This is a genomic window from Prosthecobacter sp. (assembly GCF_020439865.1).
Lineage (GTDB): Bacteria > Verrucomicrobiota > Verrucomicrobiia > Verrucomicrobiales > Verrucomicrobiaceae > Prosthecobacter.
This window is the reverse complement of record NZ_JAGRPF010000169.1, coordinates 1-41,036: the sequence shown is the minus strand read 5'-3', so window position 1 is coordinate 41,036 and position 41,036 is coordinate 1. Positions and strand designations below refer to the sequence as shown.

Sequence of the window (41,036 nt, the reverse complement as noted above, 5' to 3'; positions counted from 1 at the left end):
CTCAACGAAGGCTACTACTCGCACTGCAGCTACCGTTCGCCCACGCAGGCCATGCCCGCGGAGATCAATCCACGCAGCGTGCTGAACCGTTTGTTTGGCCAGACTGATCAAAGTGGCAAGGCTGCGAAAGCTGATCCGCTCGACCGGCAGATGCTCGACCTCGTCATCGGCGGCGCGAAGGACCTGCGTCGCACACTTCCGCACGGCGACCAGCAGAAGCTCGACGAATACCTCGACAGCGTCCGTTCCGTCGAACGCCGCATCGCCGCCATCGAGTATCGGCAAAAGGAAGCCGCTCTCGAAAAAGCCGGCGTCGCCTCCAGCAAGCGCAACGCCTCCGATTCACCGCCCATCGAGGTCAAAATCCCCGAGGGCGACAAGCGCAGCGAATACATGCAGGTCATGTGCGACCTCAACGTGCTCGCCTTCCAGACCGACACCACGCGCGTCAGCACCTACATCGGTTCCACGCCGAACGGCGTCTCGTATCCCGAGCTCGGCTTCACCGACATGCATCACTCGCCGACGCATCACAACAACGAGCCGGAGAAGGTGCGCAAAGTCGCCGCCATCACCAAGTTCAACATCGACCAGTTCGCCTACATGGTGAAAAAGATGGCGGCTCTCCGCGAAGGCAACGGTACGCTGCTCGACAACTGCATCATGATGTGGGGCACCGGTCTCGAGGACGGCAACAAGCACACCCGCGCGAACCTGCCGTTCATCATCGCCGGCAAAGGTGGCGGCAGCATCAACACCGGGCGCTTCCTCGCGGATACGAAGGGCAATCAGGGCGATCTGCTCTCGACGCTGCTCGCATGCGCCGGAGTACCGCTCGACCGCCCGATCGGCATCGCGACGAAGCAGATCACGGAGATGATGAAGGTGTGATTCGGACGGGCGGTGATTCGCCGATGAACAAACCGTGTAAAATGCACTGGCGGCTTGATCTGAAAACAGCCGATGCGCCCGCGTCCGCATAAGAGCGATGCACTCGGCACCTGAGAAGCAACGACGGATTAACGAGGTGCCCGGAAGACACCCTCCCTGTTCAGGTGGAAACCCCGAACGAATCTGTTACCAAGCAACCGGCCGGAGCGATGAAACTTTGTCGTTCAAGCCCAACGGGGCCAGGTCGGGCACTGTGCCTTTGCCCAAGGTAAGCTTGGTCCCCTTGAATTCGGCATCAGCGAACAATTCCCATTTTCCAGACAGCACCTGAACGGAGGAAATCTTGTCGTTGGCGTCGGATCCGATGTTGTTCACCTGTTCGCCGATAAAAGCGAGCTGCCAGCCACCGAGGTTTGCATGCTCATAAACTTTGATCGCCGGATCAGTCGCCCCGGCAGGACGCGGAGGCATGTTGGCCATGGGAGAAGTAGTTGGTTTCGCGGGCATAACGTTGGCAGGTTGAATGTTGGTAGGATGTTCAACAGCATATCAAGGAAACAGTGACCAAGAATGCTACTAGCGAATATTAGAATCAAAAACTCAAACACATGTCAACACTCCTAGTAATGTTTTTTCTAAACAATCCAATCACGAAGTAAATGAGGCTTTGGTGATCGCGGGGATGGCGACATCGAAGCCAAGGCAGCTTGAAGGGGAGGACATCCACAAGACATACGCCTGCTCTTCGAACTACCGCCAAATTCCCGCCAACAGGGTGGAGTGGCGTTCTGTTTGGACCGGCCAAGAGAGCCTTCTTCTTATTTCCCTTCCCAGATCTTCACGTCGTCGATCTGGCAGGTGCCGAAATCGACCGCTTTGAAGTCGATCTGCGCCTGGCCGCTCATGTCGATGTTCTTGCTTTCGAATACATGTTTCACGCCGTCGATCTTGAGCAGGATCGTGCCTTTCTTCAGTTCGATGACCACGTCATGCCACTGGTTGAGCGCAAAGAGCGGCTTTTCGATTTCGATCTTCTCGACGTTTTTCTTGATCGTCAGCGTCGTGGCTTTTTCGCCGAAACTGAGGGTGTGAATGTGGTGGCCGAGATCTAGAAGAGGAAATCCCTTCTGGTAAGTTTTCGCGTCGTAACGCACGCGCATCGTGCAGACAAACTTCTCCGGCACCTTCTTGAGCCAGATGACCGGTTTAAGTCCTGCATGGGAGGGATCATCGCTGGCCTTCTTCTTTTCCTGAAACTCCTTCGACGACTCGCTGCCGCTAAGAACACCGTCCTTGATGGCCCAGGTCGTGTTTTGACGGACTTCCCAAAACTCGGTGTTGATCATGCCTCCGTCAAAGCTGTCGGCGTAAACGAGCTTGGTGCTCTGAAACAGCTCCGGTTGATAGTCCGGACCCTCTGCCCGAAGTGCGGGACACACTGCGAGAAACAAACCGACCAAGGACAGGCGAATGCAACGAGATGGAGAAATCATAGGCGGGCCATGGGAACGCCATCACTTACTTGGTCTTACGCAATGCTCAGGGAATTCCATTCCGACTCGCAGGACCAGCGGCGAGACCGGTTCACCGCACGCCTTGCGTTTCGACAACGCGAGGCCTAACGATGTCCATGATCCGCGTCCTTTTCCTGTTCTTTGCGATTACGTCCCATCTCCGCGCTGAACCCATTGTGAATGTGTGGCCGGAAGGGAGGATGCCCGGCAAGGGAGCCAAGGAAGCCGAGACTGAAGTGCCGCGCAAAGATGGCTTCCACCGCATCACCAATGTGAGCAAACCGACGCTGACGCTGTTTCAGGCCACGCGGAAAGACGGCACGCCTGCGCCGGCCATGATTGTCTGTCCTGGCGGTGGCTATAGCTACTGTGTCATGGACAAGGAAGGATCCGAGATCGCCGCATGGCTGAACGCAAATGGCATCAGCGCGCTGGTGCTGAAGTATCGAACGCCGAACAACCGTGCCGGCGCACTTCAAGACGTGCAGCGAGCGCTCAGCCTCACCCGGGCAAATGCGGTGGAATGGAAGATCAATCCGAAGCACCTCGGCGTGATTGGATTCTCCGCCGGGGGAAATGTCGCAGCCAAAGCCAGTGCACCTCTCGAGAAACGTTCCTACACTGCGATCGATGCCGTGGACCAGCAAAGCTGCCTGCCGGACTTTGCCGTTCTTGTTTATCCGGCCTATCTCGATGACAAAAGTGGACACATCTCGCCCGACCTCAACCTCAAGGCGCCGATCCCGCCCACGCTCATCATTCACAGCGAAGACGACAAAACTCATGTCGTCGGCAGCAAGATTTACCACGAGGCACTCACTGCCGCGAAGATCGCCCACGAGTTCAAACTCTACCCCACCGGCGGCCACGGCTACGCCCTCCACTGCGAGCGCGACGCCAAGGTCTGGCCTGACGACGCGCTAGCGTGGATGAAGACAATCGGTGTGCGGTGAGACAACTCCGTAACGTCTCACTCAAAATCCCTTCGGGATCTGCTTCAGGGCGTCATTGATCAAACGGTTGGCCTCGGCTTCGATGCTTTCTGCGTCGCTGCCTGCCGCAGACTTGGCAGCAGTGGCAGCCGGTGGATTCGACCAGTCGAGACCTTGGGCAAAGACCTTAACGGTGCATCCTGTGCCCGCCGGCTGGACCATGATCGTCAGGTCCGCGCCGTTGAGCTCGCGCTTAAGGATGGCGTTGTTCTTGCCGATCAAGCTGCCAAGACCGTCCTTCCAGCCCTGTTCTTTGAGTTTGGCCGCGAATTCACCTGCCACGGTGCTCACCGGAGCATCGGAGCGAAACGCGATCTGCTCCACCACGGACTTGTACTCCACGTCGAGAGCACCGGAAGGCAGCGGAAGCTTCCCGACAGGCAGTTTCTCCGCCGCAACCGCCGGCTCCGCAGGCATGGACTTCTCTTTCGCCACTTTCTTCGGCTCGGACGCGGGTTCTTCTGCTGCGGCAAACGCCCCTTTCGGCAAAGGCGCGGAGAATGTGAGATCCACATTCCATTTTTGACCAAATGCGTCCAGTTCACCACCCGTGGTCACCTGTCCCGACACGTGTGTGTCAGTGACTTTGAAGTCCTTCATCTTGATTTCCCCGAGTGCCGAAAAGGGCGACTTCGGATGCTCCGTATGGGCGACTTCGCAGCCAAAGATGTCGCCATTGCGAAACACGCTGAGGATCAGCGCGCTTCCTAGTTTCTTGAATGCAGCGTCGAAATCCGGCTTCTCTGACGAAGACGGATCTTTCTCAGTAAACACCAGTCGAATGGCGGCCTGATCACTGAAGGGCTCGCGTGTTTGCACGACGAGGTACTGAATCTTGCCATCTTTGCCGTCGCCAAGGAACGTGCCTTTGACCACAGCTCTGTCCGCGGACGTTTGCGCATGAACCACGCAAACCATCGATGCGCCGATCAACACAGCGACCATCGGAATTGCAACGAAATGTCGAGCGTTCATAGCGATGGAAATGCTCCATGGTGCGCCTTGAAAAGCAAACGGTTTCACGCCCCCGCCTGCGCACAGACAAGACACTCTGAAGGCAGCACCACGAGGCAAGGCTCTACTCTCGTCCCAACAGCAGGCCGGCATAGACGACAGGTGAAAGCAGAGACAAATGCCCCGGTGTGTCCCGGACACTATCGCAGGCTGCTCACCGTCTTCGAAATTCGGATCTGCTGGTTTTCCTGCAACGCTGCAAACAATTGCCTGCCAAATGCCGCGAGGTATTCAGCATCAACTTTCTTGGTTGCCGTCCCATCGCCAGTGGCGGCAGAGGAGACCACCTTCCCCAGTACTGGTACGTGAATGAACAGCACCAGGCGAAAGCCGTCGGAGTGCTTCGCCTGTGCGTGCAGCAGCGAGTAGAGCATCTCCTCGCACAGATAGGCGCCGGCGCTGGAGGACTCGCGGGTGGGAAAACCAGCTGCGCTCAACTTCGCGGCGAGAGCTGAGGCGTCGATCTTGTTTTTCAACTCGGCCGCCCCCTCTTCAACAATAAGCGGCGCAGAGGGGGGGCGACTCTCGTTGTCCTGGAAGCCACCCCTTCGGTTGTGCGCGAGAACTTCGATCTGAAACGCAGGTGATCCTTCCCCGAACGCGATCCAGACGTCGGGCACATTTTTCTCCGCTTCGATGGCTTTCAGCGGCGCACCCCATACGACAGGGATCTGACGGTCGATGATGGTGGGAAAAGCTTTTTTGATTTCCTGCACCAGGGTCCAGGAGGCGTTTTTCGAGCGACCACCAAAGGGCTCGAAACCGCTGACAACGATGCGATCTGCAGCTTCAGCGGAAGTCTGACTCTGCGCCGAAGGGGCAAAGCCCCCCAGCAGCAAAGCCGCACCCCAGACCCAAGCCAGCCTCATTCGTTTCATTGGGACGGAAAACTGTAGAGCGCAAAGGTGCCGGAAAGATTCGGCTGGCCGGGGAAGAGCCAGGTGCCGGCCAGCGTGTCTCCACCTGCCGCGATTCCACCTTGGTAGTTCAACGAATCCTGCTTGAAGAAGCGATAGGTCTTCTTGAACTGTATCACGGTGGATCCATTCGGAGCACGGCTGCAGGTGCCTTTGATGTCCGCCCACAACTTGCCAGCGAGAGGCACTCCAAAGTCCGAGTAGCTTTCACGCATAACACCGGAGAAGCGATTCGATCCAGGGGTCTGATAGATCTCGACGGTGAACGGCACCGAGGAACCGGCGCGACTGCCCGAATACCCGGACCCGTAGGTGTAACTGCCGGAGTAAGAGCCTGAAATGTCCGGGGGCGGCAAACCACCTGACGTTGGCGCTACACAGGATGGCAGGACAAACAGAGAGAGCATCATCGCCAGCCGCATCAATGCTCCGGAACCACCACGAAAAAACCACGAGATAAGAATGTGTTTCATAGCTCTTCAATGTGGCCGGGCCCCGTCCCGGCTGTCAACGGGGAAAGCGTCTCCCAGCCCACGCTGACAAGAGGCGGCGTGAAACGAGCAAGATTCACAGCGCGGCAATGACAATGCCCGGCGTTTTTCTTGATATGAAAGCACATGCGTTGCTGCTGATGGCTCTGCTGGCACCGATGAATGCCGGCGCAGACGAAGCGACGAATTCGTACTATGAACCGGCCGCCTTCTTCCGGATTCAAATCCTGCCCATTCTCCAGAAACGGTGCTTTGAGTGCCATTCCAAGGAACATGAAATCGAAGGCGGGCTGGCTTTGGACTCCAAAACCGGATGGATGACCGGCGGCGATCACGGCCCGGCCGTCACCCCCAACAATCTCAAGAAGAGCCCGCTGATCCAGGCGATCCGCCACCACAATTCCGACAGCGCGATGCCACCGGAGGAGAAACTTCCGCCCATCGAAATCGCCCTGCTGGAAACCTGGGTGCTGCTCGGTGCGCCTGATCCACGCACAGACAACCCGGCGTCTAAAACCGGGCCGAAGTGAGTTCGACGAAGATCCTGACACTGATCGGGCAATGCTGACGGAGCAGTCCAGTTCCCTCATCACGTTCAATCGAGATCCTGCGTTGAAGGACAATCGGAACGATGCAGACTGTGCCCGCATGAAACCGATCGAAGGGCATTTCCTGATCCGTCCGGCGGATCTTTCGTGGCGTCTTTCCAATCTGATGAAGGTTCCGAACGCGGACATCTTGGAACGAACCGGAAGCGATAACATGAGCGCGCGTCTCTGGCGCTACCCACCAAAGAGCGCCGGCACACTGCACAAGCACATCCGGCAAGAAGAGTTCTACTTTGTGCTCGAAGGCACAGGCCGGCTGCGCGTGGGCGACGAGACACTGACCGTGCCTAAACACGGCGGCGTGCTCGTCGGACCAGACCAACTGCGCCAGGTATTCAACGACTCCGACGCGGAAGTTCTTTGGCTTATCATCGGTGCGCCGGAGGAAACGGAGTTGCTTCCCTCTGCGCCGGTGAAGCCCGACTTGTCTCTCATCTACCCGGTAGAACCGACTCAACTGCCCAAGGAGCTCGATGGCGAAATCTGGCCTCCGAAGGATGGCTAGGAGCGCGGAGAGTTTGCCATCAAATATCCTAGCCACAATCCGGGTTGATTTCGCCCCATGGTGGAGGACCCTCGCTCGCGCCGGATAGCGAGCCGCTCCGGCTGCAGAAGGCGTCTCACCGCACGGAATCATTTCCATGGACACCACTCAGCCCCCTGACACCCCGGCATGGCTTCTGGTGGCCATCATCGGCGGGTTTTTCATCGTCTTTCCTGTTTTCTGGTGCGGCGTCGTGTGGCTCCTCAGCCGGATCGGAGGCTGGCATCTGCTGGCGGCAAACCACGCCAGCGGCAGCCGTCTGGTGACCGGCACCTGCAGCAGCGGGATCACCGGAAGAGTGGGCTCGATGAACTATCGCAACGTCCTCACGCTGCATGCCGACCACGACGGCTTTTTTCTGGATGTGATGCCGCTGTTCCGAGTTGGCCATCCCCGGCTGTTCATCTCGTGGTCAGAAATCACCGCCTCCAAACCCTACCGGATCCTGTTTTGGAAAGCCGAATGTCTCAGCATCGGAGATCCTGTCATCACCACGATCACGCTTCCTGCCGACTGGGTGGCGAATCACCGCCCTGCGTGATCACGATGCAGTGAAAGGAGCTCTCCAAACTCCGGAATACCCATTTAAAACTTCGTCCTTACGAGATGTCGAATGGCGTCGACGCAATTCGTGCTCAAAAGATGGCAGTGACACATCATTGAGCAACCTGGCGAAAGATGAGCCAGAAAATCCATTGCCAACAAACATCCGTCCCATTAGCTCCACACTGAACTCATCAACCCATCCTGCCGCAGCCCTGTGTCCTCCCTCCTGCCGAACCGCCCCTCTCCACAACAATCTCTGACATGGATGACGGCTGCCCAAGGCGAAGCTCTGAGCGCGGCGGAAACCACGGCCTATCGACTGGGCTCAGGTCCGGGAGGCTGGGTCGAACGGTTGGGCGAGGATGTGATCATCTCCTACAAGAGCGATGCGGCGCTGGCCGAGTTGCTGCAGGGATTGGCCGTTCAATGCGCAGCATACGGCTGGCAGGCCAGGCGAGTGTTTGCACGCTTCATGCCGACGAAGAATGCCGAACGTGTGTCTCCCGTGCTGCACAACGGGGACGCGACCCTGCCGCTGACGACGGTGGTGACGGAGGCCGGCATCCGTTACGGGCTGGACATGGGTGCGGGATACAGCCACGGCCTCTTTTTGGATCAGCGGCTGAATCGGGCCAGGCTGCGTGCCATGAAACCGAAACGGTTGCTGAACACCTTTGCCTACACCTGTAGTTTCAGCGTGGTGGCCGCGCTCGCAGGTGCGGAGACGCTGAGCGTGGACCTGTCCCGCAAATCACTGGATCGTGGCAGGCACAATTTCGAACTGAACGAGATCGCCGAGACCGGGCATCGATTCGTCGTGGACGACACGATGGAACTACTGCCGAAGCTGGCCGCACGTGGCGAGCAATTCGACGCCATCGTTCTCGACCCTCCAACTTTCTCACGCAGCGCGAACGGCCGCCGCTGGCAGGTGGAGCAACACTTTGAAGACCTGCTCGGTGCCGCGCTCGAAGTGGCCGCTCCGAAGTGTGCGATCCTGCTCTCCACCAATTGCACCAAGTTTGATACGGCCACACTTGAACGCCGCGCGCGCTGGTGCGCCAAAGCGAGACGCCGAACTGCGGACTATGAAAAGCCTGTAGCACCTCCGGACTTTCCTCCGGGTCACGGCGCCACCACCCTGTGGATGATGGTCCGCTAACTCTTCGATGCGCCTGAACTCTTGTCTGGCGGCGAACCTTCCGGCTTTTTCACCTTGGGCGGAGTTTGAGGGCCGGGAATGAAACCATTGCTGCCACTCCCGCCTGTCCATCTGCCTGCAGACTGCTGGTTCTTGAAAGGCCGGGGCGACCGGTTGGTTTGTTTCTGACTCCGCATGGTTTGAGATTTATCTGATTGAAGCGGTGCCTGACATGTTTTCGTCAGACCGCCCTGAAACGTTGCGGAAGCCGACGAATTTGGCAAAGCAAAATCCAACCGGACTGAATCACGCCCCCTGTTTCTTCTTCGAAGTCTTGGGAGTTTTGACAACACCGCCAGCGGCGGGCTGGTCGGTCGCCTTGATCCTGGCAAACACCTTCCGGGCATAGTCCGCATTTTGTTCGGGCGTCAGTTCAGGATGTTTCTCCACGCGATCCCGGATGAGTTCTTTGAACTTGTCCCGCGCCTCGGGGGAAAGGGAGGAGTACATCTCCTTCCCATGTTCGCCGAGGAAAGAGGAGGTCTTGATCTTCCCTCCGTCCTTCTTTCCACTTCCTGCGAACATACTCTTAGAACCATTGACACTTCCAGCCGGGGAGATCTGCTGGCCCTGATAGTGCATGGCGATGACCTCATCACCGACCTGCATTTCCACCTGCGTCAGATGAAGATCAGCCCCGGCGCTCGCCGTCACGAGCCTCCATCCAAGCGCGTTGGGTTCTTCGGAAACAACGAACCGCTGCTTCGTCTCGGTATTCAACACGGTGGCCACCGGACGCCCGTCCACATACGCCACACCAGTAAGCTGGAGCGATGCCTGCAGGTTGACGGTGCGGGTAAAGGGGGAACGCGTCAGCAGCTCATCCGCAAAACTGAAATCGATCGGCTCCGGCAGGTCGGGATCCCCGGCCTGAAGGCAGGAGGCGGAAAGCAGGATGGCACTGAAACAGACGGAGAACTTCATCGGAGGCACCATCCAACGGGAGGATGCCCAGTCTCTATCATCTGAACCACCTCAAACGGAGCTGACGACGGCTTCATCCCCTGAAAAGCACCAACTGCCGGTCAGGGGGTGGTCACAAAAAACTGACCCAGGTAACAGAACGTCCCCACAGCAAGATGTGAGAAGCAGATCACATAGAATTCACCGGGCTTGTCGGCACGCCTTACAATGCCACTTCGCCCCAAGGTGGTGCCGAGAAAGAGCCCCAGGCCTCCTGCGGCCAGCATGAACATGCCGAAGCGGGCGGCGAGTTGAACGTTTTCAGGAGAGGCCATGCACCATCACTTCTTTCCAAGCCACTCCACACTTAGGATCTGCTCGATCTCCATTTTGCCGCCGGCTTCAGGAATGTTCTCCATCGACTTCTTGGATGTGACCCGGCACTTTCTGCCCGCGTAGGCATCGGCATTTTCGAGCACCTTCTCCACCGAGGCATCGGGCTTCAGAATGAAGAACGACAGTTCCTCACCGGCCTTCGTGCGCATATTCCAATGGAAGTAATCGCCTTCCTCAATGCCGACAAACGTGCCTTCCACCACCTGAGTTGCCGCCTTGGCCTTTCCTCCGGCCTTGCCACGCTTCAGCGCGGCTACAAACGCGGCGCAGTTCTCCGTGTAGAGCTCCGTGGTTGCCGCATAGTCCTCGCCGTGAAACACGGGCGCCGGCTTCTCGGTGGTGAGCCATTTGAAGATGCTGCCGTCCTTGAAATAAAGACGCTCCTCGATCTTCTCGCCGCGTTTGCCGCTTTCGGTGGTTCGGTAATAGACGTTGTACACGAAGAGCGGTTTGCCGCCCTCCAGATAGTACTCCGTCACACCTTCGCCGTCGTCACTGCACTCGGCGACAATCTTCCTCACCTCGCCGTTATCCAGCCAGCCGGTGAGAGCAAACACCGTCGGTTCATCCTTGTGGGTGGCGGTGACCTTCGTGAAGGACTTCTCATTGTCGTTGATCTGGCTGTAAACCGCGCGGTGATGGGCGGTGTCGCTTTGCGCCAGGGACAGCGCAGGAAATGCAAGAACGGTAGCGGCGAAGAAAAGAGACCAAGTTTTCATCGAAGCGATGAGTCGGCGAATACGTCTCCCGCGCAAGTGCTTTGATACCACGAAATGCTGCGGCCAGACGCGCTCACGCCACCGCGATCACCGCACTCTGCGCCGTGGGTGGCAGCGGATGCAGTTCAGCGCCTTGGAATCCCGCAGACGTGAGCATCGCCTGATACTCCGCGAATGTGTACGCATCCCCCTCCGGCGTGGTGCCTAGCATCACGAGGCTGAAACTCGCGGCGGGAGGCGGCGTGATCCGGTCCTCATTCGGCACGAACTCCACAATGACCACCTTCCCTCCGAGGCGCAGCGCGGCACGCACGCGCTGAAGGAAGCGCGTGCAGTCAGCAGTATTAAAGTGATGCAGAAAGTTCGGCACGAGGACCACATCGTAATCGCCGCCGAGATCCACGGTGAAGGCGTCTCCGACGATCTTGCTGAAACGGTCGCCAATCCCCGCCGCGGCAGCGTTCTCTTCCGTCACCGCGAGCACCGCCTCCCAGTCGAGCGCCACGAGATGCGCACGTGGGTTCACTTTTGCGAAGGCGATGCCATAGGTGCCGTGGCTGGCGGAGATGTCGAGCACACGGGTGTCACGTGCGGGATCCAACGGCACCAGTTCTGCGGCACCCTGAGCCGTGGGCACCATCATCGGTCCCATGGCGCGTGCGAACTCAATCCATGCCGGATGATCAGGTGCCGTGGTGCCGTGTTCGGTCGTGTGGAGACGTCCTCGACGAATCGTGGCGGCGAGATCGGAGAACGCCTCCGTGAGGCCGGGAGCCAGCAGAAACTTCACCGCCGAACCGAAGTAGGCCGGGGATTTCTTATCAAGAAAAGCAGCCGACGATGGCGTGAGCGAGTAACGCCCCTCTTTTTTGATCAGGAATCCCAGAATCGTGAGATTGTCACAAAGAATACGGATGCCCCGTTCCGGGCACTGGCAAAGCGTTGCCACCTCGGCTGCGGTCGCCGGAGTGCTGGCGATGGCGGTGAACAAATTGAGATCGATCGCCGCCTTGAGCGCCGCCGATTTCTGAAAGGCGTTGATCGTTTCAAAGAAGAGCTGGGGAGACGGGGCGTCGGCGGGGGCGTTCATGGCGGAGCGTGGTTGAAATGAAAACTAAGCAGTCACTTTTTTCACAAAGCAGGCCTTTAGTCCGATCGCGATGCCGTTCATCTTGCAGGAGATCTCATGATCGCCGTCCACGAGGCGGATCGGCTTCGATTTCGTGCCCATCTTGAGCACATCAGACGAGCCTTTGAGTTTCAAATCTTTGATCATCGCCACGATGTCCCCGTCTGCGAGCACGGCGCCATACGCATCCTTGACGACACGCTCCGAGTCCGGTTCCTCCGGAGCGGCATCCTTGGCCCATTCGTGACCGCAGGTCATGCATTCGAAGCGGTCAGCATGGTCCAATACATCATTCATTTCACACATCGGGCAGGCAGGTTGACTCATAGGTGAACACAAGACACTTCAGCGCGTGAAACTCAAGGCCGGCTTGAATTCACCGCATGAAGCGAACGGCGGACCTCGTTTCAATGCGCCATGAAAATCAGCCTCCTTCTCGCCCCCTGCTTGTTCGTCACCTCGATCGCTTTTGCCGCCGATCTGCCCAAGATTCCATCCAAACCGATCGCAGAAAAAGGCGAAGTGCTGTTCTCCGACGACATGAACGGGAGCGAACATGACAAACGCTGGCATCGCGTTGTCGATACGTTCGTTTTTGAAAACAACGCGCTCAAAGGCACCCAGACCCGCGTAAAGGACATGCCGTCGAAAGATGGCAAATCGATCATCAAAGCGCATGCAGCTGTTTACGGACTGGAAGTGCCGACGAAAGACAGCGTGGTGGAAGTGAACATCCGCTTCGAAGGCTGCACGATGATTGATGTCGAGTTCGATGACCGCAAATACACAGGTTCGCACTACGGCCATCTCTGCCGCGCCCAGGTGCGGCTCGACAAGGTGACGATCATGGATGAGCGCGAGGGCAGCCAGAACGAGGTCATCAAGGCAATGAAAGCCGATCCCTCCAAGAGCGCCGAAGTCGCCAAGATGATGGCTGGCAAAAGCGCCACCTTCCCGGTGAAGCTTGAAGAACACAAAGACTACACTCTCGTCGTGGAGACCGTGGGTGACGAGATGCGCGTCAGTATCGATGGCAAACCCGTCGCCTTCCTCAAGTCACCCGGCATCGGTCACGAAACCAAATCGAAAATCGAGCTCGGTGTCGCAGGCCAGAGCGGCTGGTTTGATGGCATCACCGTCTGGAATGCCACGTCTGCCAAAAAATAAGCGGACCGCAGGATCTCACGAGACGCGGGGCGCAACACCCCGCGCTTTTTTAATGCTCATTACCAGGCGCCAGCCCAGCAGCACCGCCAGAATCACCGCAAAGAAGAACGGATATGTCACATCCGACTTCACGATGATCCAGTAGTGCAGCACACCGCCAATGGTGATGTAATAGGTCAGACGGTGCAGTTGCGCCCAACGCTGCCCGCCAAGTTTCTTGATCATGGCATTGGTGGATGTCACCGCGAGAGGCACCATCAAAGCAAAGCTGAACATTCCGATGGCGATGAAGGGCCGCTTGTACACATCTCCAACAACCGTCTGCAACTGCCAGTCGCGGTCATAGGCGAGGTAGGTGAGAAGATGAGCGACGCCGTAAAAGAACGCATACAGACCAAGCAGGCGGCGTTGTTTGAGCAGCCAGTTCCAGCCGCAGATCTTGCGCAGCGGCGTGACCAAAAGCGTCAGCATCAGGAAGACGAGTGTGAGCACACCCGTGGACCGCGTGATAAATTCCACCGGGTTCGCACCCAGCCTGCCGCGCCAGCCGTCCAGCAGGATGAGAAGTGCAGGCAGCAGGCCGTTGAAGAAAAACAGCTGCCGGTGAAAACGGGAATCCGCACTGAAAGTCATGGCGTCAAAAATCCTCCCTGAGGTCCATGCCCGCATACAGATGCGCCACCTGCTCCGCATAGCCGTTGAACATGAGGGTCGGCCGCGATCCAATCTCGCCGATGCGCCGCTCGCGCGCCTGCGACCACCGCGGATGGTCCACGTTCGGGTTTACGTTGGAGTAGAATCCATACTCGGCCGGATTGGCGAGGCTCCACGTCGTGCCCGGTTCACGGTCCATCAGCGTGATCTTGACCACGGACTTGATGCTTTTGAAGCCATACTTCCACGGCACCACAAGACGGATGGGCGCACCGTTTTGATTCGGCAGCGTCTTGCCATACAGCCCTGTGGCCAACAGTGTCAGCGGATGCATCGCTTCATCGAGCCGCAGGCCTTCGATATACGGCAGATCGATGCCTGCGTAACGGGAGTCCGGCATCTGCTTGACGTCATAATAGGTCTCAAACGCGACGTGTGTGGCCGTGCTCGTCGGCTCCACTTGGTTCAGCAGTTTGGACAGCGGAAAACCGACCCAAGGAATGACCATCGACCAGCCTTCCACACAGCGGAACCGGTAGGTGCGCTCTACGGACTCGAACTTCAGCAGGTCTTCCAAGTCGAACGAGCGCGGCTTCTGCACCAACCCTCCCACCTGCACGCTCCACGGGTTTGTCACGAAATCCTTTGCCTTCGCCGCCACCTCCGACTTGTCCGTGGAGAACTCGTAGTAGTTGTTGTACCCGGCGATCTCAGTGAACGAGTTGACCTTCTCGTCCGCCGCGAGGGACGTTTCCTGCAACGGCTCTGCGACGGTGCTGATCGCACTGCCGGTGTTTTTCACCTCCGGCCGAGGGCTGAAGGTGCGATACAGCCCCGCCGTGGCGAGCGTGGACCCGGCCCAGATCGCCGACTTCATGAAGAAGCGCCGGTTGAGAAAAGTTTCCTCGGGCGTGATCTCACTCGAGGGGATGTGGGAACTGTCGCTCATGACTGGCAAAGCATGCGGTCCACGGTGGGAGACGCAAGCGGCAAGGTTATTCCCATATGACGAATGCCAACTGGCCGGTTGCGTCCGCTCGTATCAAATCGCAGGGTCCCGCAATCTATGTCCCTTCTCGAACGCCTCTTTTCCATCGCTCCCATTCGCAAGGCCATCTGGCGGCTTTGGTATCCCTTTCTGACCCGAAGGCTGCGCGGCGAGGAGGTGCTGTTTTTAAACTACGCCTTTGAAACTGACCCGCCTGTCGGTTTGCAACTCGATCCAGCAGACGAGCCGAACCGCGCGTGCATCCAGCTCTATCACCACGTTGCCTCGCAGATCGATCTGCAGGGCAAAGAAGTGCTCGAAGTCAGTTGCGGACATGGCGGCGGAGCGTCGTGGCTCACACGGACAATGCAGCCCGCCAGCTACACCGGTCTCGACCTCAACCCCACCGGCATCGCTTTCTGCCAGAAACGTCATCAGGTTGTTGGTCTTAGTTTTGTTCAAGGTGACGCCCAGAAGCTCCCCTTCCCTGACAGTTCCCTCGATGCGGTGATCAACGTCGAGGCCTCACACTGCTACCCGGACTTCCCCGGCTTTCTGGCCGAAGTTGCCCGGGTTCTTCGTCCCGGCGGCCACTTCCTTTATGCCGACTTCCGTTTCCGCGATCAGTGGTCCGATTGGGAGCAGGCGATCGACGGCGCTCCGCTCGACATCATGCAAACACGCGACATTCGCGAGGAAGTGCTGCGCGGCATGGACTGTAACGCCGCGCGCAGCGAAGCTCTCATCTGCCAGCGCCTGCCTGGGTTCCTGCATTCGCTGGGCCACGACTTTGCCGGTCTGCCAGGATCACGAGTGTATGAAGCGCTGAAATCCCACGAGCTGTCCTATCGCTCGTGGTGCTTCCGCAAAGGCTAAACCGGACATGCATCAGGAGCTCAGCCTTCCGATGCATGATGGCGGCGGCGAATGACGGGTGTTTCCTTCGGAGGAGCGGCCTCGGCAACAGCGCGCTTCTCAGCGGCCTTGCGTTCGATCACGAAGTGATTGTTCTCGCCATGTTCGGCCCACGGCCCGACGGGAATGTCTTCAAACTCGACAAACTTCCAGTCGGTCACGTCGCTTCCATCCAGATCGAGAAAATCCCGCACGGCGGGCGAGACATCGAGTCCAGCATGTTGATTGGCATTGGGTTTCGGACGCGCATTTCCGAAGACGTACTCCGAGTCGTCCGTGGTGAACGGTCCGGCGTCCTCCCACTGCGCGTAGCAGACGCGGTCGCCTTTGCGAATGGCGATCCAGCGCCCCTTGCACACTGATTTCCACTTGCTGGTGAAGTTTTCCTTGAACCAGGGGATGATGCTGCGCGCCTCCTTCTTGTGTCCGTTCTTCGCGATGTCGTTGTAGGGGAGCGCCACATAGAAAGGGTTCTGCTTGGGGACGAAATCGGCAGGCAGGAAACCCTTCCGGGCCTTGGGGCTGGGATCGTCGTAGCCACCGTAGTGTTTCGCCCACTTCTCATCCCAGCTGCTCGCATGATTGGGCACGGGATTGCCTGCCGTGGGCTTCTCGCCAATCCAGAAGACCGTGGTGCTGATGTTGCGCTTCCATTCGTAGTGATGCCCTCCGTCCCCCGGAGGTGTGTGCACCACCGAATGACCACTCGTGGCGCGACATCGCGTCCCGTGAGGATCATCGTCAAATGGCGGGTCGCCGTCCGCATACTCGTCACCCGCGACATGGGAGAACGGCGACTTGGATTTCTTGCAGCCCTTGGGGTTCTTCGATTCCTTGGAGAACTCCACTTTCCCGGTGGGGGCCGCCATCGACACCACGGCGGAAAGAATCAGGCTGGATCGCTTAAACCACGTACGTTTCTTCATGGCAAACCTCCGGTTGGGGCGGAACTGTCTGCCGCTGGATGGATCAGTTCTTCCAGCACCTCCCGTCTCCGCCGGGCAGGACGGCATTGGGAAGCATGTTCAATCGATCCTGGAACACAACGAAAACATTGCCCGCCTCATGGCACGGCCTATGCGACAAAAATCGCTGTCGAGAAAAATCCGCGCCCTCAAGGACCTATGGCGATCCAGTTGAACTCCGCCGCGTAAACCCGTGTCCCGGCCCAAGTGGTGATAACCGCCTGGAATCCCGACTCCGTGATACCCTCGGTCGTCACCTTGAGACGGGCGCTGTCGCGCTGATCCATGTCAAAACCGCTCAGCCCCAGCTGAACCACAGGCACCGCCAGAAAGGGCGCATCAAACGTCACGCAAACTTTGAAGGTTCGAATCTCCTCCTCTGCCCCGTCATCGAGGCGATCCAGATTCCACCCCTCCGTGAGAACACTGACGGAGACGCTGGACGACAAAACCTTCCAAGGAACAGAGGATGAATACATGAGTGAGTTTTAATAGAGCAGCATTCGGGCCGATCATCCGTCCAAGCCTTCGCGATTCACAATTTCATCGCAAAGTGGTGGCAGGTGATGTCCATGCCCTTGTGCAGGTAAAAACGATGCGCACCGAAACGCTGCACGCCTGAATCCAGATGAAACTGGTCGCACTGGTGCTGCCTTGCCTGTGCGATGAGCCAGTCGAGCATTTGGCTGCCAAAACCGCCGCCGTGGTCGGCGCCACGCGTCACCAGATCGTCCACATAGAGAATGCGTCCCCAGGCGAGGTTCTCGATCAATCGATAACCGGTGACGGAACGCACCGCACCATCGCATTCGAGATACGCCATCTGCCAGCCCTGTGCCTGCTGCCGGGCGACCTGCGCGAGAAAACTCTCCTGGGTCAGATGCGGCCGCAGTTCATGCATGACATCAAAACAGCGTGCGACGTCATCGGATGCCGATGCGATTTGAATGCGCGAAGTCATGCCACGACCTCCAGCAGCGCTTTCTGGATGTTGTTCTTCCCCGATTTCGGAAACGGACGCGGCATGGGCTGCGGAATTCCGTTCGCATCGACGGTGCGGCAGCGGATTTCATACTTGCCCGCGCCCAGCTTGATCGGCTTCGCCGTCCAGCGGCACAACGTGTGACGCATCGGCCATTCGCGTGGTTTTTTCGTGGCCGGATCGAACTGTGCCGGATGCAACGGAGCGCCTTTGAAGCCCGCGATGCCGCTTCCATCGAAGGGAACGATCTCGGCGTCCTGCCACGGCGCCTTGGTGAAATGTGGGTCGTTCTCAGGCAGTGGCGTGCGCACATCGCGCACCCAGTATTGCACCTTCGTGAGGCCGGAAATGCCGACCTGGGCGTTGCCGTGGATCGTCAACGGCTCGACGGAAGTGAGTTTGCCGGGCAGATCGCCGAATCGTGCGAAGGTCTTGAGCCAGGAATGGATGTCGTTGTTGCCGTTCGCGTAGGTGTCGTCGGACTGATGGTTGTTGGTGAAGCCGATGCGCTGCAGCCACTTCACCGATTTGAAGCCATAGGCCTCGGGAACAATCATGCGCACCGGACCGCCGCGCTCGCCGGTGAGAAACTCGCCGTTGAGCTTGTAGCAGAGGATCACCGGCAGTTCGCCCGGCGGATCTTCAAAGACGCGGTTCATCGGCAGGTAGCATTTGAAAATCTGTTTCGGATCCTCGTTGTGATGACCGTGATACCAGATGTGGCGCAGGTTCTCGACCGGCCCGCAGTGCCACAGCACATCACGCAGCGGCACGCCTTCCCACAAACCATGGCCGAGCGGATCAGCGAGGTTGTTGCAGGTGATGACCTTCAAATAGCTGACCGCCTTCGTTTTGGCGATCTCCATCAGTTTGTCGAATGTGAGCGCCGTGCCGTCGCTTCGCAGCATGGGCCGCTCGATCTTCGCGTTGCTGGTCGGATCGGCGATAATCTCGAGCTGCCACGTCTCGCGCACCATGCCGATCTCGCGCTGCTTCTCGATGGGCAGCTTGTAGGGCAGCGGGTTGCCGCGCTCGACATTGTAGAAGTCACCAGAGGGCGTGATGCAGCATCCGCCTTCTTCGCAAACGGGGCCCTTTTTCCCGGCGGCCAGTGTTTCGCCGCCTGTGAGCACAGCAGCACCCGCACTGCCCAGTTTGAACAGATCACGGCGGGAAAAAGACTTCGGCTTCATGGCGAGTGTAGAACGTTCGCCGGTTTGGTCACTTAGCCTGGAAGTAACCACGCTGCTTCGTGCTGATGGGCAGTTCGAGCTTCTCCATCACCTTAAGCATGTCCTCCCACACCTGGCGTTTGGCACGAATGCCGTCGCCCATCTTCTCCTCGCGCAGTAGATAGGACGGATGATAGGTCACCATGGTCGGGATGCCACCGGTGCTGTGAAAACGACCGCGCAGACTTCCCACGCTGCCGGGAATGCCCAGACCTTCCGCAGCCGTGGCTCCAAGAGCGACGATGACCTTCGGCTTGATGAGGTCGATCTCGGTGAGCACGAAAGGCAGGCAGGCTTTCATCTCCTCGGCGGTCGGCTTGCGGTTGCCGCTGCCCTGGTTGTCCATCGCGGGGCGGAATTTGCAGATGTTGCTGATGTAAACCTGTGGACGATCGAGCCCCATCGCCTTGATGATGGCCGTGAGCTTTTGACCTGCGGGGCCGACGAACGGCTCGCGCAACTTTTCCTCTTCGGCGCCTGGTGCCTCGCCCACGAACATCAGGGACGCATGCGGATTTCCAACGGCGAACACCATGGTCTGACGCAGGCTGTTCATGGCACGCGCCGGCTCCCAGTTCTCCGCCATGGCACGCAAGGCGGCGAGTTTTTCCTCAATCGTGGCACCGGAGACTTCGATCAAACCGGCCTTCTTCGTCTCCGGCGGCGGATTGTCGAGAATGGCTCGCGCTGAAGGCGCGGATTCGACCGCAATCGGCTTCGGTGCTTCCGGCATTTCACGAACGACAGGCTTGCGTCCGAGCCCGCTCAGTTTCTCCAGCGCTTCCGGCCGCAGCGGAACATGCGTCACGCCCTGAAGCTGGCGTTGCTGCAGGTGCTGTTTGAGAAGCTGGGTGGCGGCGGACATGTCTTTTATTGCCTCCGGCTCAGCCGCATGTCCATCCAAACGGCAAGAATCAACACCACGCCACGGGCGATGAATTTGCGCTCTGGCGGCACGGACATGAGCGTCATGCCGTTCAACAGACACGCGATGATCAACGCGCCTAGCAGGACGCCCAACACGGTGCCGCGTCCACCGCGCAGGCTGACGCCGCCGATGACACAAGCGGCGACGGCGTCGAGCTCCATCAAGTCGCCGACGGTCGTCGTCGATGAACCGGCATACGCGGTCTGCATGAAGCCGGTGATGGCCACGATGGCTCCCATGCCACTGTAGGCCGCGATTACCGTGCGTTTCATCGGCACGCCGGAAACGAAGGCGGCTTCGGTATTTCCACCGATGGCGTACAAGTGACGGCCCAAGCTCGTGTGCTGAGTAACCGCATATACGATCATCGTCACGCCGCCGAGAATGAGCGAAGGCAGCGGGATGCCGCGAAACTGTCCGGTAACGAGCACGAACAGCGCGATGGCCTGCGCCGTGATAAACAGACGCATGAAGGACATCTCCTTGTCATCGACGGCGAATCCATGAGCAATGCGACGCTTGCGGGCACTGATTGTCGTGAGAGTCAGGGCAAGCATCAAAACAGCGGCGAGCATCCAGCCAAACTTTGGCGGCAGGTAGTACGTGATGAGCAGCGAGTAGAGATTGCTCTGGCCGCCGGGAGCGACAGGCACGGTGGCGTTGTCGATCACCAGCCAGAACAGCCCTTTGAAGATCAGCAGCGCGCCCAGCGTGACGATGAAAGCCGGCATGCGCTCGCACACGATGAACGCGCCCATCGCCATCCAGATCAGCACCCCGCACAGCAAACCCAGACCGAGCGCAGCCGGTGCAGGCAGGTGATGGTGAAATACGAGCACGCTGGCGATGCCGCCGAGCAGGCCCACGCCGCTGCCCGCCGACAGATCGATGTGTCCTGGCAGAAGTATGAGCAGCATGCCCATCGCCAGGGTGGCGGTGATGGAAAGCTCCGTCGCAAGCATCGACAGATTGCGCGCACCGAGGAACGCCGGCTCGTTGACGGCAAAGAACGCACCGATCGCAAGCAACGCGATGGCAATGGGAAGTTCTCGGAATTTGAAACTCACAACGGCTCAGTTTTGGGACGCGAAGAAGATGCCGAGAATGATCAGGACGATCAAAACGGCGATGGTGATCTTCACCCAGCTCAGCGGATACTCGCCGGTGATCTTGCCGGTCGCGCCGTTGACGGCCACTTGGAAGCTCTTCGCTCCATAAGTGTAGGAGAGCAGCCACACCGGCAGCAGCACATGCTTGAAGGTCTGCGCACTGTATTGCGGGGCGATTTGCAGATTGCGGCTCGTGTCACCGGGAATCTGCGCGGTGCACTGGCTGCGCAGGCTGTTGTCCATGCGACCACGCGAGTCTTGCGCGGCTTGAATGAGATCAATTTGATACTGCTCGACGACCCAGCCTGACAGATATCCAGGATCGTAAGGCAGCAGATCCGTGGTCGTGGGGAATGGTTGCAGTTTTTCGAGCAAGTCCGTGTGAACTCCTTTCGATGCAGGCACGAGCACATCATCGAAGTCGGTGCTGACGTGGCCGGAGGCGTACTCCCAGCGCGTGTGGCGCGTGCGATTGCCCTTGCTGTCGGTCGTGTAGTAGTAGTAACCGGCCTCTGCCTCCCAGGGACACTCAGCATGCGCGTCAAACGTCCAGTAGGGCAGATACAGTCCGTGCAGCGTGTCCGTGAGCGCCTTCTGACCGAGCGCATTCGGCGCCCAAAAGTGGCTGGCATACCATCGCCGGATATCCTCGCGCACCTGGCTCTCAGCAATCTTGAACGGAAGCTGGCTGCCGGGACGGATTGGCGTGCCGACGTCATCCACGGCGATGATGGCGGGCGATCCGCAAAAGTCACAGTTCTGCGCCACCCGCTTTTCGTCGAAGACCGAGATAGCATGGCAGCTCTGGCATTTCACCGTTTTGCGCGCCGCAGCCCAGCCGCGTTGGTCGTCTGGAATCGACCGCAGCATGGCGACGAGGTCATTCTCCTCAACCAGCGTGCCGTCGGTCTTGAGTTCGGCAGGTGATTCCGTGCCGCAGTAAGGACAGACCAGCGCGTGCTTCGACGGCGTCCAGACCGCCTCGGCTCCGCAGGCGGGACAGGCAAACTTGGAAATGGCGGTGACTTCGGACATTGAGGCAGACTGGGCACGATTAACCGGAGAAATGCGATTCCTGTCCATTCTAAAAACCGGGGCAAAACTATTTTGCTTTGTCAGGTGTTGGAGGGTCTGCGCAAAATCTCGCCATGAAACGCCACCTTATTCTTCCAACCCTTCTTTTTGCCATCGCCACCAGCAACCTTACCGCCGCCACCGTCAAAGACCGTGAGGGAGCGGTTCGCGGTGACAAGGCCAGACTGGAAAACGACCCGCGCTGGAACTGGAATGACATTGAAGGCGGTTTCCGCCTCGCGAAAACCACCGGCAAGCCGCTGCTCGTGGTGCTGCGATGCCTGCCCTGCCTGGCCTGCGCCGGCATCGACGCCAGCGTGCTGGAGGAACCGGAGCTCACGCCGCTGCTCGACCAGTTTGTCTGTGTCCGCGTCATCAATGCGAACACGCTCAACCTCTCGCTGTTCCAGTATGATTACGACCTGTCCTTCTCGGCGATCATGTTCAATGGCGACGGAACGATCTACGGTCGCTACGGCTCCTGGCAGCATCAAAAAGACCCGCTCGACAAAACGACCGCCAGTTTTACCAAGGCACTCAACGCCGCCCTCGCCATCCATCAGGGCTACCCCGCCAACAAAGCCGCGCTGAGCGGCAAGCAGGGCGGTCCCACGCCTTACAAGACACCCGTCGAGTTCCCCAGCCTCGCCGCCAAGTACCCGAGCAAACTCGACTGGGATGGCAAGGTTATGATGAGCTGCGTCCACTGTCACATGGTCGGAGATGCCTTCCGCGCTTATTACCGGAATCAGAACCAGCCCATCCCGGTCGAATGGATTTATCCACAGCCGTCGATCGAGACGCTCGGTGTCATTCTGGCTACGGACGACGTTGCCAGGGTAGAGTCCGTGGCAGACGGTTCGGCCGCCAATGCCGCCGGAATTCAGGCCGGCGACATTTTCACCCGCCTCAACGGACAGCCTCTCGTCTCCATCGCCGATGTAAGCTGGGTGCTGCATCGCTCGCCGGATTCCGGATCATTGGCGGCTACGATTCAGCGCGGTGGCAAAACGATCGAAACGGCTTTAGAACTTCCCGCCGGCTGGCGATTGAGGACCGACATCGGCAAACGCGTGGGCACCTGGCCCATGCGTGCGATGGCCTTCGGCGGCATGAAGATGGACGACATTCCCGATGAGGAACGCGCCACGCTCGGCCTTGCGAAGGATCAGATGGCGCTGCGGATCATGCACGTCGGCCAATACGGGCCGCACGCCGCCGCCAAGAAGGCCGGCTTCCAAAAAGACGACATCCTGGTGGAGGTCGGTGATTTGAAACAGCGCATCACTGAAAGCGCGATCATCGGCCACCTGCTGCTCCACCATCTGCCGGGCGAAAAACTGCCCGCCGTGGTGCTGCGGGGTGGAAAGCGGGTGGAACTGAAGATGCCGCAGCAGTAGAGCCTGCCATGACAAATTCGTGAATGCTTTGAGCCCGCCCGACGTTTGGCAGCACCACAATCGACGTTTTTCCCATGCCAGCCCTCCGAAACGCGCTTCTCCTGATGGTGGTCTGGCTGAGCGGACTCGACGCCTTCGGGCAGTCGGTCACCACGCAGGCCGCCACCGGTGTCACCGACGTCCTGGCGACTCTGAGAGGGTCTGTGATCCCGGGCTCCACCACAAACTACCGTTACCCCAAGTTCGAATACTGGATCGACGGCGGTTTGATCTCCACGATCAATGCCGATCCGTTCAATGTGATCGGCACCAGCCCGGTCGCGGTGACCGCAAACCCGCCGGATCTGCTGCCGAACACGACTTACCACTACCGCGTGGTCATGAATCCGAGCATCGTGGGCGGTGGCGGCTGGGTGGGAGGGGAAATGACCTTCACCACCGCGGCACCCACCACCCTGCCGACGTTCCAGTCCGCCTACGCGGACATCATCGGTGACACGCTGGTGAATTTCGTGATCTGGAACACCCGCAGCGGCGGCTCACCGGCCACCACGACGTTTGAGTACGGCCCCACGGCCGATTACGGCTCGCAAGTCACGATGCCGGACACGATGGCGACCAACACGCTGCGATCATCTGCCCAGATCAACGCCACCGGCCTGACGCCGGGCACTCTTTATCACTACCGCGTGAAGGTGACGAACGACCAGGGCACCACGACCAGCGCGGATGCCACCTTCACCACCACGCTGCCAGCCACCGTCACCACCGGAGCCGCCAGCGACGTGACCTGCTTCAGCGCAAACGTGGTCGGCACCGCGACGCCGCTGGCGCACACGCTGGGCCTGTTTTTCCAATACGGGCCGACCACCGACTACGGCAGCACGGCCAATGGCAGCCCTTATCAAGTGAGCGGTGCCGGCACGAAGGATGTCAGCGGCAGCCTGACCGGCCTGTTCCCGGGCACCACCTATCATTACCGCCTGCGCGGTGCCGACTCCTGGAATGGCGGAGAATTTTACGACGGCGACGATCTGACCTTCACCACGCCGACGAACGTGACCACGGTGCCAGCCACGAACGTCACCGACCTGGCCGCGACTTTGAATGCCACCGTGATCACCAACGGCACCGGCACCACCTTCAGCTACCTCTTTGAATACGGCACCACCACCAGTTACGGGCAGACACGGATCGCCACGCTCGTCCAAAACGACACCGGGAACCCGAATTTGAAGATCGTGTCTGCATCCATGCCGCCGCTTCTGCCGGGAACGCTTTATCACTATCGCCTGCGCTTCACCCAGAACGGCCACACCACCTACGGGGAGGATGTTTCCTTCACCACCGGCCCTGCGGCCACGCCGCCGGTGATCACCAGCCCCGGCCAGTCGCTCTCGCCACGCTACACCACCTCCGCCAATCTCGCCGCCACGGTCAATGCCGGGAGCTCGGAGACAACCGTCGTGTTCGAATACGGGCCGGATGCGTCTTACGGTTTCGAGGCTGCCGTGCCGGGCAGCCTGGCCATCAACAGCTCCACGATCACCTATGCTACTGTCAGCGGCCTCGCGCCCGCTGGCACCTATCACTTCCGCGTGCGTGCCACCAACAACGAAGGGACGACCTTCAGTGGCGACACCACCTTCATCACGCTGCCCGTGCCGGAGGTGACGACCGATGCGGCCTCCAACATCGGCGCGACTTGGACGACGCTCAACGGCACCTACCACATGCACGAGGGCAATTACACCGTCACGTTCGAGTACGGTCCGTCCACTAACTACGGATCAGTCATCTCCCCCGGTGGGATCATCCTCTGGGGCGGTGGCGGCATCATCATCGGTGGCGGAGGAGGAGGCATCATCATCGGTGGTGGCAACAACTCCGTGCAAACTCCCTGGGCCACACCCTATGCCCTCGCTGTCGGAACGAACTATCACTACAGGCTGAAGCTTACCGACGGTGTCGGTGTCAGCTACTACGGAACGGATGTCACGTTCACCACAGTCACCCCCGTCGAGGCCTGGCGTCAAAGTTACTTTGCCACTGCTGCCAATGAGGGTGAAGCAGCCGACTTGGAGATTCCTGCGAATGACCAGATGCCCAATCTGCTTAAATACGCTCTGGGGCTCGACCCCCATCGGCCTGCCAGCCCTCCCGCAGTGTCTGTCACCGGCGATCCCGGAGCCCAGCGGCTCTGCCTCACGTTCAACCGCCTGCTGGTCGCGACTGACCTCACCTATGAGGTGCAGGCTGCGAACAGCCTGCCGGGCCCCTGGACGACGATCGCCACCGCATCTGCCGGAGGCGCGTTCAGTGGCGCCGCCGAAGTGATTCAGACAGGTGGCGGCCTCATTCTTCCGACCCCGACCTACCCGACAGCAATCAGCAGTTTCGAAGTTCACGATATCGTGCCCCTCGGCTCGGTGCCCAGCCGCTATCTTCGGCTGCGTGTGACACGCTGAGACAGGAGCACCAATCCGGACGGACCGGGGGTGAAAATCCCGGTTGCAAACCCGGGCGCGGTCTGCATTATCCCCGCCCCTCGCGAGTCCGCCCCTAAAATTCGCCGTTGGTCTCCGTGCCTGCCTCTCTTCGAGATGTGCAGGATTCTCGCCCGGAGGTAACCCGGCCATATCACACATCCTATGTCAGTACGTCTTGCTCGATTCGAGATGCCCAGCCGCCTGGTTAAAAACGAGGCCACGGCAACCGAAACCTACGCCCAGTTCATCGCCGAGCCCTTCGATAAAGGTTACGGTCACACCATCGGCAACTCCCTCCGCCGCGTCCTCCTCTCCTCCTTGGAAGGCGCATCCATCACCTCCGTGAAGATCCGCGGTGCGGAACACGAGTTCACGACCCTTCCGGGCGTGCTCGAAGACGTCGTTCAGATCATCCTGAACCTCAAGAAAGTCCGCTTCAAGCATCACAGCGATGCCAAGGAGCCCCGTCTGCTCTCCATTCTTGCCGACAAAGAAGGCGCCGTCACCGCCGGTGACATCAAGGACGACAACCACTACGAAGTCATCAACAAGGACCTCGTGATCTGCCACCTCGACCGCAAGACCAAATTCGAGTGCGAATTCGAAGTCCGCGTCGGCCGCGGTTTCTCCACCTGGGAGGAAAACAAGCGTGTGGACACCCCCATCGGCGTCATTCCGATCGACTCCATCTACTCCCCCGTCACCCGCGTGAAGTACGCAGTCGAAAACACCCGCGTCGGTCAGAACACCGACTATGACAAGCTGGTGCTCGACATCTGGACCGACGGTCGCATTACCCCGCAGGACGCCCTCCTGCAGTCCGCCGCCATCCTGCGCCACCATCTCGACGTGTTCGTCAACTACGACGACAAGGCCGTAGAATTCGAAGCCGCACCGGAAGCGCAGAGCGAGGAAAACAGCGAGCTGCGCAAGCTCCTGAACATGAGCGTCAACGAGATCGAACTCTCCGTCCGCGCCGCCAACTGCCTGAACAACGCCAACATCACGAGCGTCGGCCAGCTGGCGATGAAGACCGAGGGCGAAATGCTCCGCTATCGCAACTTCGGCAAGAAGTCCCTCACCGAGATCAAGGAAAAGCTCGCCGAGCTTGGTCTTTCTCTCGGCATGAAGTTCGATCCTGCGCTGCTTGAGGCCACCCCTGGCGGTGTCTCCCTCCTCGCCCGCAGCAGCATGATCGGCGATGACGATGAAGAGGCCGATTCCCTCGACTTCAGCAAGCTGGTGGACAGCCACCTTCCTGACGTCGATGACGAGGAGTAATCAATTACAGGTAGAAAGAATTATTTAGGACATGAAACACGGAAGAAAAATCGTCAAACTTCAGCGCAAGCAGGATCACCGCGACGCGCTGCTCATGAATCTCACGTGCTCGCTCATCGAGCACCGCCGCATTCGCACCACGCTCGCCAAGGCCAAAGCCCTTCGCCCCTACGCGGAGAAGCTGGTCACCCTCGGCAAGCGCGGCACTCTGCATGCGCGCCGCACCGCCCTCTCCTCACTGCGTCACAAAGACATGGTGAAGAAGCTCTTCGAAGAGATCGCCGTGGCCTCCAAGGACCGCGTCGGTGGCTACACCCGCATCACCAAGCTCGGCCAGCGCCGCAGTGACTCCGCCCCGATGGCCTACATCGAGTGGGTGGACGCCTACGTGCCCAAGGCCGCCGCAGCCCCTGAAGCTGAAGCCGCAGCCGAACCTGCCGCCGAAGAGGCAGCGCCGAAGAAAAAGGCTCCTGCCAAGAAGAAGGCTGCTCCGAAGAAGAAAGCCGCCGCCGCTGAATAAGCAGGCGTCTCTCATCGAGAACCCATCCAACGCGGGAGTCTTTCGACTCCCGCGTTTTTTGTACCCGCAATCGTACCGAAACTTGGCACTCGGGTATCAGCATGTGACCTTGCGTGAAGAAGGAGTCCGCCTTCCATGCGCACACCATGGAACCCACCCTCAAGATTGCTCTCGTTGGCGCCGGCATGTTCGGCGGAGATGTTCACGCACGCGCTTACGCGGATCTGCAGCGCTTTGGCATCGCCGGACAGCTTGCTCGCGTCGGGCTCGATAAATACGCACGTGAACTCGCAGGAGTGAAGTTTGACCTCGTCGCCGTGGCCACGCGCAGCGAAAAGTCGGCCAGGAAAGCCGCCGCCGCTTTCAAGGACATCACCGGCCACGAGCCCCGTGCTTTTCATGGCGACGAGCCGTGGAATGACATTCTCGCAGCATTCCCCGATCTCGATGTGATGGCGGTCGCCACTCCCGATCATCTGCACACTCAGCCCATTCTGGCCGCGCTGGCAAAAGGCGTGCACGTGTTGACGGAGAAACCGATGTGTCTCTCGATTCAGGAGGCGGATCAAATCATCGAAGCCGCCAAGGCGAAGAATCTCATCGTCGCCGTCGACATGCACAAGCGCTACGACCCCGACCATCTCCGTATCCGCGACGACATCCAGAACCGCATCGGTGCGCCACTATACGGCACGGCCTATCTCGAAGAACCGCTCGAAGTCAGCACCAGCACCTTCAAGTGGGTGGAGGACAGCGATCCCTTCAGCTACGTCGGCCCGCATTGGACGGATCTCATCTGGAGCTACTACAAGTCCAAGCCTGTCAGTCTCACCGCCGTGGGTCAAAAGAAACGCCTCGTGCGCGACGGCATCAACGCATTCGACGCAGTGCAGGTGCGGGTCGACTACGACAACGGCATGTCGATCAACTACCACAACAACTGGATCACGCCCGCCGACTTTGAAGGCCCTGTTAATCAGGGGCACGAAATTCTCGGCGCCGATGGCAAGGTCGAAAGCGACCAGCAGTACCGCGGTTTCCGCTTCTGGAACGCCGGAGGCGGCTCTCGCACCAGCAACAATCACTTCACCCGTGAAGTGATGCGCCCCGACGGCAGCAAAGGCTACATCGGCTACGGTGTGGACAGCCTGACCGTGGGCCTGGTCGCGGTCTGCCGCGTGAAGTTTGCCCAGGAATCACGCGATGAGGTGGCGGAACTCTATCCCACCGCCGAAGAGGCCCGCATTACGTGTGCCATTGTCGACGCGGCGGCCCGCGTGCGGGATCTGAACTGGAAATACATTCAGGAAGGCAAAGGAGCCACGGTCACCGCGCGCTTTGGTCCCGATGGCATCACGATCATCGATCCCAATGCCCGGGAAGTGTTTCACAGCATCTACGACAAGCCTCTGTAATAGCCCGGGTTGCCTACAGGAGAGCCCCCCGCGCTGACTTGCGCGCACCATCGACTGAAGTTAGTGATCCACCATGATCGGCCGCTGGTTCAGACTACGTCGCGCCCGCCTTGCGCTTGCTTCGCAAGACCCCAAAACCCGGATCGCAGGCTTGGATATGCTTCCGGACCTTGAGGACCAGCGGCTCGCTGAACTGGTCACGACAATGGCAGTAACCGACCCTGATCTGGACAGTCGCAAAGCCGCTCAAGCTTTCGTGCTGAAACACGCATCACCTTTGGTGATCCGATTCCTGCGACAGCATCTCCTCACCTCCATGCAAACAAGCCCCCGACGGTATGCCGCCGAGCTTTTGGCTGGCATAGGCGGCACAGATTCCGTGAACGCACTTGCAAAGGCCGTTGAGGATTTTTCGTTCCCGGAAATGCAGGTGCTTTGCGCGCGGCTTCTCGGACAAACTCGGGAACCGGCGGCGCTCCCTTTGCTGAAAAAATACGCTGATGACGCTTTTTGGTATCCGAGCCGCAAACGACGTGCCGGCGGCTCTGGTATCGACATCGGTCAGAACGAGGCCGTTGCCATGCAAGACGGGAGAACAAAGACTGCCGCGCTGGAGGGACTCGCGATCATCGGCGGTGACGAGGCGCTTGCCGTCATCCGCCGCTATACCAAATCTCGTGACTTCACGATCCGAGGCACCGCAGAAAAGCTGCTAAGAGAGATCGACGCACGAACCTGATTCGCGCTCTTACTTCACAAACATCGGATCATCTGGATTCCCTTTGCTGAGCAGGTAGGCCATGAGGTCGAGAATGTCGTCTTCCTTGAGCATGAAGAGCAGGCCAGGCGGCATCATGCTGACCTTGCTCTCCTCAGTCTTCACCACGTTCTTCACGTCGACATTCGTGAAATTGTTTGGGTCCATCATGTTGGTGCACACCATCATCGTGTCCTCCTTCATGTTGGCGATGCGGCCGATCACAGTACTTCCATCCTTCAAGGTGAAAACCGTGCTTCCATACTGGTCGCTGATCTCCTTGCTCGGCTCCAAGATGTGTTCCAGCAGGTCGCGCGGACTGTATTTGCCAGCGACGGAGGTCAGATCGGGGCCGACGGCTCCGCCTTCGTTGTTGAAGCGGTGGCAGGCGAAGCAGGTGGCCGCACCAAACATGTTACGACCGTTTTGGAAGTTGCGGTTGCCCTCCAGACCGACTCCGAGAGATTTTTCGAGATCGGCCATCGTCCAGGCTTTGACGAACTGCATCGGCTTTACGGTGAAGGCCGGTGCTTTTGCCTCCGGCTTGGTATCGAGCACGTCTTTGATCGCGAGTTTTTCTTCCTCGGACATCATGCCCAGAGCGTCTTTCTTGATTTCACCGATGAAGAGATCAAACGACGCGCCGCCTTTGTAATTCGCGGCGCGCAGGAACCACCTGAAATAATCGGCCCGCAGTTCCTTCGTCCAGCCGCTCTTCGCGAAGCGCAAAATGCGCGCGTAGTCGATCTGTTCCTCCTGCGTGGGCGAATCGTTCACCAGCGGCGCGGCCTTGGCCACGATGCCGGAATCACCGAGATAGACGAGCACTTCCGCGAGGTCGCGATTGAGCCCAGTGTCGTTCGTCGGGAAGAGCGGATTCAGTCGCGCGATCAATTTGGTTTTCGTCGCCGCGTCCGGTTCACCCATGCGGGTGAACGCGAGCATGTAATCACGAACGAGCGTTACGCGATCGATTCCCTTGAGCATTTTGAAGTCGATCTTGCCCAACGCGTCGAGAATCGGTTTCTGCAGCGCCTTATCGCCACCGCTGCAACGCGCCAGCGCCATCAGGGCGGTCAAAGCGGCACGCGGATTGCTTTCGCTCAACGCCTTGTCTTTCCACGAAGCGACCGGCTGATGCTCGATGGCGACGCGGGCGGCGAAACGAGTTTGACGGTCAGCGGCGCTCAGTTGGGGCCACGCATATTCGACGGCTTTGGGATCTTTCTTGCCATGGAATGCTTCCAACCCGCGACGCATGAGGGGCTTTTCATCTTCAGCAGGAACACTTGGCTGGGTTGATTCGTCCCCCACGTAGGTCACCCGGTAGAGGCCTGACTGCACCTTGCGTCCACCGACGCTGACATACATCGCACCATCCGTTTTCGAAATCTCGAGGTCCGTCAGCGGCAGCGGCGAGGCGCTCATGAATTCCTCAGCAGCGCCTGTGTAGCCTCCGCCGTTCGGGGAGAGGTGCACCGCGTACATTTTTCCGTAGCTCCAATCGCAGATGTAAAAGGCGTCCTGGAACTTGGAGGGGAACTTGGCGCCGTAGCCGAAAGCGACGCCTGTGGGCGAGCCTGGGCCGATGTCCACGGCGGACGGAAGACTGTCTTCATAGCGCGCGGGAAACTTCTTGCTGCAGGTGCGCCAGCCGAAATCACCGCCGCTTTGCATGAAGCAGACGCGGGTAGGGCGATACCACGGCATGCCCGTGTCCCATTCCATGTCAGCGTCGAATCCGAAGATGTCACCTTTGTGATTGATGGCGATGTCATAGGTGTTGCGGGTGCCGATGGTCATCAGCTCCCACGATTTGCCATCGAGATCCGTTTTCGCGAGCCAGCCGCCGGGAGCGAGCTTGTCCCGCATGAAGCCGCGACCGAGCAACATGGGGAAAAGCTGATCCTCGGCCCAGTTGCGCGGCACACGGCTCGTTTCGCAGCTTGGCTCCTCCAACTGGTTGCCGCACTGCACGTAGAGACTTTTGCCATCGGGAGAGGCGATGACGCCATGCGGCCCGTGCTCGCCGGATTTGCCGGGGAAACCGCGGAGGAGCTCCACGGAGTCGAATTGATCGTCCCCATTCGTGTCCTTGCAGCGGTAAAGCCCGCGACCTTGATAGACTTCATCGTTCACAACTCCATACAAGGCACCCGCATGATAGAGCAGGCCCTGACAATGACCGAAGTCGATGCTGAGCTTCTCCACCTTGGTCTCGCCGGGACTTCCGCCGATGGCAGGCGGTGTGATGCGATACAGCGCGCCATATTGGTCGCTGCAAATCATGCGCCCCTTGTCATCTTGAGTCATCGCCACCCACGAGCCTTCCGTTTCCTTCGGCACTGAGTAGAGCAGCTCCACTTTGAAGCCTTTTGCGACCTTGATCTTGTCCACAGGTGTGGCCTGACCTGCGAGTTGGGCAAAACTGGCCGTGGCGGCCAAAAGAAAAGGAATGAGGAGGGATTTCATGACTGGAATGGTGATGGACGACAAGGGAATGCAGGCGGGGACAGGCTGTCCCCGCTCCTTGGCTACTTCATAAGTTCCTTGACCTTGCCTTCGATGGCGTTGGCCCACATCTCATAGCCCTTGGCGTTGAGGTGGAGCAGGTCAGGCATGATTTCTTTCGGCAGCGTACCGTCGGGCTGCAGGAAGGTGTTGCCGATGTCCATGTAGAACACGCGTTTGTCGTCGGCGAAGCCTGAGATGATGTTGTTGGTGGCGATGTTTTGCTGGCGCATCTTGTCCTCCTTGGTGGCTCCGCGAGGGAAGATGCCAAGCAGCAGCACCTTGGTCTCCGGCAGTTTTTTGCCGAGAATGTCGAGAATCATCTTCACGCCTTCGGCGGTCTGCTCGGCGCTGCTGGTGTAAACGGCACCACCGTGTTCAGCGGCCGGACGGCCCTGATGACCGGTGTTGTTGGTGCCGATCATGAGAACGACGAGCTTGGGCTTGATGCCGTCGAAGTTGCCGTTCTGCAGACGCCAGATGACGTGCTCGGTGCGGTCGCCGCCAATGCCGAAATTCGCGGCCTTGCGTGGTTCCCAGAATTTGGCCCAGACTTCCTTGCCATTGCCTTCCCAGCCCTGCGTGATGGAGTCGCCAAGGAAAACCAGCTGAGCCTCGCCCTTTTTCGAAATCTCGTTGAAGGACTCGTGACGCTTCACCCAACCGCCTTCACGCGGCTTCGGGTCGATGGCGAGGTTCTTGGGCGTTTCAGCGAGACTGAGGGCTGCGACGCAAAATGAGGCGAGGGAGAGTGCGAATGTTTTCATGGTTGGAGAGGCATCGATGATGCCGGGGAGCCATGAAACTCGCAAGCCGTGATTGTTATTTCACGCCTTCAATGCCCAGTCGAGCAGCGCCTCAGCGTCCTTCCACACTCCTGTGCTGCTGTCATTGAGCACCACGACGATCCTGCGGCGGCCGTTGCGCTCGCCGGTGGCGACAAGGCAGTAACCGGCGGCCTCGGTGTAGCCTGTCTTCATCCCATCGCAGTAGCTCGCGCTGCGCAGCACGCGGTTGGTGTTGGCCAGTTCGATGAATTTGCCATCGGGCTTGGTGAATTTGTAGCTTTGCAGCTTTACGATCTTGCGGATTTCCGTCTGCTGGTCAGCGGCCTTGGCGATCATCGCGAGATCACGTGCCGTGCAGTAAGGATCCTCGTCCGTGGTCGATGGCAGGCCATGTGGATTCACGAAGAAGGTGTTTTGCAGGCCGAGGGCCTTTGCGCGTTCGTTCATCTTCGCGGCAAATTCGGCCACACTACCGGCGTTGTCGCGTGCGAGCGCCTGAGCGATGTCATTGGAACTTTTCACCATCATCGCGGTGAGGAGCTGACGCCGCGTGTAGGTCTCGCCGACCTTCAAGCCGATGCGCACCGGCGCACACTGCGTGTCCGCGAGTTCCACCGTGACGATTTTGTCCAGCTCACCCGCCTCAACGACAAGCAGCGCGGTCATGATCTTCGTGGTACTGGCGATGGCACCTTTGACGTCCGGATTCTTTTCGAAGAGAACGTCATCGTTTTCGGGGTCGATGATGATGCAGCGTCCGGCGCTGATCTGCGGAATCGCACCCCGAAGGTTTTTGATTTCGATCTCGCGGCGGACTTTGCGCGTCTTTTCAATCTCCTCGGCAAGCTGCGTCTCCAGCTGCTTCTTCATCTCCTGAAGCGCCGTTTCCCGCGCGGCGAACTGGGCCTTCTCCTTCTCAATGCGCTGGCGTTCGGCGGCGACTTCCTGCTGAATCTTGGAAGCGGCGGCCATCTTGGCCTCGGCCTCCTCCTCGCGCCATTGCAGAGCTTTCTCGCGCTTTTCGTCAATGCAACCGGTCAGCATGCTGCTGAAAAGAACCGTCAGCAGGGCGCCGCGGTGGAGAGTCGGGGGGAGGCGGGTGATCATTATCAAAGTTCTGCTAGAAGTTCCTTCAGTCGCGCGACTGGCCACTGGCCGGGGGCATTCGAAACACCAATAAAGCCGTAATTCAAGAGACTGCCACACTTTGCCAACACCAGGCGTGAGACACGTCCCCATGGCCCCATCCCCATCACAGACAGACGCAGACGATGGGTCTCGCCCGCAAGCTTCATGAGACGCACCAGATCATCCTGCGTGTTCAGGTAGGTGGCGATCTTCACCGCATCGAGTCCGACCTGCTGGGCGAAGTTCACCGCGCCGCTGAGCACCTCGTCTGAGGGCGTGGCCTGAAAGTCGTGAAACGAGCCCACCACCGGCACTCCGGCCGCACGTGCCTTTTGAATCGTCCCCTGCATCTGGGTGGCGCTGCGCAGTTCGAGGTCAACTAGGGAGGCGAGATCCAATAACGGCTCTATCATGGCCGCTCGCGCTGCGGGATCCTCCGGGGCCTGACCTCCCTCCGCAGGATGGCGGGCGGTCAAAAGAAGCGGTACCGTGTTCCCGGCAAGTTTCGCGCGCAAATCAGCCGCAGGAAGCTGCAACTGATCGAGTCGGAGTTCCGCCACATCGCACAACCCGGCCCGCGCAGCCGCCTCCAGCGAAGTGAAATGCTCGAGAGCCACCAAATCAGCCACCACCCCCACAGCGAGGGGCCGGGAGGAGAAGAGCAGGTTTTTAGAGGAAACAAGTTGAGCCATTCGCTAGGTCGAGTATAATTTTAATAAATCTAAATAAGTTTTAGCATCTAAGCCACCACTATGCTGGGCCGGAAGCAAGAAATCAATTTGCAGCTCACCGAACTGCTCGACAGCGCTCTGCTGGCGTTCTGTCTGTGGTTCGGGCACTTTTTGCGTTCACAGTTGGTGCCTGTCTTTCTGCCTGACGCCGCGGAGATTCCCTCGCTGGAGAAGTTTTACTGGGTGATCGCGGTCGTGGCTCCATTCACACCCATCGTGCTGGAGGCCCGCGGTTTTTACTCGAACATATACAATAAGACTCCCGGCCGCTCCATGCGTCAGCTGGCGGAGGCGCTGGTCATCATCGGAATGTTCATCGCCTTTTGCATCGTGTTCTTCAAATGGTCGGTCGAAAGCCGTGCCGTGGTCATTTTCTCCGTGGCACTGGGCGCACTCTCGCTGCTGCTGCGCGAGGCCTGGCAACGAGAAATCCTACGCAGGCAGATGACATCGGGCAAAGGGCGCGAGCGTGTCATCATCGCCGGTGAACGAAACGATCTCGACTCCTTCCTCGCGAACATGACCTCCGAGCAACGCGCCGAAATCGAGGTCGTGGGCCAGATCGACATCACCCAACGCCCGGTCTCAGATCTGGTGGCCGCCCTGCATGAGCATTCGATCAGCCGCGTGCTCTTCGCCGCCCAGCACGTGCACTTCAGCAAGATCGAGGAGGCCGTGCAGGCCTGCGAAACCGAGGGAGTCGAAGCCTGGATCGCCGCAGATTTCTTCCAGACGGCCATTGCGCGCCCTACTTTCGATGTTCTCGGTGGACGCCTCATGCTGGTGTTTCACAGCACGCCGCAGGCCTCGTGGGAGCTCCTTTTCAAAGGCATCGTCGATCGTGTCGGTGCACTCGTTTTGCTCCTGTTCTCGTTGCCTCTCTGGCTTGTGGCGATCATTGGCATCCGCCTCGGTTCGCGCGGCCCCATTTTCTTCAAACAGGAACGCGCCGGCCACTATGGCAGGCCGTTCGTGATGTGGAAGTTCCGCACGATGCACACCGACGCTGAAACTCGTCGCGCCGAACTGGAGGCACACAATGAGATGGACGGCCCTGTTTTCAAGATCACCAACGATCCCCGCATCTTCGCCTTTGGCCGCTGGCTGCGCCGCAACAGCATCGATGAACTGCCGCAGCTCATCAACGTGCTGCGAGGCGAGATGAGCCTCGTCGGCCCGCGTCCCCTGCCCGTCTATGAGATTCAGCGCATCGAAAAACATGCGCAGCGTCGCCGCCTGAGCGTCAAACCCGGTCTGACATGCCTCTGGCAGGTCACCGGCCGCAACGGCATCAAAAACTTCGAGGAGTGGGTCGCACTCGACCTTAAGTATATCGACAACTGGTCCTTCTGGCTCGATTTGAAGATCCTTCTGCAGACCCTGCCCGCCGTCATTCGCGGCAGCGGCGCGAGTTGAGAATCAAAAATCAGGCTGAACCTTTGTTGCCGTTCGACAACGCCTCGAAGCCCGACACGAGATCGAACAACTCTTCGTCGATGCTGCTTTGCCGCAGGCGATGAAAATTGCGGCCGAGGTCTTCGAGGAGTTCGCCGATGTTTTTCTCGGCGCGTTGCATCGCGGCAAGGCGGCTGGCGTTTTCGCTGGCCAAGGATTCGGCGCAGGCTTTGTAGATCGAGACGAAGAGATACTCGCGGATGAGGGAGAGCAGCGTGGGTGCGCCGGGATGGATCACCTCGGGCAGGTTTTTCGTGGGCCAGCGAATCTTGGCGAGGTCGTGACGCCACACTTCGTCCAGCGGCAGCAGGCGCTGGCTCACAGGCTCGTAGAGCGCGCCCGATTGCGGGCGGTTGTGGAAGAGATGGACCTGCGAGAGACCGCTCTTGGCGCGGCGGGTTTCCAGTTCGAGCTGGATCTGGCCGATGAGCGGCGTGATCGCGTTCACGGAGTTCGGTACGGTGAACGTGGTGGCGACCGGCAGACCGGCGTCGATGAGCCGCGCCTGCATGCGATCGCCCACCGCCCACACAACTTTCTCGCCGGGCATGGCTTTGAGCGCGGTGACGGCATGCTCGCACAGCGTCTCATTGAACTGACCGACCAGCCCCTGATCGGAACCAAAGACGATCGCGCCGATGCCGGAGGTCTCGCGCGACTCGGGCATGTCATGCTTCAAATGGCGAAAGCAGGCGGCTAGGCCGAGCTCCACCGTGCGATAGTAATCTCCGAGCGACTGCACAGCGCGTTCATATTGGCCGATGCTCGCGGCGGCGAGCGCCTTCATCGTGCGCACCACGGAGCGGAGCTCGCCGGCTCCATCCATCTTGCGCCGCAGGCTTTCGAGGGAGTCGCTCATGACTTCGGCAGAAAGGCGGCCGCTGCTTTGGATGCAGCATCGAGAATCACCTGGCGGTCGGTATCGCTCAACCTGTTCGTCGTGGCAAAACGGTCGCGCACCTCCCCCGGGATCTGCGCCGCGGCGCCACGCACGGCGGTTTCCGCCTCGGTCATGCGTTCGAGCGGCACGTTGTCAAAAAGACGACCGGTTAGCGCCAGCAGCACGACGATCTGTTCAGGCACGGGCAGCGTGGCGAACTGCGGCTGCTTCAAGCATGCGCGAATGCGGCGACCGTGCTCGATGACGGCTTTCGTGTGTTCATCAAGTCGCGTGCCGAATCGCGCGAAGGTTTCGAGTTCCTCGAACTGCGAGTAGGCGAGCTTCAAATCTCCGGCAACCGCACGATATGCCGCGAGCTGTGCCTTGCCGCCAACACGCGAGACCGACTTGCCGACATCGACCGCCGGCAGCACGCCAAGCTCGAAGAGCGTGGGCGAGAGATAAATCTGTCCATCCGTGATGGAGATGAGATTCGTGGGGATGTAAGCGGCGATGTTTTGCGCCTCTGTCTCGATGATCGGCAGCGCGGTGACCGAGCCACCACCGAACTCCTTTCCCAATCGCGTCGCGCGTTCGAGCAAACGCGAGTGGATGTAAAAGATGTCGCCGGGAAAAGCCTCACGTCCCGGCGGACGACGCAGGAGCAGCGACAGCTCGCGATACGCACGCGCATGATGCGTGAGATCATCATAAACAATGAGCACGTCGCGTCCCTGTTCCATGAAATGCTCGGCGATGCTCGTCGCGGCATAAGGCGCGATGTAGGTAAGCCCAGGCGGGTCATTGCCCTCGGTCACCACCACGATCGTATAGTCCATCGCGCCCTGCTCGCGAAGACTGGCGACGACCTTGGCAACGGACGAAGCACGCTGTCCGATGGCGCAATACACGCAGATCACATCCTGCCCGCGTTGATTGACAATGGTGTCCACGGCGATGGCGGTCTTGCCGGTCTGACGATCGCCTAGAATCAGCTCGCGCTGACCGCGGCCGATGGGAATGAGCGCGTCGACGACCTTGATGCCGGTCTGCAGCGGCTCGGTGACCGGCGCACGGTCCATGATCGGCGTGGCGTCACGTTCGAGCGGCAGACGACGGGTGAAGGCGACCGGACCTTTGCCGTCGAGTGGATCACCGAGCGGATCGATAACGCGGCCGATCAATCCATCTCCCACCGGCACGTCCATGACGCGGCCAGTACGTTCGACCTCGTCACCGGCATGCAGATGCCAGCATTCGCCAAGGAGAACGACACCGACTTCATCTTCATCGAGGTTGAAGGCGATGCCGTAGAGATCGCCCGGAAACTTGATCAGTTCTTCAAAGCCGACACCGGGCAGTCCGGAGACCTTGGCGATGCCGGTGGAGACCGTGGTGATCGTGCCGACCTCGCGTGGCTCAAGCCGCGGCTGAAACTGCTCGCGGCTGCGGGTCAAGCCGCTGAAGGCCTGGTCCAGCGCAATGCGCAATCCGACTGGCTGGTCACTTTTCGTTTCCATGCGTGTCATCCAAAAGTTCCCCCACGTTTCGCTCCAGCGAGGCGAGATAGTCAGCGATGCTCCAGGCGACCTTGTGGCCGTTGGTGGTGAGTTCGATGCCGCTGACGATCGCGGAGGAGGTTTCAAACTGAACCTCGTTCGATGTGCTCAGCGTTTCCTTGATCGCCGCCTCGATCGCGGCGCATTGCGGCGGGGAGAGTTCAAATGCCGTTCGCACCAGCGCGGGATGATGCGAGGTCTTGAGGAAGGCGGTGAGGTTTGCTTTTTCGTCCGCATCCAAACCTCGCAGGCGCTGGATGAACACCTCTGTCATGCGTTCTTCGAGATTCGCACCGGCGAGTTCGGACAGCGCCTTCCGCGCAATCGCAAACACCTCCTGCTGCGCGCGACTGGTGATTTCACGGCTCAGCCCGTCGCGTTCGTTTTGCGCGGCGGTCTGCAGTTTGTTCTTCAGCGCCTCGGCTTCCTGTCGCGCCTGTTCCACCATCTTCTGTCGCTCGGCTTTGGCTTCTTCACCGGCCTTTTTGAGCATGCCATCGCGTTGCTGCGCGAACTCGTCGTTCTTGCGTTGGAATTCATCGCGTTCCTTCGCCGCGGCGGCTTCTTTGGCGGCAGCGTCCTCGAGTTGCGCGGCGATGCTCTTTTCGCGGGCGTCGATCGCATCGAGCACGGGCTTGTAGAGGAAGCGCTTCAACAACCACACCAGAATGAGGAAGTTGACCGCCTGCGCGATGACAGTGAACCAGTCGATGAGCATGGCCTATTTGGTGGCGGTCGCGGTGATGACGTGGTTCCAGAACGGATTGGCGAAGATGAGGATCATCGACACCACGAAGCAGTAGATCGCGGTGGATTCGATCATGGCGAGACCGACGAACAGCGTGCGCGTGATCGTGGGTGCGGCGTCCGGCTGCTGGGCGAGCGCGGTGAGCGCGGTGCCAACGGAGCGGCCTTCGGCAAAAGCGGGCCCCATGCAGCCGAAACCGGTGGTGATGCCGGCGGTGATGATCGAGGCCACGGCGATGATGGTCATGTTGTCCATGGATGTGTGCTTGGTTTGGAGGTTGCGTTATTCGGATCGTTCGCTGGAGGCGGCCGCAATGTAAACGGTCGCCAAAATGCTGAAAATATAGGCCTGCACCATGCCGGTGAGCAGTCCGAGCGCGCTCATGACCACCGGAAAGATGAACGGCGTGATGGTCAAAAGAATGCCAAGAATGATCGATCCGCTCATGATGTTGCCGAACAGACGAATGGCCAGCGCCAACGTGCGCGAGATCTCGCTGATGACATGAAACGGCAGCATCAACGGCGTGGGTTTGATGTAGGTCTTCAGGTAGCCACCAATTCCCTGCTCTGCGATACCGAAGAGCGGCACGGCGATGCATACGCAGATCGCGAGCGCCGCCGTGGTGGAGAGCGAACCTGTCGGCGGCTCGTAATACGGCAGGATGGTGCACAGATTCGACAGCGCGATGAAAAGGAACAGAGTGCCGATGAAGCCGATGTAAACCTCCGGTCGTTGCAGACCAACTTCCTGAATCTGCTTCCTGATGCCGCTCACAATGATCTCCAGCGTGCTCTGCCAGCGCGAGATGTGAATGCCCGGCGAAAGACGGCTGGTGATCCACTTCGCACCAAGCACGAGAACCAGCATCAGCGCCCACGTGGTGATGATGGTTTCGTTCAGCTTGAAGAACCCATGCTGCCAGAAGATGACCTCGTCGGAGCTAAGACGCATGGCCGTCCTCCTTGCTGGAGAGGTTTTGTGTCATCCGTGTGACAATGAGACGCCCGATGATGAATCCCGCAAGGCAGGCCAGCAGTTTCTGCAACTGACCGCCGCCCACGAAATAAAAGCCGACCACCACGATGGCGGTGCGCAGCGCGAAGCTGGCGAGAAACCAAAGCGCCGGACGCGGCGACTGCATGCCCTTGCGAATCGTCCACCACAGACCGCCGAAGAAGATCGCGCCGAGCACCAGACCGGCAAGCGCAGCGAGCACAAAGGGAAGCGAATTACTCATCTTTGTCCTCCTTGTCGTCGTCGTGCATTTTTTGATTCTCCTTCGCCACCCAATGCCACGCATTCAGGCATCCGACAAACAATCCGATGACCAGCAGCGAAAGCGTCCACGAGTGTGTTCCCGGATGGTGATCGTCCAGCCAGATGCCGAGCGCCGCACCGAGCAGCGTGGGCACGACGACCGACCAGCCGATGAGGCCGAACATGCCAAAGCCAAACCAGATGCTCTGCACGCCCTTGCGCTGCGCCTTGAGCT

General features: G+C 59.4%; 45 protein-coding genes. 15 read left to right on the top strand and 30 right to left on the bottom strand.

Annotated features, from left to right (window positions below):
* Window positions 1-891 (top strand): DUF1552 domain-containing protein (locus KDL09_RS20130; protein ID WP_294389146.1); only part of this gene is annotated, 891 nt, incomplete at its 5' end.
* 186 nt (window positions 892-1,077) lie between these two features.
* On the opposite strand, the gene KDL09_RS20125 is transcribed toward KDL09_RS20130, so the two are convergent.
* Window positions 1,078-1,371: a beta/gamma crystallin-related protein gene (locus KDL09_RS20125; RefSeq protein ID WP_294389144.1), complete on the bottom strand. Its 294-nt coding sequence runs from the start codon at window positions 1,369-1,371 to the stop codon at window positions 1,078-1,080.
* Window positions 1,372-1,709: 338 nt separating this feature from the next.
* A complete protein-coding gene (locus tag KDL09_RS20120) occupies window positions 1,710-2,384 on the bottom strand; it encodes a hypothetical protein (RefSeq protein WP_294389142.1) in 675 nt (224 codons plus the stop codon).
* Between the two features lie 137 nt (window positions 2,385-2,521).
* Between KDL09_RS20120 and KDL09_RS20115 the strand changes: the two genes are divergently transcribed.
* The gene (locus tag KDL09_RS20115) at window positions 2,522-3,358 is read left to right on the top strand and encodes an alpha/beta hydrolase (RefSeq protein WP_294389140.1); all 837 of its coding nucleotides are present in this window, start codon (window positions 2,522-2,524) and stop codon (window positions 3,356-3,358) included.
* A 21-nt stretch (window positions 3,359-3,379) separates the two neighbouring features.
* On the opposite strand, the gene KDL09_RS20110 is transcribed toward KDL09_RS20115, so the two are convergent.
* From KDL09_RS20110 to KDL09_RS20100, 3 genes are all read right to left on the bottom strand, one after another.
* Window positions 3,380-4,372 carry a hypothetical protein gene (locus tag KDL09_RS20110; RefSeq protein ID WP_294389138.1) on the bottom strand — a complete coding sequence of 331 codons (993 nt, stop codon included), beginning with the start codon at window positions 4,370-4,372 and terminating at the stop codon, window positions 3,380-3,382.
* A 179-nt stretch (window positions 4,373-4,551) separates the two neighbouring features.
* Window positions 4,552-5,250 carry a hypothetical protein gene (locus KDL09_RS20105; protein WP_294389136.1) on the bottom strand — a complete coding sequence of 233 codons (699 nt, stop codon included), beginning with the start codon at window positions 5,248-5,250 and terminating at the stop codon, window positions 4,552-4,554.
* A 35-nt stretch (window positions 5,251-5,285) separates the two neighbouring features.
* Entirely contained in the window at window positions 5,286-5,801 is a 516-nt protein-coding gene (locus KDL09_RS20100; RefSeq protein WP_294389134.1) for a hypothetical protein, read from the bottom strand.
* 134 nt (window positions 5,802-5,935) lie between these two features.
* Between KDL09_RS20100 and KDL09_RS20095 the strand changes: the two genes are divergently transcribed.
* From KDL09_RS20095 to KDL09_RS20080, 4 genes are all read left to right on the top strand, one after another.
* Complete coding sequence (locus KDL09_RS20095; RefSeq protein ID WP_294389132.1) at window positions 5,936-6,349, top strand: c-type cytochrome domain-containing protein; 414 nt, start codon at window positions 5,936-5,938, stop codon at window positions 6,347-6,349.
* A gap of 118 nt (window positions 6,350-6,467) precedes the next feature.
* Window positions 6,468-6,932 (top strand): cupin domain-containing protein, encoded by a 465-nt coding sequence (locus tag KDL09_RS20090; protein ID WP_294389131.1) that lies wholly within the window; start codon window positions 6,468-6,470, stop codon window positions 6,930-6,932.
* A 136-nt stretch (window positions 6,933-7,068) separates the two neighbouring features.
* Window positions 7,069-7,512, top strand: a complete 444-nt coding sequence (locus KDL09_RS20085; protein ID WP_294389129.1) for a hypothetical protein — start codon at window positions 7,069-7,071, stop codon at window positions 7,510-7,512.
* Between the two features lie 219 nt (window positions 7,513-7,731).
* Window positions 7,732-8,679: a class I SAM-dependent methyltransferase gene (locus KDL09_RS20080; protein ID WP_294389127.1), complete on the top strand. Its 948-nt coding sequence runs from the start codon at window positions 7,732-7,734 to the stop codon at window positions 8,677-8,679.
* A 285-nt stretch (window positions 8,680-8,964) separates the two neighbouring features.
* On the opposite strand, the gene KDL09_RS20075 is transcribed toward KDL09_RS20080, so the two are convergent.
* From KDL09_RS20075 to KDL09_RS20055, 5 genes are all read right to left on the bottom strand, one after another.
* Complete coding sequence (locus tag KDL09_RS20075; RefSeq protein WP_294389126.1) at window positions 8,965-9,642, bottom strand: hypothetical protein; 678 nt, start codon at window positions 9,640-9,642, stop codon at window positions 8,965-8,967.
* 101 nt (window positions 9,643-9,743) lie between these two features.
* Window positions 9,744-9,956: a hypothetical protein gene (locus KDL09_RS20070; protein ID WP_294389124.1), complete on the bottom strand. Its 213-nt coding sequence runs from the start codon at window positions 9,954-9,956 to the stop codon at window positions 9,744-9,746.
* Window positions 9,957-9,962: 6 nt separating this feature from the next.
* Window positions 9,963-10,736, bottom strand: coding sequence for a hypothetical protein (locus tag KDL09_RS20065; RefSeq protein ID WP_294389122.1), 774 nt, complete (start codon window positions 10,734-10,736; stop codon window positions 9,963-9,965).
* A 73-nt stretch (window positions 10,737-10,809) separates the two neighbouring features.
* The gene (locus tag KDL09_RS20060) at window positions 10,810-11,826 is read right to left on the bottom strand and encodes a methyltransferase (protein ID WP_294389120.1); all 1,017 of its coding nucleotides are present in this window, start codon (window positions 11,824-11,826) and stop codon (window positions 10,810-10,812) included.
* A gap of 24 nt (window positions 11,827-11,850) precedes the next feature.
* Complete coding sequence (locus KDL09_RS20055) at window positions 11,851-12,192, bottom strand: zinc ribbon domain-containing protein YjdM (protein ID WP_294389119.1); 342 nt, start codon at window positions 12,190-12,192, stop codon at window positions 11,851-11,853.
* Between the two features lie 90 nt (window positions 12,193-12,282).
* Here KDL09_RS20055 and KDL09_RS20050 point away from each other — a divergent pair, with 90 nt between their 5' ends.
* The gene (locus tag KDL09_RS20050; protein ID WP_294389117.1) at window positions 12,283-13,032 is read left to right on the top strand and encodes a hypothetical protein; all 750 of its coding nucleotides are present in this window, start codon (window positions 12,283-12,285) and stop codon (window positions 13,030-13,032) included.
* Between the two features lie 15 nt (window positions 13,033-13,047).
* Here KDL09_RS20050 and KDL09_RS20045 read toward each other — a convergent pair whose 3' ends face one another.
* Window positions 13,048-13,665, bottom strand: coding sequence for a protein-methionine-sulfoxide reductase heme-binding subunit MsrQ (locus KDL09_RS20045; protein ID WP_294389115.1), 618 nt, complete (start codon window positions 13,663-13,665; stop codon window positions 13,048-13,050).
* Between the two features lie 4 nt (window positions 13,666-13,669).
* Window positions 13,670-14,635 (bottom strand): protein-methionine-sulfoxide reductase catalytic subunit MsrP, encoded by a 966-nt coding sequence (gene msrP, locus KDL09_RS20040; RefSeq protein WP_294389114.1) that lies wholly within the window; start codon window positions 14,633-14,635, stop codon window positions 13,670-13,672.
* 117 nt (window positions 14,636-14,752) lie between these two features.
* Here msrP and KDL09_RS20035 point away from each other — a divergent pair, with 117 nt between their 5' ends.
* Complete coding sequence (locus tag KDL09_RS20035) at window positions 14,753-15,550, top strand: phthiotriol/phenolphthiotriol dimycocerosates methyltransferase (RefSeq protein ID WP_294389112.1); 798 nt, start codon at window positions 14,753-14,755, stop codon at window positions 15,548-15,550.
* A 20-nt stretch (window positions 15,551-15,570) separates the two neighbouring features.
* On the opposite strand, the gene KDL09_RS20030 is transcribed toward KDL09_RS20035, so the two are convergent.
* From KDL09_RS20030 to KDL09_RS20000, 7 genes are all read right to left on the bottom strand, one after another.
* A complete protein-coding gene (locus tag KDL09_RS20030; RefSeq protein ID WP_294389110.1) occupies window positions 15,571-16,515 on the bottom strand; it encodes a hypothetical protein in 945 nt (314 codons plus the stop codon).
* A 188-nt stretch (window positions 16,516-16,703) separates the two neighbouring features.
* The gene (locus KDL09_RS20025; RefSeq protein ID WP_294389108.1) at window positions 16,704-17,033 is read right to left on the bottom strand and encodes an H-type lectin domain-containing protein; all 330 of its coding nucleotides are present in this window, start codon (window positions 17,031-17,033) and stop codon (window positions 16,704-16,706) included.
* A gap of 56 nt (window positions 17,034-17,089) precedes the next feature.
* The gene (locus KDL09_RS20020; RefSeq protein ID WP_294389106.1) at window positions 17,090-17,515 is read right to left on the bottom strand and encodes a GNAT family N-acetyltransferase; all 426 of its coding nucleotides are present in this window, start codon (window positions 17,513-17,515) and stop codon (window positions 17,090-17,092) included.
* Window positions 17,512-18,729 carry a molybdopterin-dependent oxidoreductase gene (locus KDL09_RS20015; RefSeq protein ID WP_294389104.1) on the bottom strand — a complete coding sequence of 406 codons (1,218 nt, stop codon included), beginning with the start codon at window positions 18,727-18,729 and terminating at the stop codon, window positions 17,512-17,514. Before KDL09_RS20015 ends, KDL09_RS20020 begins: the two co-directional genes overlap by 4 nt.
* Window positions 18,730-18,757: 28 nt before the next feature.
* Window positions 18,758-19,633 (bottom strand): uracil-DNA glycosylase, encoded by an 876-nt coding sequence (locus KDL09_RS20010; RefSeq protein WP_294389102.1) that lies wholly within the window; start codon window positions 19,631-19,633, stop codon window positions 18,758-18,760.
* A 5-nt stretch (window positions 19,634-19,638) separates the two neighbouring features.
* A complete protein-coding gene (locus KDL09_RS20005) occupies window positions 19,639-20,763 on the bottom strand; it encodes a hypothetical protein (protein WP_294389100.1) in 1,125 nt (374 codons plus the stop codon).
* 6 nt (window positions 20,764-20,769) lie between these two features.
* The gene (locus tag KDL09_RS20000) at window positions 20,770-21,840 is read right to left on the bottom strand and encodes a zinc ribbon domain-containing protein (RefSeq protein WP_294389098.1); all 1,071 of its coding nucleotides are present in this window, start codon (window positions 21,838-21,840) and stop codon (window positions 20,770-20,772) included.
* 113 nt (window positions 21,841-21,953) lie between these two features.
* Between KDL09_RS20000 and KDL09_RS19995 the strand changes: the two genes are divergently transcribed.
* The 6 genes from KDL09_RS19995 to KDL09_RS19970 all read left to right on the top strand — a co-directional run bounded on the left by KDL09_RS19995 (window position 21,954) and on the right by KDL09_RS19970 (window position 29,723).
* The gene (locus tag KDL09_RS19995; RefSeq protein WP_294389097.1) at window positions 21,954-23,279 is read left to right on the top strand and encodes a Trx7/PDZ domain-containing (seleno)protein; all 1,326 of its coding nucleotides are present in this window, start codon (window positions 21,954-21,956) and stop codon (window positions 23,277-23,279) included.
* A gap of 74 nt (window positions 23,280-23,353) precedes the next feature.
* Complete coding sequence (locus KDL09_RS19990) at window positions 23,354-25,747, top strand: hypothetical protein (protein ID WP_294389095.1); 2,394 nt, start codon at window positions 23,354-23,356, stop codon at window positions 25,745-25,747.
* 183 nt (window positions 25,748-25,930) lie between these two features.
* The gene (locus tag KDL09_RS19985) at window positions 25,931-27,049 is read left to right on the top strand and encodes a DNA-directed RNA polymerase subunit alpha (protein WP_294389093.1); all 1,119 of its coding nucleotides are present in this window, start codon (window positions 25,931-25,933) and stop codon (window positions 27,047-27,049) included.
* 31 nt (window positions 27,050-27,080) lie between these two features.
* A complete protein-coding gene (rplQ, locus tag KDL09_RS19980; protein ID WP_294389091.1) occupies window positions 27,081-27,569 on the top strand; it encodes a 50S ribosomal protein L17 in 489 nt (162 codons plus the stop codon).
* Window positions 27,570-27,715: 146 nt separating this feature from the next.
* Window positions 27,716-28,984 (top strand): Gfo/Idh/MocA family oxidoreductase, encoded by a 1,269-nt coding sequence (locus KDL09_RS19975; RefSeq protein ID WP_294389089.1) that lies wholly within the window; start codon window positions 27,716-27,718, stop codon window positions 28,982-28,984.
* Between the two features lie 73 nt (window positions 28,985-29,057).
* Entirely contained in the window at window positions 29,058-29,723 is a 666-nt protein-coding gene (locus KDL09_RS19970) for a HEAT repeat domain-containing protein (protein ID WP_294389087.1), read from the top strand.
* A gap of 9 nt (window positions 29,724-29,732) precedes the next feature.
* Here the strand turns inward: KDL09_RS19970 and KDL09_RS19965 are convergent, their stop codons facing one another.
* From KDL09_RS19965 to KDL09_RS19950, 4 genes are all read right to left on the bottom strand, one after another.
* Complete coding sequence (locus KDL09_RS19965) at window positions 29,733-32,213, bottom strand: c-type cytochrome (RefSeq protein ID WP_294389085.1); 2,481 nt, start codon at window positions 32,211-32,213, stop codon at window positions 29,733-29,735.
* A gap of 62 nt (window positions 32,214-32,275) precedes the next feature.
* Window positions 32,276-33,019, bottom strand: a complete 744-nt coding sequence (locus KDL09_RS19960) for a platelet-activating factor acetylhydrolase IB subunit (RefSeq protein WP_294389083.1) — start codon at window positions 33,017-33,019, stop codon at window positions 32,276-32,278.
* A gap of 60 nt (window positions 33,020-33,079) precedes the next feature.
* Complete coding sequence (locus KDL09_RS19955; protein ID WP_294389081.1) at window positions 33,080-34,147, bottom strand: D-alanyl-D-alanine carboxypeptidase family protein; 1,068 nt, start codon at window positions 34,145-34,147, stop codon at window positions 33,080-33,082.
* A 2-nt stretch (window positions 34,148-34,149) separates the two neighbouring features.
* The gene (locus tag KDL09_RS19950) at window positions 34,150-34,860 is read right to left on the bottom strand and encodes a type I 3-dehydroquinate dehydratase (RefSeq protein ID WP_294389079.1); all 711 of its coding nucleotides are present in this window, start codon (window positions 34,858-34,860) and stop codon (window positions 34,150-34,152) included.
* A gap of 60 nt (window positions 34,861-34,920) precedes the next feature.
* Between KDL09_RS19950 and KDL09_RS19945 the strand changes: the two genes are divergently transcribed.
* The gene (locus KDL09_RS19945; RefSeq protein ID WP_294389078.1) at window positions 34,921-36,315 is read left to right on the top strand and encodes a sugar transferase; all 1,395 of its coding nucleotides are present in this window, start codon (window positions 34,921-34,923) and stop codon (window positions 36,313-36,315) included.
* 10 nt (window positions 36,316-36,325) lie between these two features.
* On the opposite strand, the gene KDL09_RS19940 is transcribed toward KDL09_RS19945, so the two are convergent.
* The 7 genes from KDL09_RS19940 to KDL09_RS19910 form a co-directional block, all read right to left on the bottom strand.
* Complete coding sequence (locus KDL09_RS19940; RefSeq protein WP_294389076.1) at window positions 36,326-37,213, bottom strand: F0F1 ATP synthase subunit gamma; 888 nt, start codon at window positions 37,211-37,213, stop codon at window positions 36,326-36,328.
* Window positions 37,210-38,754, bottom strand: a complete 1,545-nt coding sequence (locus tag KDL09_RS19935; protein WP_294389074.1) for an alternate F1F0 ATPase, F1 subunit alpha — start codon at window positions 38,752-38,754, stop codon at window positions 37,210-37,212. Before KDL09_RS19935 ends, KDL09_RS19940 begins: the two co-directional genes overlap by 4 nt.
* Window positions 38,738-39,511: a hypothetical protein gene (locus tag KDL09_RS19930; protein WP_294389073.1), complete on the bottom strand. Its 774-nt coding sequence runs from the start codon at window positions 39,509-39,511 to the stop codon at window positions 38,738-38,740. Before KDL09_RS19930 ends, KDL09_RS19935 begins: the two co-directional genes overlap by 17 nt.
* A 3-nt stretch (window positions 39,512-39,514) precedes the next feature.
* Complete coding sequence (locus KDL09_RS19925; protein WP_294389072.1) at window positions 39,515-39,796, bottom strand: F0F1 ATP synthase subunit C; 282 nt, start codon at window positions 39,794-39,796, stop codon at window positions 39,515-39,517.
* Window positions 39,797-39,823: 27 nt separating this feature from the next.
* The gene (locus KDL09_RS19920; protein ID WP_294389070.1) at window positions 39,824-40,495 is read right to left on the bottom strand and encodes a F0F1 ATP synthase subunit A; all 672 of its coding nucleotides are present in this window, start codon (window positions 40,493-40,495) and stop codon (window positions 39,824-39,826) included.
* The gene (locus KDL09_RS19915; protein ID WP_294389069.1) at window positions 40,485-40,781 is read right to left on the bottom strand and encodes an ATP synthase subunit I; all 297 of its coding nucleotides are present in this window, start codon (window positions 40,779-40,781) and stop codon (window positions 40,485-40,487) included. Before KDL09_RS19915 ends, KDL09_RS19920 begins: the two co-directional genes overlap by 11 nt.
* A partial coding sequence (locus KDL09_RS19910; RefSeq protein ID WP_294389067.1) for an AtpZ/AtpI family protein occupies window positions 40,774-41,036 on the bottom strand: 263 nt, incomplete at its 5' end. The genes KDL09_RS19915 and KDL09_RS19910, both read right to left, overlap by 8 nt.

Coding starts and splice junctions, on each gene's coding strand:
- KDL09_RS20125 (WP_294389144.1), bottom strand. CDS start 1,371: ATGGCCAACATGCCTCCGCGTCCTGCCGGGGCGACTGATCCGGCGATC.
- KDL09_RS20120 (WP_294389142.1), bottom strand. CDS start 2,384: ATGATTTCTCCATCTCGTTGCATTCGCCTGTCCTTGGTCGGTTTGTTT.
- KDL09_RS20115 (WP_294389140.1), top strand. CDS start 2,522: ATGATCCGCGTCCTTTTCCTGTTCTTTGCGATTACGTCCCATCTCCGC.
- KDL09_RS20110 (WP_294389138.1), bottom strand. CDS start 4,372: ATGAACGCTCGACATTTCGTTGCAATTCCGATGGTCGCTGTGTTGATC.
- KDL09_RS20100 (WP_294389134.1), bottom strand. CDS start 5,801: ATGAAACACATTCTTATCTCGTGGTTTTTTCGTGGTGGTTCCGGAGCA.
- KDL09_RS20095 (WP_294389132.1), top strand. CDS start 5,936: ATGAAAGCACATGCGTTGCTGCTGATGGCTCTGCTGGCACCGATGAAT.
- KDL09_RS20090 (WP_294389131.1), top strand. CDS start 6,468: ATGAAACCGATCGAAGGGCATTTCCTGATCCGTCCGGCGGATCTTTCG.
- KDL09_RS20085 (WP_294389129.1), top strand. CDS start 7,069: ATGGACACCACTCAGCCCCCTGACACCCCGGCATGGCTTCTGGTGGCC.
- KDL09_RS20075 (WP_294389126.1), bottom strand. CDS start 9,642: ATGAAGTTCTCCGTCTGTTTCAGTGCCATCCTGCTTTCCGCCTCCTGC.
- KDL09_RS20070 (WP_294389124.1), bottom strand. CDS start 9,956: ATGGCCTCTCCTGAAAACGTTCAACTCGCCGCCCGCTTCGGCATGTTC.
- KDL09_RS20065 (WP_294389122.1), bottom strand. CDS start 10,736: ATGAAAACTTGGTCTCTTTTCTTCGCCGCTACCGTTCTTGCATTTCCT.
- KDL09_RS20060 (WP_294389120.1), bottom strand. CDS start 11,826: ATGAACGCCCCCGCCGACGCCCCGTCTCCCCAGCTCTTCTTTGAAACG.
- KDL09_RS20055 (WP_294389119.1), bottom strand. CDS start 12,192: ATGAGTCAACCTGCCTGCCCGATGTGTGAAATGAATGATGTATTGGAC.
- KDL09_RS20050 (WP_294389117.1), top strand. CDS start 12,283: ATGAAAATCAGCCTCCTTCTCGCCCCCTGCTTGTTCGTCACCTCGATC.
- KDL09_RS20045 (WP_294389115.1), bottom strand. CDS start 13,665: ATGACTTTCAGTGCGGATTCCCGTTTTCACCGGCAGCTGTTTTTCTTC.
- msrP (WP_294389114.1), bottom strand. CDS start 14,635: ATGAGCGACAGTTCCCACATCCCCTCGAGTGAGATCACGCCCGAGGAA.
- KDL09_RS20035 (WP_294389112.1), top strand. CDS start 14,753: ATGTCCCTTCTCGAACGCCTCTTTTCCATCGCTCCCATTCGCAAGGCC.
- KDL09_RS20030 (WP_294389110.1), bottom strand. CDS start 16,515: ATGAAGAAACGTACGTGGTTTAAGCGATCCAGCCTGATTCTTTCCGCC.
- KDL09_RS20025 (WP_294389108.1), bottom strand. CDS start 17,033: ATGTATTCATCCTCTGTTCCTTGGAAGGTTTTGTCGTCCAGCGTCTCC.
- KDL09_RS20020 (WP_294389106.1), bottom strand. CDS start 17,515: ATGACTTCGCGCATTCAAATCGCATCGGCATCCGATGACGTCGCACGC.
- KDL09_RS20015 (WP_294389104.1), bottom strand. CDS start 18,729: ATGAAGCCGAAGTCTTTTTCCCGCCGTGATCTGTTCAAACTGGGCAGT.
- KDL09_RS20010 (WP_294389102.1), bottom strand. CDS start 19,633: ATGTCCGCCGCCACCCAGCTTCTCAAACAGCACCTGCAGCAACGCCAG.
- KDL09_RS20000 (WP_294389098.1), bottom strand. CDS start 21,840: ATGTCCGAAGTCACCGCCATTTCCAAGTTTGCCTGTCCCGCCTGCGGA.
- KDL09_RS19995 (WP_294389097.1), top strand. CDS start 21,954: ATGAAACGCCACCTTATTCTTCCAACCCTTCTTTTTGCCATCGCCACC.
- KDL09_RS19990 (WP_294389095.1), top strand. CDS start 23,354: ATGCCAGCCCTCCGAAACGCGCTTCTCCTGATGGTGGTCTGGCTGAGC.
- KDL09_RS19985 (WP_294389093.1), top strand. CDS start 25,931: ATGTCAGTACGTCTTGCTCGATTCGAGATGCCCAGCCGCCTGGTTAAA.
- rplQ (WP_294389091.1), top strand. CDS start 27,081: ATGAAACACGGAAGAAAAATCGTCAAACTTCAGCGCAAGCAGGATCAC.
- KDL09_RS19975 (WP_294389089.1), top strand. CDS start 27,716: ATGGAACCCACCCTCAAGATTGCTCTCGTTGGCGCCGGCATGTTCGGC.
- KDL09_RS19970 (WP_294389087.1), top strand. CDS start 29,058: ATGATCGGCCGCTGGTTCAGACTACGTCGCGCCCGCCTTGCGCTTGCT.
- KDL09_RS19965 (WP_294389085.1), bottom strand. CDS start 32,213: ATGAAATCCCTCCTCATTCCTTTTCTTTTGGCCGCCACGGCCAGTTTT.
- KDL09_RS19960 (WP_294389083.1), bottom strand. CDS start 33,019: ATGAAAACATTCGCACTCTCCCTCGCCTCATTTTGCGTCGCAGCCCTC.
- KDL09_RS19955 (WP_294389081.1), bottom strand. CDS start 34,147: ATGATCACCCGCCTCCCCCCGACTCTCCACCGCGGCGCCCTGCTGACG.
- KDL09_RS19950 (WP_294389079.1), bottom strand. CDS start 34,860: ATGGCTCAACTTGTTTCCTCTAAAAACCTGCTCTTCTCCTCCCGGCCC.
- KDL09_RS19945 (WP_294389078.1), top strand. CDS start 34,921: ATGCTGGGCCGGAAGCAAGAAATCAATTTGCAGCTCACCGAACTGCTC.
- KDL09_RS19940 (WP_294389076.1), bottom strand. CDS start 37,213: ATGAGCGACTCCCTCGAAAGCCTGCGGCGCAAGATGGATGGAGCCGGC.
- KDL09_RS19935 (WP_294389074.1), bottom strand. CDS start 38,754: ATGGAAACGAAAAGTGACCAGCCAGTCGGATTGCGCATTGCGCTGGAC.
- KDL09_RS19930 (WP_294389073.1), bottom strand. CDS start 39,511: ATGCTCATCGACTGGTTCACTGTCATCGCGCAGGCGGTCAACTTCCTC.
- KDL09_RS19925 (WP_294389072.1), bottom strand. CDS start 39,796: ATGGACAACATGACCATCATCGCCGTGGCCTCGATCATCACCGCCGGC.
- KDL09_RS19920 (WP_294389070.1), bottom strand. CDS start 40,495: ATGCGTCTTAGCTCCGACGAGGTCATCTTCTGGCAGCATGGGTTCTTC.
- KDL09_RS19915 (WP_294389069.1), bottom strand. CDS start 40,781: ATGAGTAATTCGCTTCCCTTTGTGCTCGCTGCGCTTGCCGGTCTGGTG.